This is a genomic window from Methylomonas rosea, assembly GCF_024505055.1.
In the GTDB taxonomy this organism is placed as follows: Bacteria; Pseudomonadota; Gammaproteobacteria; order Methylococcales; family Methylomonadaceae; genus Methylomonas; species Methylomonas rosea.
In genome coordinates this window covers 1-52,749 of the sequence record NZ_JANIBL010000033.1, presented here as the reverse complement: position 1 = coordinate 52,749, position 52,749 = coordinate 1, and the positions used below count along the sequence as shown (strand labels likewise).

The following is a 52,749-nucleotide window of genomic DNA, read 5'->3' as shown; positions in this document are numbered from 1 at the left end:
CAACCCTGGCACTGGCGCGGCCATCGGTGCGGCGGCAGGCGGCATTGGCGGCGGCGCTCAACAGGGCATTCATGCCAACGACAGCTATAAAAATGCCTACCGCAACTGCCTCAGACAGCGCGGTCACAACGTCGTCAATTAACCCGCATTAACCCGCATTAACCCGTCGCTATTTTGGAGGCATTGGTTCCGTTTATCGGTGTTGCGATCATCATTGTACTGGTATTCGACTACACCAATGGTTTTCATGATGCCTCCAATATCATTGCCAGCGTCATCGCCTCCCGGGCGATGACGCCGGTGCAGGCGGTTTTGGTGGTTGCAGTCTTCGAATTCCTGGGACCGCTACTTGGCGGCACCGCCGTCGCCAATACAGTCGGTACCTTGCTGGATCTATCGTCCATCCCCAAAGCCGATGCGCTGTTAATCGTCGTGTCCGGACTTTTCGCCGCCGTGTTCTGGAACTTGTTTACCTGGTGGCGCGGCTTACCGTCATCTTCCTCGCACGCTCTGGTGGGTGGTTTGATCGGGGCCACGCTGATCGGCATAGGCAGCGAACCTATCGCCTGGGGAATCAACGACTTAAGCCATGGCCGAATACATGGATTCAGTAAAATCCTGCTGGCATTATTGCTCTCGCCCGTCTTGGGTTTCCTGGTGGGCTTTGTACTTCAGCGACTGACGATGTTTTTATTGCGGTCCGCATCGCCAGGCATTAATCGGCAGCTTCGCCATGCCCAATGGCTAACCGCCGCCGCGCTGGCCTTTTCTCACGGCGCCAACGACGCGCAAAAAAGCATGGGGGTATTGACCTTGATTTTGTTGCTTAGCGGGGAAATCGACAGCTTTAAGGTGCCAGGCTGGGTGATGCTGTTTTGCGCCTGCGCAATGACCGCCGGCGTACTAACCGGCGGCTGGCGCATCGTGCGCACTCTTGGTTTTGCCATTTATAAAATCCGCCCAATTCATGCGTTAAACGCGCAACTGAGCGCATGCCTCACCATTTTCGGCAGTTCTCTGCTCGGCGCCCCGGTGTCCACAACGCATGTAGTGGCATCGTCGATCATGGGTATTGGCGCATCTGATCGCCCAAGAGCGGTGCGCTGGGGAAAAGCCTTGGAAATCTTGCGAACCTGGCTTATCACCATCCCCGGCTCGGCAATGATCGCCTGCATTAGCTTTCTGATATTCGATTACTTTCTTAAATAACCGCCGCAATTTCGTATGTCATCTCCCAAGCTTTCACTGGCCTCGCGGCTGTTTCAGAGAATATTCCCCAAAACCGCCGACTTTTATCTGTTACTGCACCAACAGTGCCAGCAGGTCTGCGTCACCGTCGATAATCTGGTCCGCTTCATGGTCAGTGAATCGGTGGCAGCCGGCAAGATGCTCAAAGAAGACGAGCACGAAGCCGACCGGATCCGCATTCACAACCTGCACGAACTAAACAGCTCGTTTGCCACGCCTATAGACCGCGAAGACATTTATCGCGCCATCGCCTCCATGGACAGTATCGTCACCTATTGCAAAAGCACGTATAACGAGATGGAAGCACTGGAATTGAACCCCGACAGCCATTCGCAGGCGATGGTAATCGAGTTGCAAGTCGGCATTAAAGCGCTGGAGCGCGGCTTCGCGGTATTAGGCAAACATCCCTCCGAAGCCGAACAACACGCCTTCGCCGCCCGGCATTCGGAACGCCGGATCGAAAAGATGTATCGCAAGGCCATCGCCGACTTGTTCCAAGGCGAAGACTACTTAAACATGTTTAAACAACGCGAGCTTTACCGGCATCTTTCCAATGCCGCCGACAAGGTTCACGCCACTGCCAACGTACTGGAAGACATCATCGTTAAGCTCGGTTGAATAGGGTGCAAGCCGTTTAAAAAACCCCTGCTCAGCCCGTTATTTTCAAAGGGCGAATGCGACCGGTATCGCCCCCAAAAGCCCCATCATCCATGCTACAATCTGCCCCGATTTAAATCCCGTTACTCAAAGAGGTTCACTTCGTGGCAAACATCACCAGCCGAAAATCCGCAATGACTCTTTTTTCATCGCCAGCCTGCATAATGAGCCACTGCGCCAGGCTAGTCGTATACGAAAAAGGGGTACCGGCGGAAGTCGAATTTTTCGACCCGAATGACCCGCCCGAAGACCTGCTGGAACTCAACCCCAACGGTAATGCCCCGACTTTCGTGGAACGCGACTTGGTGCTGTACGATGCCCGCATCATCATGGAATATCTGGACGAACGCTTCCCTCATCCTGCTTTACATCAAATGGACCCCGTCTCCCGTGCCAACGCCAGGATGTTGATCAAACGCATTGATCAGGAGTGGTATCCGCTGCTGGATGACGTACTCGTCAACGGCGACAAAAAAGCCTCCAAGTCCAAAAAAATGTTACGGGAAAGCCTGATGGCAGCCGCGCCGGTATTTGAAGCCACACCGTATTTCATGAGCGAGGAATATTCCTTGATCGATTGCGCGATGGCGCCGTTCTTATGGCGACTACCCAGCATCGGCATCGACATCGCCAGCCTAGGCAAAGGCATCACTGCTTACGCCAACCGCCTATTCTCCAGACGGGCTTTTCAAGAAAGCCTGAGCCGCGAGGAAAAAGACATGATGCAAGCCCCAAGCAAATGACCCCACTTAAACCCTATCTGATTCGCTCCATCTACGAATGGATCGTCGACAACGGCCTGACGCCCCATCTGTTAGTGAATGCCGACCACCCTGGCGTGACGCTGCCGGGCGACTTCGTGGAAGACGGCAGAATCGTCCTGAACATGCGCCCCGAAGCCATCCAAGGCTTGGTGCTGGGCAATGAAGAAATCCAATTCAACGCCCGCTTCTCCGGCAAACCCATGCGCATTATTGCGCCGTGCAAAGCGGTATTGGCTATCTATGCTAAGGAAAACGGCAAGGGTATGATTTTCGATCCGGAAGAGAATGAGGACGAAACCCCGCCGACACCGACAGAACCCAAGCCTCCGCAAAAACCGCAATTAAGAGTGGTTAAATAACAAACCTTTGTCGAAAAGAATGCGCCGGCACCGACGCATTCTTCAGCCAGTCTGAGTAAACCTTTGTAAATCGCCCTCCACCTGCCGACAATTGGCGCCGAAACCCAGCAAAACGCCTGTACACCGTAAAGACACCGACTAAACTGTGCGATAGAATGCCGACTCATTTCAATCCGGGGGATAAACGATGTCGCACGATACTGCCAAGGTCTATAGCGAGACCGAAATCGCCGAGCGTTTAACACAGGAACTGCCGCACTGGTATTACGAGAATGGCTGGATCCGCCGCAAAATCAAGACCAGCGGCTGGAAAGCCACCCTAATGGTCGTCAATACGGTCGGCCATTTGGCGGAGAAAGCCTGGCATCATCCGGATCTGACTGTTTCCTACGCATTCGTGATCGTCAAGTTGGTCACGCATTCGGCAAAAGGCATCACCGATAAAGATTTTCTACTGGCTAAAAAAATTGAAGAAGTGTTGATGTGGGATGCAGCGGAAACCTCCGCCGGCGTCCTGGAAGGCACGCCCGACGACCCACGTTTCAAATACATCAAAAAAGATTGAGGACTTTTCTTATGACTGAAATAACCGAGGTACCCAGCCCGTTTTGCGGCATTGGTACCGACGACCTGAGCATACAGGTGGACGGCGCAACGCTGAAAGTGATCGCAAACGGCTGTGCGGTCAATACGCCGGCTTTCGAACAAGCTATCGCGGACGCCACACCACGCATCGCGGGTCAAGCGGTGAGCCTGGAAGCGGCGACCACTAAAGCCGCGGAATTGCTACGTGGCACTAATCAACCCGTGATTAGCGGCTGCGCGACCGACGTTAACGGCATGCGCGCCTTGCTGGCATTGGCCGACAAAAGCGGCGCGGTCGTCGATAACCTCAATTTCAACAACGCGCGCCGCAATTTGCTGGCTTTGCAGGATTCCGGCTGGATGAACACCACGCTGGCCGAGCTAAAAAACCGTTGCGACCTGTTGCTGGTGGTTGGCACCGATCTGGAAGCCTTTGCCCCGCGGTTTTTCGAGAAATATCTGTGGAACGAGGAATCGATGTTCCTCGACAACACGGCCAACCGAGAAATTATTTATCTGGGCAAAGCACCGTCAGGAAACGCCTCAACGTCGCCGACCGGCCAAAACGCCAACGTACTACCTTGCGCGGATGCCGACTTACCGGACGTGACCGCCGTATTATCAGCGCTTGTTAAAGGCCATTTGCTGCATGCGCAAAGCGTCGCCGGCATTGCGATAGCTGATCTGCAAGCCATCGCGGACAAATTGAAAGCCGCTGATTACGGCGTAATTCTCTGGGGCGCGGCGGCAATGGCATTCGACCAAGCCGAGCTAACCGTTCAAACTTTGTGCAATATCGTCAAAGACCTCAACCAATCGGGTACGCGCTGCTCCGGTTTTCCATTAGGCGGTAAGGAAGGCGATCAAACCGCTAATCAAGTCTGTGGATGGACTACCGGTTACCCTGCGCGCGTCAATTTTGCCCGCGGCTACCCGGAGTACGATCCCTACCTCAACGACACTCAAGCGCTGATAAATAACGGCGAAGCGGATGCCTTGGTGTGGGTGCAGGCATTTAACAGCGGCGCACTGCCGCCGAAAGCCGACTTACCGACTATCGTCATCGGTCGCTCCGGCATGAAATTTGAGAAAGAGCCGGATGTGTTCATTCCGGTCGGTACGCCCGGCATCGACCATTCCGGCCACGCTTACCGTCTGGATAATGTGGTGGCGATCCGCCTAAAAAAATTGCGCGACTCCGGCCTGCCCAGCACCGCCGCCGTCCTGACCGCTATAGAACAAGCACTTTAGGATCAAACACATGCTGATAAAACTTACAGGTGGAACCGTTTACGATCCGGCCAGCGGCATCGACGGTCAACAGCAAGATATTTTTGTACAGGACGGCCGCATCGTTGACGCGCCGAAAGACGGCCGCCCGGTCGATCAGGAATACGATTTACGCGGCAAAGTCGTGATGTCCGGCGCAATAGACATGCATACCCATATCGGCGGCGGCAAAGGCAATATCGCCCGCACCCTGTTGCCGGAAGATCACCGCATGGACCCGGTGCATCGCACGCCAATTACTCGCTCCGGTAACGGTCACGCCATGCCCAGTACTTACGTCGCTGGCTACCGTTACGCGGAAATGGGTTACACAGCCTGTTTCGAACCCGCAGTACTGCCGATCAACGCCCGCCAAGCCCACATGGAAATGGGCGATACGCCGATTGTCGATAAGGGCGGTTACGTAATGCTAGGCAGCGATGACTTTTTATTACGCATGATGACCGCGAACAAAGATCAAAAAGCCATCAATGATTACGTGGCCTGGACGCTGAACGCTGCCAAAGGCATTGGCATCAAGGTCGTCAATGCCGGTGGTATTAGCGCGTTTAAATTTAATCAACGCAAACTGGATCTGGACGAGCAAAACAGCCATTACGCTGTCACTCCCAGACAAATCCTGCAAACCCTGGCTAGAGCCGTACAAGAACTGGGCATCACTCATCCGCTGCATGTGCATGGTTGTAACCTGGGCGTACCCGGCAATCTGGAAACGACTTTAAATACTATCGAAGGCATCGACGGCTTGCCGATGCACTTGACGCATATTCAGTTCCATAGCTACGGCAAAGAAGGCGATTTCAAATTTTCTTCCGGCGCTGCGCAGATTGCCGAAGCGATCAACAGCAATCCGAATATCACCGCCGACGTCGGCCAAATTCTGTTCGGCCAAACCGTCACCGCCTCTGGCGACAACATGCGCCAGCATGCGAACCACAAATACGCCAGCCCCAACAAATGGGTGTGCATGGACATCGAATGCGATGCCGGCTGTGGCGTGGTACCGTTTAAATACAAAGATCAAAACTTCGTCAACGCCTTGCAATGGGCGATAGGATTGGAAATCTTCTTGCTGGTCGAAGATCCTTGGCGGATATTCCTGACCACCGACCACCCCAACGGCGCGCCGTTCACCAGCTATCCGCATTTGATCCGCTTGCTGATGGACCGCAGCTTCCGTAACGACATGCTGGCGACCATCCATCCGGAAGCGCAAAAAATGACCACGCTGGCCTCGATTGAACGCGAATATACGCTTAACGAGATCGCTATCATGACCCGCGCTGGTGCCGCCCGAATTATCGGCTTAAAAGACCGTGGCGCGTTGAGTGCCGGCAACTTCGCTGACATTACCGTCTACACTGAAAACGCGGACCGCCAGACCATGTTCGCCAAGCCCGATTACGTGTTCAAAGACGGCGAACTAGTAGTGAAAAACGGCGAAGTGGTGAAAGTCACTTGGGGCACGACGCATATCGTCAAACCCGACTACGATCTGTCCATCGAAAAAGATCTCAAACCTTATTTCGACAAATACCTGACCATGAAACTCGGCAACTTTAAAATCAGCGACGACGAAATCAGCGAAGACGGACGCGGCAGCTTGACGGCGCATCCATTGCGAGGTGCAGCATGATTATTAACGGCGTAACCATAGACAAAACCTTTGCAGAGGCCTTCCCAATGAAGGCAACGCGGGCAATTATTACGGCTCAAAACGAAAAATGGGCGATGATTTCCGCGCAAGCGATGACCGGTTTTGCCACATCGGTGATCGCTTGCGGTTGCGAGGCTGGTATCGAACGGGTGTTGAGCCCGAACGAAACGCCGGACGGACGGCCCGGCGTAGCGATCATGATCTACGCGATGGGCGGCAAGGGCTTGGCCAAGCAATTGGAAACCCGCGCCGGCCAATGCGTATTAACCTCACCGACTTCGGCCTTGTTTGCCGGCATCGAAGGCGGCAAACCGATACCGTTGGGTAAAAACCTGCGTTACTTCGGCGACGGCTTTCAAATTGCCAAGAAAATCGGCGGCAAGCGCTACTGGCGTGTGCCGGTAATGGACGGTGAGTTCTTGACCGAAGCCACCACCGGCATGATCGATGCGGTCGGCGGCGGCAACTTTCTGGTACTGGCAGAATCGCAACCGCAAGCCTTGGCTGCCTGTGAAGCGGCGATTGAAGAAATGCGCAAAATCCCCAATGTGATCATGCCCTTCCCTGGCGGCGTGGTGCGCTCTGGCTCCAAGGTCGGTTCCAAATATGCGTCATTAGGCGCATCGACCAACGATGCCTTCTGCCCGACATTAAAAGGCGTGACCAAGACTGACTTATCACCTGAAATCGAATCGGTGATGGAAATCGTCATCGACGGTTTGAGTAAGGAAGACATCGACAAAGCCATGCGCGTAGGCATCCAAGCGGTTTGCGATCTGGGTGCGGCTAACGGCATCAAGCGTATCAGCGCCGGCAACTACGGCGGCAAATTGGGCCCGTTCCACTTTCATTTGCAGGAGATCATGGCATGAGCGCGTTAACCTTTACCCTGAAACAGCCAACCGACCAGCGTATCGACATGTCGCCGCTGGTTTGTCAAAAGCTGCAAGGTATGGATGTGGATGCCATTTCCGCGATCGAACTACAAAACGGCAAAAGCCGCCGCCGGGTTGACGAACTGTTCTACATCACCGGCATGAACACCCAGGAAATCATCATCGCCTACAGCAATAATAAGCTGGACTTCATAGGCAAGGAATTGGACGGCGGCAGCATCAGCGTGCAAGGCGACGCCGGCGCTTATCTGGGCATGCAAATGAAATCGGGCACTATCAACGTCAGCGGCGATACGGGCCTGTATGCTGCGTGTGAAATGAAAAACGGCTTGTTGCAAATTGACGGCGATGCCGGCGATTTTCTGGGGGGCGCCCTACCCGGTAACAAGCAAGGCATGAAAGGCGGCACAGTGCTGGTGAAAGGCAATGTCGGCCAGCGCGCCGGCGACCACATGCGCCGCGGCCAAATTTTGATCGAAGGCAATGCCGGGGATTATTGCGGCTCGCGCATGCTGGCAGGCACTATTGCGGTGATGGGCACTACCGGCCGCTATCTGGGCTATGCGATGCGGCGCGGCACCTTGTTGCTGTGGAATCAGCCGCAATTATCAGCGACTTTCAACGACTGCGGCTCGCATACCCTGGCCTTCCTGCCCATACTGTTCGCATCGTTCAAATCCTTAAACTCGCGGTTTTCCGACAATAATGCAGCATTTAACCGTGTGCAGCGTTACGGCGGCGACATGGCGGAAACCGGACGCGGCGAAGTGCTGGTCCGAATCTAACCCATTGCCGCGTAAACCGATTATGGTTTGCGCGGCGTCTTTCAAGTGAAACCGATACTCACCACCACCAATCACAACCGTAACGTTGCCGGCCTGAAATATGTGTACCCGGTCATCTCTCGGCGTGCGGGCGGTTTGTCGATTGGAGTAAATTTCAATCCGAACAATGCCTGCAACTGGCGCTGCATTTATTGCCAAGTACCGGATTTACAGCGCGGCAATGCCCCGGAAATGAATTTTGCATTGCTGGAGCAGGAGCTACGTTTCTTTCTGGATTACGTGCAACACGGCGATTTTTTCGAACAATTTAATGTAGAAATCGACCAGCGCGTTATCAAGGATATCGCCATTTCCGGCAACGGCGAACCGACCAGCTTGATAGATTTCGATAAAGCCGTGCATCTGATCGGCGAGATCGCCACGGAATCAAGCGTATTTCCGGCCAGCAAATTCGTCTTGATCAGCAATGGCAGTTTAATACACCAATCAACAGTACAAGCAGGCTTGGCGGAATTGGCTCGATACAATGGCGAACTATGGTTCAAGCTGGACAGCGCGACGGAACAAGGCCGCAAGCTGATCAACAACACCGGCCAAAGTCAGCAAAAGTTACTGGAACACCTAAAGATTGCCACTGGACTATGCCCCACTAAGTTACAAACCTGCATGCTGCATTATCGTCAAGCGTGGTCAGACAGCGAAAAGCAGGCCTATTTAGCGCTTTTGCAGGAATTACTGCTTAGTAAGATTAAACTGCAAGAAATCATGCTTTACAGCGTGGCAAGACAATCGTTCCAAGCGGAAGCAGACGAGTTGGAAAGAATGGATATTGAAGAGATGAATGCGTTTGCCGCTGACATCAAAGCGTTAAGCTATGATGTCAGCGTTAGCCATTAGGCAATAACGTCGAGAAGAGAACCGACCGTTTTTTCATGAACCTTGATCATTTTGGCGCCAGCCGAGGTTTCCAGCTCAGCTTCTTTCAGGCTCAACACCGGTTTGAACAAATCGGCGGAGCCGACGTCTTTTGAGCCGCCGACTTCCTGAGCTTGCACCGGCAAATTCGCGATGGTTTGCGCGGCGGTACTGGCTTTTTGCTGAGCATTGCTGATCAGAGTGGTTGCGCTATTCAGTACATTGCTAATCATGGTACACCTCCTGCAAATCGAGTTTGCATCATAGCGCTCCGGTTATCGGCTTGCCAAGCGCGGAACTTTAACTTCTCAACACCGTTTTGCCTACCTAGTCACACTTAGGTAACTATTTGTCTTTCTTGGCTATTTTTACGTACAGATCTTTCAAAAACGGCAGACCTTGGCTCTGAAATTTCGACCAAGCATAAACACCGGCTTGCTTCAGTAACTCAACGAACTTTTTAGCCGCAGCCTCTCCGCCAATCTGCTTAAATTTGGCTTCGACTATCGTACTCCACTGCTGTCTAGGCTGACCGTCGGCATCCAGAAACACCCTATCAAACAACCACATTTCCGCGACGGACACTGTCCACATAAATGCAAACGACACAGCCATACCACCACCAGCCACAATCACTAGCCAGGCGAAAATCGGATCAAGCTTCGTCAACCACCACGACAATATATCCACCAGCAAAAACACATACGGCATGCCGATCGCGATACATTTGTACTTGATGGTACTGGTTTCCGAAAAACTGAAAATCAGACCGACAAACATAAAGATAAAACTGATGCCGAACAAGTGAATATGCGAAACCCGCGTCAGCGAACTAAACGTCGCGCCTTCGTCTTCCTTAGTGTACTCCTTCAACACCTTGAAATCACTTAAGTTGGGGATGGACGCATCTTTGTTATGGCACATCACGCAACGATTCTCGATGATTTTATCGACGCCGCGATCAACAAAATCATCCTGATCAGCACCATCACGCACCCATTGGATAATGGCAAAACGTTCCTGCTCTGAAGCGTTTTCTTTCATTGCCCCGTTTAATTGAGTTTCCAACATCGTTCCGGAGCGGTTACCGTAATAACTGTAGACAATATCGTCTATCGACAGGCCAAACTTGCCGTCAGCCATACCGTGAGTAAACAGAATTTGGATCAAGGCCATCAGATAGCCGACTGCCACGGTAGTCAAATAGCCGGTAAACAGCACTTTGACAGGGGTATCCATTTGTTTTAAAGAAGAAAATTCGCGTGCCATGGTCAGTTACGCCGAAAAGGGGGAGATGGCTGCATTATAGCTTGGTTATATTACCGTTAACCGAAAATTCCATATCGTTGCAGGCATAAAAAAGGCCCTTGCAAGCAAGAGCCTTTTTACCCGTAACCGTTAACGCTTATCTGGGCAGGACGTTCGCGGCAGTCAAACCTTTAGGACCGGACTCGATATCGAATTGAACCGACTGGCCTGGAGACAAAGTTTTAAAACCTTCGCCCTTGATAACGGAATGATGTACAAAAACATCTTCCTTGCCTTCGGAAGGCTCGATAAATCCAAACCCTTTGGTATTGTTAAACCACTTTACAGTGCCTGTTGCCATTTCTAAAACTCCTACAAAATAAAACTAATGGTTACGCAGACCGACAATATTGACAACCGGACCTGCTGACTAGCAATGGCCATAATCCCTCAACATCTGTTATCTGAGCGGCGACATTGTACTTTGAAACATTTATCAAGGCTACCAACGATGTCCATCCTAATCCACTAATCAACAGCAATAATTTCATCCGAAAAATAGTGGAATTATCCGTCAGTCTTCGCTTGAAAAGCGCCACGTAGCGCCCCATCTCTGCGGCAACACAATTTATATTCCAAATGAGGTACGCAGCATGCGAATGGATAAATTAACCAGTAAATTTCAACAAGCGCTTAGCGACGCGCAAAGCATGGCATTGGGCAAGGATCACCAATTCATAGAGCCCGTGCATGTAATGTTGGCGCTGATCGATCAGGAAGGCGGCAGCATCAAGCCATTGCTGATGCAGGTCGGCATTCAGATCAACGCGTTGCGTAACGAGCTAAGCAAGGAAATCGACCGCCTGGCCAGCGTCTCCGGGTCCGGCGGCGACGTGCAAATCTCCAACGAGCTGTCGCGGATGTTGAACCTGACCGACAAACTGGCGCAGAAGCGTAAAGATGCGTTCATTTCCAGCGAATTATTTTTGCTGGCAGCCCTGGAAGCCAGCAGTTCCCTGCAAAAAATTCTGAAACAGGCCGGCGTCACCGCATCGGCTGTGGAAAAAGCCATAGAAAACATGCGCGGCGGCCAAAACGTCAATGACGCCAATGCCGAAGATCAACGCCAGGCTCTGAAAAAATACACCATCAACCTGACCGAACGCGCCGAGCAAGGCAAACTCGATCCAGTGATTGGCCGCGACGACGAAATCCGCCGCACCATCCAGGTCTTGCAACGCCGCACCAAGAATAATCCAGTGCTGATCGGCGAACCCGGCGTCGGTAAGACCGCCATCGTCGAAGGCCTAGCGCAACGTATCGTCAACGGCGAAGTGCCGGAAGGTATCAAAGGTAAGCAGTTGCTGTCGCTGGATATGGCCGCGCTGATCGCCGGCGCCAAGTTTCGAGGCGAATTCGAGGAGCGCCTGAAAGCGGTGCTGAACGACGTTGCCAAACAGGAAGGCCAAATCATCTTGTTCATCGACGAATTGCATACCATGGTCGGTGCCGGCAAGGCAGAAGGCGCGATGGACGCCGGCAACATGCTGAAACCAGCTCTAGCCCGCGGCGAACTGCATTGCGTCGGCGCCACCACGCTGGACGAATACCGGCAATACATCGAGAAAGACGCGGCATTGGAACGGCGCTTTCAAAAAGTGCTGGTCGACGAGCCTAGCGTCGAAGACACCATCGCCATCTTGCGCGGTTTGAAAGAACGTTACGAAATTCATCACCGCGTCGAAATAACCGATCCGGCCATTGTCTCCGCTGCGGTGCTGTCGCACCGTTACATTTCCGACCGGCAGTTACCGGACAAAGCCATAGACTTGATTGATGAAGCCGCCAGTCGAATTCGCATGGAAATGGATTCCAAGCCCGAGGCCATGGATAAACTCAGCCGCCGATTGATACAGCTGAAAATAGAGCGCGAGGCCATGAAAAACGAAACCGACGCGGCTTCGAAAAAACGTCTGGAAATATTGCAGGTTGAAATCGCCGATCTGGAGAAAGAATACTCTGACCTTGACGAAATCTGGAAGGCCGAAAAAGCCGCGTTGCAAGGGACTGCCACCATAAAAGAGAATCTTGAACATGCCCGTCTGGAACTGGAAGCGGCCCGCCGCAGCCAGGACTACGCACGCATGTCCGAACTGCAATACGGCGAGATTCCCAAGCTGGAAAAAGAGCTTGATTTGGCTTCGCAAGCGGAGATGCAGGAAACCACCTTGCTTCGCAGTAGAGTCACCGAAGAGGAAATCGCCGAAGTGGTCTCGAAATGGACTGGCATCCCAGTATCGAAAATGATGGAGGGCGAGCGCGAGAAATTGCTGCGCATGGAAGAAGAGCTTAGCAAACGGGTGATTGGGCAAACCGAAGCACTAAAAGCGGTGAGCAACGCCATCCGCCGCTCCCGCGCCGGCCTGTCCGACCCGAACCGTCCCAACGGCTCATTTCTGTTCTTGGGCCCGACTGGCGTCGGTAAAACCGAATTATGCAAAGCTTTAGCCGAGTTCATGTTCGACACCGAAGAAGCGATGGTGCGCATCGATATGTCCGAATTTATGGAAAAACATTCGGTGGCCCGCTTGATCGGCGCACCTCCCGGCTATGTTGGCTATGAAGAAGGCGGCTATCTGACCGAAGCCGTGCGCCGTAAACCGTATTCGGTCATCCTGCTGGATGAGATCGAAAAAGCCCATAACGACGTATTTAACGTATTGCTGCAAGTATTGGATGACGGCCGTTTAACCGATGGACAGGGCCGTACGGTGGACTTCAAAAACACCGTGGTGGTGATGACTTCGAACCTGGGTTCCAGCGTCATTCAGGAAATGGTCGGCGACGCACAGGGACGTGCTAGTGTCGCGGGAGGCATGACGCCGGAAGCGACCGAGGACAATTATGTTGAGATGAAAGATGCGGTGATGGAAATCGTCGGCCAGCATTTCCGCCCGGAATTCATCAACCGGGTCGACGAAGCGGTGGTCTTCCATCCGCTCGGCCAAGGTCAAATCCGCGCCATCAGCAAAATACAGATCGAGTTGCTACACCAACGTTTACAAGAAAAAGACATGGGTATGCAAGTCAGCGAAGCCGCGCTGGATTTACTTGGTGAAGCAGGCTTCGACCCGGTTTATGGTGCGCGCCCGTTAAAACGAGCCATACAACGGCAGTTGGAAAATCCGCTGGCTAATGAAATTTTGTCAGGCCGCTTTATTCCGGGAGATCTGATTAAAATCGATGTCGCTAACGATGGCCTGACTTTTAGCAAATAAATGTAATTCGGAGCCCCGGGTTGGAGTCAATCTAACCCGGCTTCCTGCGACTACTCCTTCGCCCCGGCCTGAACCAAAATATCCTCGATTTCTTTGTGCCCTCGAGTTCGGGCAAACTGCAAAGCATTGGCTGTCGGCTTGGCGCCGTTAGCCAATAATAGCTTGACAATTTCCAACTGCCCTCTACCGGCGGCCAATCCCAGCGCAGCCGAACCTCCGGCATTCACATCCATACCGGCATCCAGAAACAGCTTTACAGCAAGCATATCGCCCGCACCCGCCGATGCTGCGAATTGCGTTTCTGTGTAGTCGATGGCCATTTGCTGCAATTCCTTCCTGGCGCTTGCAGAATCTGTAGCAAAGGCTACTTTGGCTTGAAATAGGCTTGACGCCGCTACTATTAAAGCGACCACTACACCTGAGCGGCACTTGTTAAGACACCGATTAAGGATCATATCCATCTCCGCGAGAAATAAGCTATGTCACCGGCCAGATACTCTACGAAATCAAATTTTGATCACCCGCCCCTCGGCGGCGGATTGCAGCGCGGCAACGATGGTCCGACAGTTGTCGCGGGCATCGTTGAACGATAATGCCGGATCTTTGCCGTTTAATACGCAATCGCTGAAATGTTCGACTTCCAAGCGAAAATGATTTGCGACTGGTAAGCGTTCTTCAGACTGCCGGCCGTCTTCGGTCCACCAGGAAATTACCGGCACATCCCCTGGCAACTGCCAGACGACGTGGCATTTGATTCCGCCTTGGGTACCAACGATTTCATATTCGCAACGTCTAGCGCGTTCGAAGCTGAAATCGAAATGCGCGAATTTTCCGTCGCCAAAATCCAGAATGCCGCTGGTCGTAATATCGGCACCGCTTTCGACATATTTAGATAACGCAGTGACGGTGCGTGGTGCTTGTTGAAAGAACATGCGTAACGAATGGATCGCATAGCAGCCGATATCCCACATCGCCCCTCCGCCGCGCGAAACATCCTCAGCCAAGCGATACATCCGGGCCGGACGCATCATGAATGAGTAGCTGGCGCGCACAGAACGGATTTCGCCTATTAAACCGGACCGGATCAATTCCAGCACACGGGCGTGCTGCGGATGGAAGTGGTACATAAAACCTTCCATCACGGTTACCCGGTAGCGGCGCGCGGCTGTTTCAATCGCGTCAATATCCTCTACCGTCAAGGCCATCGGCTTTTCGCACAGCACATGCTTACGGTGCTCAATGGCCCGTAAAGCCCATTCCGCATGCTCATGATTGGCCATCGGCAAGTAGATAGCCTGCACATCTTCGTCATTTAGCAATGCATCCAGATTATCGTAACTCTGTATTTCCGGATGGCAAGGAGCGTATTGAGCGAGGGTTTGCGCTGCGGCTCCGGGCCGGCGGCTGGCTATGCCGACCAGCTTTGCGTTGGACGCTTCAACTATCGCCGGCAACAGGCGCTCGTTGATACGGGCAGCACCGAGAATGCCCCAACGAAGTTTGGCTTGGTCTTGGTTATTCATGACAGTACCTTCTGGACTGATAAGCTGAGAGCTATCAGATTAGCAGCTTGTCCGCGCGCCGCAAGCAACTTAACTCAAAAAGTCATGAGAAAGCCAACAAGCTTTGATTAAGTAAAGACTGGGAACCAAAGTATCGGGTATCTGCGCAAGATAAAATCGCCTCGCATAAAAAAGGCCCAAGCAACATCTGTTGCATAGGCCTTGTTGATCTATCGACTTTGGGTCGAGATCAAGCCATCGCGCGCAATCTGTCGTTAAGTCTGCTTTTGCTGCGAGCGGCTTTGTTTTTGTGGATCAGGCCTTTGTTAACAGCCGAATCGATTACAGGAACAGCGGTTTTAAACGCGGCTTGAGCTTGCTCTTTATCGCCTGCTCTAACAGCGGCGATCACTTTTTTAACGAAAGTGCGTAAGTTGCTGCGCTGTCCGGCATTGCGAATACGGCTTTTCTCAGCCTGACGCGCTCTTTTTCTAGCTTGTGGTGAATTAGCCATAGTCTATCAGTTCTTTTGAGTTAATCTGGAACCGCGTATTATCATTTTGGATGCTATGATTGTCAAATTTTTAGTGCCTATAAACTCTATCTGAGGCCTGCAGTGAGCAAGCAGCTGTTTAAATCTACCGCAATCGTTAGCAGTATGACCATGGTTTCACGGATCATGGGTTTTGTACGAGACATGTTATTTGCCAACATTTTCGGCGTTAACGTGGCCACCGATGCCTTTTTCGTAGCGTTCAGAATTCCGAACTTCCTACGCCGCTTGTTCATGGAAGGCGCGTTCGCCCAAGCTTTTGTGCCGACGCTGACGGATTATAACGAAAAAGGCAGCCGCGAAGCATTGCAGCTGTTTATAGACCGGACTGCCGGCACTTTGACAGTCCTATTGATGCTAATTTCGCTGGCAGGCGTAATTGCCGCCCCGCTGCTGATCATGCTATTTGCACCGGGCTTTCTATGGGAAGGCGGCCAGTACGAACTGGCTGTACAAATGCTCCGCATCACCTTCCCCTATTTGTTCTTCGTTACGTTAGTAGCGTTCGCCGGCGCGATTTTGAACGCCCGCGGTAAATTTGCGATTCCGGCCCTGACCCCGGTATTTTTGAATATCTGCATGATAGGCGCAGCGATCTGGGTTTCGCCGTTAATGGCACAACCCATTATGGCGTTGGCGTGGGGAGTATTCGGCGCCGGGATGGTGCAATTGCTGTTTCAAATCCCCGCACTATTGCGCCTGGGTTTACTGCCGAGGCCGCGCTGGGGCTATCAAGACCCGGCAGTGCGGCGCATACTAAAACAGATGCTTCCGGCAATCTTTGGAGTCTCGGTGGTGCAAGTTAATTTGCTGTTTGGCACTTTGGTCGCCTCGTTTTTGACCTCCGGCAGCGTTTCCTGGCTGTATTACTCTGATCGGTTGGTGGAGTTTCCGCTCGGCATTTTGGGTGTGGCGCTTGCAACAGTCATTTTACCCAGATTATCCGAAAATCATGCTGCTGAGGATGCCATGGCCTTTTCCAAGGCGTTGGACTGGGGCCTGAAATTGGTATTATTGATAGGCTTGCCGGCCACTTTGGGTTTAACACTGTTGGCCGAACCCTTGCTATCGACGCTGTTTCAATATAACGAATTTGGCAGCGAAGATGTGCAGATGGCGGGCAAAAGCCTGATGGCTTACGCGCTGGGTTTATTGGCATTCATGCTAATCAAGATCTTGGTTCCAGGCTTCACCTCGCGCCAGGACACGCAAACGCCGATGCGTTTTGGCATGCATTCCATCGTCGCAAATATCTTGTTGAGTCTAGTTTTGGCATTTCCGTTCGCGCATGCCGGCATCGCCCTGGCAACCACTCTGTCGGCTTACCTAAACGCTCTACTTCTGTTGCTTAGGCTGCTAAAAACTCGAGTTTACCGCCCTAGCGAACAGTGGCTGTTATACATTCTGCGGATTGTGGCAGCCAACGCAATTATGTCGGCGTTCTTGTATTATTTTGTCGATGTCACGCTTTGGCTGGATTGGAGCGCCTCGCAACGCGGCCTGCACCTGGGAATGACAATCGGCTTGGCAATCTTGATTTACAGTTCGGCACTGGTATTGTTGGGCATCCGCCCTCGCCATATCGGCTTGCAAAAATCCGTAACGACTTGAGATTCTCTGCGGCGCCACCATTGTCATGTAGAATGCACCGCAAACAGCGGTTTCCGTAACGATTCAACATAATAATCAGTAAGCTATGAAAACAAAAACAATCGGTTTTATTGGTGGCGGCAACATGGCGACCAGTCTAATCAGCGGCTTGATTGCCAGCGGTCATTCACCGCAGCAGATCTGGGTGTCGGATACCGCGCCCGCCACTTTGCAGGCTCACGCCGATCAACTTCATGTTAATACTACCGCCAGTAATGAGACAGTCATTAACGAAGTCGAAGTGGTGGTGCTGGCAGTTAAACCGCAAATACTGCGTGACGTTGCTTTGCAAATAGCGCCCTGTCTGAAACAAAAAAATGTGCTGGTAGTATCGATTGCCGCCGGCATTTCCCAGCAAAGTCTATCCAAATGGCTGGGCAGCGAGGTCGCTATCGTGCGCTGTATGCCTAATACGCCCGCACTGGTGCAAACCGGCGCAACAGCATTGCACGCCAATGCGAATGTAGACGACGAACAAAAAGATCTAGCCGAAAATATTCTGCGCGCGGTCGGTTTGGCCTTGTGGGTAAACGACGAAAACCAACTCGACGCCGTGACCGCGGTATCGGGCAGCGGGCCGGCTTATTTTTTTCTGCTGATGGAAGCAATGGAAAAAGCCGCCCTGGAATTGGGCCTGGACGAACGCTCCGCTAGACTGCTGATTCAGCAAACAGCACTGGGCGCCGCCAAAATCGCACTGGAATCGTCCGAATCACCCGCCCAATTGCGCGCCAGAGTAACGTCGCCCGGCGGTACCACTCAACAAGCCATAGAAACGTTTGTCCAAAACGGCTTTGTCGAACTGGTTGCCAAAGCCTTACACGCCGCCAAAGACCGCTCGATTGAAATGTCAAAACAACTGGGAGCCGACTAATGGGCAGCAATTACATGACCGACCCAATAGTGTTCCTGATCGACACGCTGTTTTCGTTGTATATTTTGGCGGTGGCATTGCGCTTCTTGTTGCAATGGACCCAGGCCGATTTTTACAACCCGGTTTCGCAATTTCTGGTGAAAATCACCCATCCGCCATTGCGGATTTTGCGTCGCTTCATTCCTTCCATCGGTCGCATAGATAGCTCTTCCCTAGTGCTGGCGTTGTTGCTGCAAATAGTCGCTAACTTTTCGATACTGGCTATCAAAGGCTTATCGGTCAGTTTTGTGGCATTGACGCTATTGTCGTTTACCGACTTATTGAAAATGCTGATCGATATTTTCGTTTACGCCATTTTTGCCGGCGCCATCCTCAGCTGGTTCGCCCCCGGCAGTTATGGCTCCGCCTCGTCGATTTTGTACAGTTTGACCGATCCGCTGCTGAATGTGTGCCGCAAGGTGCTGCCCGACATGGGTGGAATAGACCTATCGCCGCTGGTGGCGCTGGTATTGTTGCAACTGACAAAAATGATGATTTTACCGCCCTTACATCAATTGGTTAGTCTGCTGGGCTAGGCGCCAGACCGGTATTGCCCATGCAACATGTCGCCTTTAAACGAACATCTTTTGTCGCTCTAGCATTGCTATTGGCAGTGGGCGAGCCCGCATATGCAAAAAAAATGTATCGTTGGGTGGATGAAAACGGCAATGTCTATTTCTCCGATCAAGTGCCGCCCGACCAGGTAAAGCACAAACGGGAAACATTAAGCGAGAAAGCCCGCGTGCTCGACGTGCTGGAAAAAGCCAAAACCGCCGAGCAAATTGCCCAGCAAAAGCGGCTGGACGCGCTACGTAAGGAACAGGAAAAGATCATTGCCAGGCAAAACGCCAACGACAAAGTGCTGTTAAGCACGTTTCGTAGCATTGAAGATATGAATAAGGCCTTGACCAATAAAATGGCGTCCTTCGATGCCGGGCAAAAAGTGATTGAAGGCAATATCGAGCGCATTCAACAGCAATTGCAGCAGCAACAGCAACAAGCCGCCAATCTTGAGCGTGGCGGCAGCAAGATCCCGCCGAAATTACTGACGGATATTGCCGCCAGCAAACAACAGATAGAAGCGGGCAAACAAGAACTTTTGCGTCACCAACAAGACAGACAAAACAGCGAAAAAGAATTCAAAGCCGACATAGCCCGCTTTCAATTCCTCACCCAAACCAACAGCAACGACGGAAAACCGGTCAACGGCGACAGCTTAGCGGCCAGCAACGCCAGCAACGAACTAGGTCTGTTTGTTTGTCAGGACGCCGGGCAATGCGAAAAAGCCTGGAAAATCGCCGGCGAGTTTGTCGCGACTCACTCCACTACCGGTCAAGACGTGGAAAGCGAGAAGCTGATCATGCGCGCGGCGCCACAGAAAGACGACGATTTAAGTCTGTCGGTATCGCTGCTCGAGCGTAACAACACATTTCAGATATTTCTGGACATCCGCTGCCGCCAATCCAGCATAGGCAACGAATTATGTTCAGGAGCAAAGGCTCAGAGTATTCGCCAAGCCTTTGCCCCCTTTATTCAATCCAGCTTAGCGGCGCAGCAATAAAGTACCAACGCCCTGATCGGTGAACAGCTCCAGCAACACCGCGTGCTCGACCCGGCCGTCTATAATATGCACACTAGTCACGCCGCCCTTCAACGCATCAGTACCGCAGCGGGTTTTCGGAATCATCCCCCCGGAAATCGTGCCGTCAGCGATCAGATTATCAATATCGGTTAAGGTCAGACCAGTCAGCAAATTGCCCTGTCTGTCCATAATGCCGGGGATATTGGTCAACAACATCAGTTTTTCGGCCTTTAACACTTCCGCAACCTTGCCGGCCACCAGATCTGCATTGATATTGTAGGAGTGCCCATCCTTACCCACGCCAATCGGCGCGATCACCGGAATAAAGTCGCTGTTACCCAACATCTCCACCACCGCCGGATCGATGCTGCTGACTTCGCCGACATGGCCCAGATCGATAATTTCCGGCGCATCTTCCAAGGTCGCACCGGCCTTGGTCATATTGATTTTACGGGCATGGATGAAATTGCCGTCCTTTCCGGTCAACCCAACCGCCTTGCCGCCCTGCATATTGATCATATTGACGATTTCTTTATTCACCAGACCGCCCAGCACCATTTCCACCACATCCATGGTTTCGCTGTCGGTAACGCGCATACCGTCGATAAACTCAGAGGTTTTACCCAAGCGTTTTAACAAATCGCCAATTTGCGGACCGCCGCCGTGCACGACGATGGGGTTAATTCCCACCAGCTTCATCAAGACGATGTCGCGGGCGAAACTGTGTTTCAACGCATCGTCGACCATCGCATTGCCGCCGAATTTAATCACAACTGTTTTGCCCTTGAATTTCTGAATATACGGCAAGGCTTCGATAAGAACGTGGGCAATCTGGTGCGCGTTTTTTTCTTTCATGATCGCTAACAATTAAAAAGGTAGTTTGATGTCGGGTTTGATTTGCAGCATCAGCTGCCTGAATTGAGCTTGAATACGTTGCATCGCTTCCTGGCTATCCGCTTCGAAACGCACGGTTAGAACCGGCGTGGTGTTGGAGGCTCTGACCAGGCCCCAGCCGTCGGCAAATTCCACGCGCATACCGTCGATATTGATGATCTTGCCGTCTTTAAACTTGGCCTGGCTGAATAACTGCTCCATAAAGCGGACGCCTTCGCCCTCGGCCATCGGTACATGCAGTTCCGGCGTATTGATACTGTCCGGCAAATCGGCAAAGACATCGCTACTACTGCGCATATCGCCGGACAAAATTTCGATCAACCGCGCAGCGGCGTATAAGGCATCGTCAAAACCGAACCAACGGTCGTTAAAGAAAATATGCCCGCTCATTTCGCCGGCCAGTGCCGCCGCGGTTTCCTTGAGCTTGGCTTTCATCAGCGAATGGCCGCTTTTCCACATCAACGGCCGCCCGCCGCGTTTAACGATTTGATCGTGCAAATGCCGGGAGCATTTCACATCGTAAATAATTTCGGCTCCCGGTTTATTCGCCAGCACATCGCGGGCATACAGCATCATTTGCCGATCCGGCCAAATAATTTTGCCGCCGGAATCGACCACGCCGATTCTGTCGCCGTCGCCATCAAAGGCAACGCCAATATCCGCCTCGTAATGCTGCACGGCCTTAATCAGATCGGCCAGATTTTCCGGCTTGCTGGGATCGGGATGATGATTGGGAAAATTGCCGTCAATCTCGCAATACAACTCAATCACTTCACAACCCATGGTGCGCAACAGAATGGGTGCCAATTGACCAGCCGCGCCGTTGCCGCAATCGACGGCCACTTTCATCGGTCTTACCAAATGCACATCATCAGAAATCATGCCGATATATTCGTTACTGAATAGGCTATTCAGCTCGATGGAGCCGGGCGCACCGTCGCTGAAATCGCCGGCTTCGATACGTTTTTTCAGTTGTTGAATCTTGTCTCCGGATAAGGTTTCGCCGTTCAAAACCAGTTTAAGGCCATTATAATCGGCAGGATTGTGGCTACCGGTAATCATCACGCCACTGCGGCCTTCGCTGTGCTGCGTGACAAAATACAGCAGCGGCGTCGGTACGACCCCAATGTTAAGCACATCACAACCGGCCTCGGTAATGCCTTTTGCCAAGGCATCCGACAAACCCGGACTGGAGAGCCGGCCGTCCCTGCCCATGACGATAGTCTTGATATTCAGCTGCCTGGCCTCGCTACCTAAAGCCCGGCCGATATTTCGCACAGTTTCCGACGTCAAACCGCGCCCAACAATGCCGCGAATATCGTAAGTACGGAAAATATCGGCAAAAGACTCACCCGCCGTCGGAGCGACTGTGGGCATCGCTACGGGTGCCGACTTCTCGGCGGGAGCCGCCGCACTAAGCGGCGCCTGCTCGGCCATGCTGATAGGCGCCGTACCGAGGCTCACCGGCACGCTGGCATATTGTTCGGCTGTTTTGGGCGAGTCTTCGATAAAATCGATATCGAAGGACTCGTCGAAAAAGTCATATTCACCCAATTCGTCAGGTGCTTTACTCGGGCTTTTTTCTTGTTCCAGGATGCGTTTGAACTGCGCCAAGGTAGAAATGATCGGCCGCATTTCATCGAGCTGCACCGGATAGTGACCAACCTGCTTGCCGGTCATCATGTCCTTGGCGGCCTTTAAAATACTGCTTTGATCGTGATGCAGATAATCGGCCAATTTACGATACCCGACAAAAAACGCCAAACAACCCAACAAGGCGGGAATCAAGATAATGCAGGAAAATAAAATGATGTCGCCGGCACTGGTGCCGCCACCTATGGAAAGCTCCAACGACCAGCGGCTGTTCGTCAGCGGCATCACTTGCGGCTCGTCGCTCTTCAACTCCGGTATGCCGACACTGGCCAATACCGCCTGCTCTTGTTTGATCTCCACATAGCCATTGCCGACGGTAGTCTTGGTGATCAACTGCTGCAACAAATCCGGCTTCAAACTAACCAAAATCACGCCAATTACCTGCTGATTTTGACTAACCGCAGCCGTCATCGCCAAATGCCGATGCTCGCCCTCGCCTTGCACGAAGGGCTTTTGCTTGGCCGTCAGCGTGGCGCGCACCATCTCCAAATCGGCAAAGCCCATATTCGGCACCTGATTAAGATCCGGCTCGCTGACTGTCGCCGACAGCAAGCGCACGCGCATCGCTTGCGGAATCGTGTTCTGTAACCTGGTAGTGACGTTATCAAGCGCCGCTTGATTTTGACTATCGTTGGCGACTACTGCCACCACATCCGGCGCCTGCGCCAGACCATCGATGACCCGCTGTAACGTCTCGATCTGACTGACGATGCTAACCGTCATACCGCTGGCAATCGCTGTGGTACTGGTTTGTTGGGTTTCCCTAACCTGGGCCGCCGAAAACCAATAGGCGCCGCCGCCGGCCAATAACACCATCAGCGCCGCGATGCCGGCAACTATGCTAAATATGCGTCCCATCCGTCGCGGCTCCGCTTAGTGCCGGCCGCTATGTCCAAAACCGCCGCTGCCGCGATGGCTTTCGTCGAACTCGGCCACACACTCAAACTCAGCCTGCACCACCGGCACAAACACCATTTGTGCGATACGCTCACCTATCTCGACGGTAAACGCGCTATTGCCGCGATTCCAGCAGGAGATAAAAATCTGTCCCTGGTAATCCGAATCGATCAAACCCACCAAATTACCCAGCACGATGCCGTGCTTATGCCCCAGTCCCGAGCGCGGCAGCAATACCGCCGCCAAATGCGGATCGTCGATATGAATAGCCAGACCGGTGGGTATCAAGGCCGTTTCGCCTGGCTGCAAGGTCAAGGCTTGATCCAGGCAGGCTCGCAAATCCAGTCCCGCCGAACCGTGCGTGGCGTAGGCGGGCAAAGCAATCTCCTGGCCCAACCGCGGATCAAGAATTTTTAACTGGATTTTTTTCATGCAATTTCTCGGCTATCAGTTTAAGCAGCTGTGCGGCTAAAGTATGTTTATCGGTCATCGGCAGGATTTGTTGGCCACCCGGCCAAAATACTTGCAAGGCGTTGCGATCACTCTCGAAACCGCCTTCAGCCTGCCCCACCCAATTCGCGGCGATCAGGTCCAGGTTTTTGGTTTGCAGCTTGTTTTTAGCGTAATTTTCCAGATCGTCGGTTTCAGCGGCAAATCCTACTACCAAGGGTTTTGGTTGCAAACCAGCCACTGCGGCGATGATATCCGGATTTTTTACCAAGGCTATATTGCTGGTGTCACTACCCTTTTTTATCTTGCACTCAGCCAGCTGTTGCGGCCGGTAATCCGCTACCGCCGCAGCGCCAATATAAATATCCGCCGTCGGGCAATGTGTCATCACCGCATCATACATTTGCAGGGCGGTTTCCACCGGAATAAGTTTGGCTCCGGCCTGCACTGCTAAGTTCACCGGACCACTTATCAGTGTCACGTTGGCGCCGGCTGACAGGGCTGCGTCTGCCAAGGCATACCCCATTTTGCCGGAGCTTCGGTTAGTGATGTAACGCACCGGATCAAGCGGCTCACGCGTCGGTCCGGCACTGATGACTATATTAAGGCCTGACAGAAAGCCGGGAGGTTCAGGCCCCAGCACTTGCCGACCAATATCGGCCGGCTCCACCATACGTCCCAAACCTTGCTCGCCACAAGCCTGCTCACCGGCCGCAGGGCCGATAAAATGCACGCCGTGGCTTTGCAATCTGGCAATATTCTCTTGAGTTACAGATTTAGCCCACATCGCCTGATTCATCGCCGGCGCAACGAATACCGGGCATTCGGCCGCAAGGTATAATGTGGATAACAAATCATCCGCCAAACCGTGGGCCATTTTCGCCAGCATATCAGCGGTCGCCGGCGCAATCAGCAACAGGTCCGCCCAGCGCGCCAAATGGATATGACTCATAGCCTGTTCCTGCTCGACATCCAGCAAATCGCTATGCACAGCATGGCCGCTCAGGGCCTGAAACGTCAGTGGTGTGACAAACTGGCGGGCGGCGGCGGTCATCACCACGCGAACTTCGTGGCCTTGCTTCCGCAACAAGCGCACCAGCTCCGCCGCTTTGTAAGCCGCGATACCGCCGCAAACCCCCAACAAAATTCGCTTGTTAATGTTCATGCCCCAAAAAGATCAGTTCTTGGAATTATGGCAAACTCGACCTTTGATGTATAGGAACAGCTTATTTTGCAATCAGTCTGTACGACCAAGGCTTGAACCGCAGATTTTGCAGTTGCCTGACTTATAACCGCCCCCCAAATTGAACCATTGAGCTATCACACGGAATATACCCCAGAATAAGTTTCGCCGAATGAACGAGGTAAGCAGCACTACCTAATGGGATTGCAGCGGCTTATTCAACAAAACCCTGATGACTTATACAGCCACACCTAAAAAGGTAGAACCATGAAAAATACGCGCATTCCCCTGATCGCCCTCAGTTTGAGCGGCGCGCTTGTGATACCTGCGGCACAAGCTTCCAATATTTCCGTCAGCAGTAACACCTGGGCTGCAAGCGGCGCGGCCGGACTTATTTACGGGGACAGCACGGTCAATAACTCGCAAACTGGAAACGCTCAGTTCGGTTACGTGTCGACCTCTGGCGGCGTCTATGGTGTTTCTCCCCTAGTACTGAGGGATGAAGGCCGCGGCACCGAGAACCAAACTAATGGCTCGAAAATTCAATCGAACGCCTTCAACGCCAGCGCTAATGACACGCTTACTCTGCACTTCAATTACATGTCAACCGATGGCCGCGGCTACGACGACTATGCCTGGGCACGCTTGGTCAATGCGGATACTAACAACACTGCCGCCTGGTTGTTTACGGCGCGCAGCACCAATTCCGCTAACGGGAATGTCGTGCCGGGTAATGTGTTGAACCGTCAGGTAGATAACACCTTACCGGATGAACTCGACGCCGTATTGAATGGCGGCAACACGGTTGGCTTTGATGTGGCCGGCACAAACTGGATTCCGCTGGGTAGCTCAAGCGGCATTTGCTGGGATAATGCGAACACCTGTGGTCCGACCGGCTGGATTAAGTCTGCGTACTCGTTCACTGCCTCGGGATCGTATTTTCTTGAGTTTGGGGTGATCAACTGGGGTGACGAAGCGTTTGATACTGCACTTGCTTTTGATTTCGGCGGACTACAGCAAGTGAATTTCAGCGGTGTCACACTAGTTCCGCCACCAGCCACTGTCCCTTTGCCTGGCGGCTTCCTGCTGATGTCTGTGGGCGTTGGCTTGATGAGCGCAATGTCTCGCAGAGATAAATTTGCCGGCCAATCCTGAAATAATCAGCGGCAAGTCATCCTGAATACAAATTAAGTTTGCATTTGGGTTGACCCTCCGTTTTAAATCCGGAATAGGTGACTTGGATACTGATAGAGGAGTATTTGAACAAGCTATGGTCCTACATGGGGACGGTCTTGCTTGCTTTCTGAGATTCGAAATCCGGGGGCTAAACCACACGCCGCGCCTAAAAATCGGCCACAACTCCCTCAAAAACAACAGTTTAAATCGCCGCACAATCAACCCTGTGATATATTCGCGCCACGCTCACCTGCCCATATGGGCAATATAGCCTCAGCAAAACAGAGGGTATAGTGCGGACAACCTTGAAGCAGTTCCGGTAAAGCTAACACCCTCAGCGGCCCCGGAACTATTTCAAGGTTTGCCAGCATCCCGCGGGATGCAATTAAGCGCAATTGCACGGAAACTCGGCCATATGGGCGATCAAGCACTTGCAATGTATACGGTAGCTGGAAGCTTGGAGGATAGACTGTTTAATCCTTTTCCGGCCGGGTTTAGAAGAACCTAGTCTCAGCAATACAGAACGAGAATTTTATGAACTTGAAACGCCAATCGCTAATTGCCCTGTGCTTGGGCTTTGCCGCCCAAATCGGTAATGCTCAGGACTTAGCGCCGGTTAATCTGGAACAAATCCGCAAGACTGCTGCCGATTTCGAACATGGCCGCACCGTCAAGCAAGATTACCGGCAAGCTTTTGATATGTACTGCAAGGCCGCGCTGCAAGGCGATGCCGAATCGGCTTACAGCATCGGCTTTATGTACTTCAATGGCCGCGGCGTGACTCGTAGCATTCCGCTGGCCAGCCACTGGTTTAAACAAGCCGCAGAACACGGCGACGCGCATGCACAGCAAATGCTGACCCGTTTTGGCGATGTCACCCCTAGTGACGACCCAGCCTGTCAACCTCCGGCGCCGGAACCCGAAGTTAAACTGGTTGCCGACCCCAACCCTAACCGCCAACTGGTAGAAGCCTGGGTAAAAGAGATTGCACCGATTTACAGCATCGACCCGCAACTGATCATGGCGGTGATTCAAGCCGAATCCGCTTTCAACCCCAGCGCACTGTCCGGCAAAAATGCCCAAGGCCTGATGCAGCTGATACCGGCAACCGCCGAACGTTTCGGGGTAAAAGACAGCTGGAATCCGATTCAAAACATCAAAGGCGGCACCGCCTATCTGCATTGGCTATTAAGGCATTTCGAAGGCAAAGTCGATTTGGTACTGGCTGCCTATAATGCCGGCGAAGGTGCGGTGGAGCGCTATCAAGGCATCCCGCCGTATCAGGAAACTCGCAATTACGTGAAGCAAATTCTGGCTGCGTATCAAAAACCAACCCATCCGGTACCGCCGCAAGAACTGCAAAAAAATCTGGTTATCGAACAGAAAACCTAAATTATCGCCAATCCTCCTACGCTACCCCAGCCTAGGAATACGGTATTTCGTAATATTGACGAAATACCGTACGCACTTAGCCTCAAGACCTCGCATTATCCAGCTCCTCTCCCGTCTTTTTATTTCCCATAAACTCCCTCAACAACAGTCAGTTACCTAGCAATACTGTCAAGATCAAAAATCCTGGCATAAGAATTGATCCTATTAAGCCAACAAACCTCAGTTAACGAGCTTTCCGGCCTCTCAATTCATACAGGTTATTGTCATGAAAGTTGATAATTCGATCTTATTCATCGCGGCGTTGACCGCCATCAATTCAGTCGCTGTTCTATTGGAGCTACTGTGATGACTAACCCGATCAGACAGCAATCCCAGAGCCCAAGCCTTATCTCATCGGTTGTCGCCCAACGCTGGCTTAGCCAAACTCTTGAATGCGAAAGCAACAACGAATGTTGCCAATTGAATCAATCCCGTGCCGAGATTGCCGCATTGGAACGCGCCCTAACAATTAGCCAACAACAGCTCGCCAATGCCCAACGGCAAATCGAAGCGCTTACTAACACACGCAAAACCTTGGAACAGCAACTGCTGGAAAGTGACGAGAATTACAGACAAGCCCTGCATTGCGCGCATCACGACGAGTTAACCGGCCTCCCCAATCGCGTTTTGTTGCTAGATAGACTGCAACAAGCCTTGGCCCAAGCGGATCGCCAACAACGGCCGGTCGCACTGTTGTTTATCGATCTGGACGAATTCAAAAGCATCAACGACGAACTCGGCCACGCGGCCGGCGACCGATTACTGAAAGAAGTGGCGGGACGTTTGTCGACTTGTCTTCGCTGTGGCGACACCGCTTGCCGCTACGGCGGTGACGAATTTTTGGTGCTGCTGGGCGAAATTGATGCCGACCGCAGCGTGGCAGCGGTGATAGAAAAAATCCAGTCGCAACTAGCCGAGTCTTGCAGCATCAATGGCAAATCGGTTGCTATCAGCGCCAGCATCGGCGCAGCTATTTACCACCACGACGGCCAAAGCAGTATTGACTTGCTAAACCGAGCCGATAGTGCGATGTACCGCGCGAAAAAACTGAAACTCCCCCAAGCAATCGGCTAACGTCAGAAAACCGGATCAGCGGCGACTGCTATGCGACGTTTTATAGCGGCCGACGCTAGCCAGAATTTCCTGCCGCGCATCATCAATCCCACCCCAACCTTCCACGCAGACCCATTTCCCTTCTTCCAGGTCTTTATAGTGTTGGAAAAAATGGGTGATCTTGGCCAGCTTGTCCGGCTGCAAATCTTTGTAATCGGTGACGTGATTGTAGAACGGCGTCAAGCGCGGTACCGGCACCGCCAGCAGTTTCGGATCAGGGCCGGCTTCGTCTATCATTTTCAACACGCCAACCGGCCGGCAATTGATCACGCAACCGCTGAGCAACGGCGCGGGGGTGATGATCATCACATCCACCGGATCGCCATCCTCGGACAGGGTTTGCGGGATGTAACCATAATTGCAGGGATATTGCATCGCGGTGCCCATGAACCGGTCCACGGTCAAGGCCCCGGTATGTTTGTCCACTTCGTATTTGACCGGATCACTAAAGGCCGGGATTTCCACCACTACATTTATTTCAAAAGGAATATTGCCGCCGGCGGCGACTTGCATGAATGACATCGAATCCTCTTTGAGTAAGCTGGAAACGCTGTCATTATAGCCGCCGTTATTGGGCTATCGGGATTAAATCAGGTGTTAGGCAGTCTGCAAAAAATGACCAGCGCGTTGGCTGAGCCCGTGCAATACCGCTTGCCGGTCGGCGCACAGGAAATCGAATTGAACGCGTTATTGGGCAAAAAACTGTCGCTACGCTACAGCGGCCAGATCTTTTGTGTGCATTGCGCTAAAAAGACCAACAAAAGCTTCAATCAAGGCTATTGCTACCCGTGCTTTATCAAACTGGCGCAGTGCGATATGTGCATCATGAAGCCGGAAACCTGCCACTACGCCGCCGGGACTTGCCGTGAACCGAGCTGGGGCGAGCAGTTTTGTTTCCAACCGCATATCGTTTATCTGGCCAACTCTTCCGGCATCAAAGTCGGCATCACGCGCCAATCGCAAACGCCGACGCGCTGGATAGATCAAGGCGCGGTGCAAGCTTTACCCATTTTTAAGGTCGCTTCCCGCCATCTGTCGGGTTTGATCGAAGTCACCTTGGCGCAGCACGTCAGCGACAAAACCAGCTGGCAGCAAATGTTGAAAAACAACACCGTGCCGCTGGATTTGCCAGCCATCCGCGACCGCTTACTGGTCGAATGCGACGAACAACTGCAAACCATAGCCGCGCAATTTCCCGGCGAACTGCCGCAATTACTCAGCGATGCCGAACCATTAACCCTGGACTATCCGGTGTTGCAATACCCTAGCAAAGTGAAATCGTTTAACTTGGATAAGGAGCCGCTGGTGTCCGGCATCCTGGAAGGCATCAAAGGCCAGTATTTGCTGTTCGATACCGGCGTGATCAATATCCGCAAATTCGCCGGCTACGAAGTGGAAGTGACAGTCTGAAGGTCGCCGGCCAAACCTTGCTCAATCACCTGCACCCGCTGGGTAATTCCGCACAACAAGGTATAAGGAATGGTGTCGGCTTGGCGGGCGATTTCCTCGACCGGCAGCCCATCGCCCCATAAAGTAACCGGATCGCCGGGTTGCGCACCAGGCTGGCTGTTCAAATCGACGGTAATCATGTCCATGGACACCCGGCCGATCAGCGTCACCCGTTGACCGTTAACCAACACCGGCGCGCCGCTCTTAGTGTGACGGTGATAGCCGTCGCCGTAACCGATTGAAATCACACCCAAGCGGGTCGCGGTTTGGCATTGCCAGGTGCCGCTGTAGCCTACCGTTTCCCCGGCCGCTACATCTTTCACCGCGATCAACCTTGAATGCAAACTCATCACTGGTTTTAGGCCAAAATCCGCGCCGATTTTGCCAGCAAACGGCGAGCAACCGTATAGCATCAGCCCAGGCCTCACCCAATCGTTACTCCTATGCTGCGCGGCGCCGAAGCGAACATTCGGCCAGCCTATAATACCGGCCGAATTGGCAATGCTGCATGCGCCGGGATAGTCTTTTACAGCGTCGTTGAACAAATCGATTTGCCGGCGAGTTTTATCATCCAGCAAATCGTCTGCGTTGGCAAAATGGGTAATCAGATTGATTGGTTGTTCGACCAGTGCGCAACCCAGCAATTGCTGATAAGCGACATTGAAATCGGCGCCTTTAAAGCCCAAACGATTCATGCCGGTATCCATTTTCAACCAAACAGCAAGTTTGCCTTCGGCATCGGCTTGCTGTTGCAAAATCGAGATTTGCTGCGGCGTGTGAATTACCGCCGCCAGTTGAAACTTTAACAGTTGCAGCAATTCGTCCACGCAAACAAAACCTTGCAACACGGTGATAGATTGTTTGAAACCCGCTTGTCGCAGCCTGACGCCTTCGTCCACCCGCGCTACGGCAAAGCCGTCCGCCAAGTCCAAAGCGGTCGCTACCCGCGTCATGCCATGTCCATAGCCATTCGCTTTTATCACCGCCATGATTTTGTTGTCCGGCGCGTAACGCTTTACTTGCGCCAGATTGTGACGGGCAGCCTCCAAATCCAGACGCACAAAAGCCGCAGGCGTCATTCGTAATCCTCGAGGCCGCTGTAAACCCCGGCAAAATTCTCGAAGCGGGTGTATTGACCAAGAAAGGTGAGGCGCACGGTACCCAGCGGTCCGTTCCGTTGCTTACCGATGATCACTTCGGCAATCCCCTTATCCGGGCTGTCTTCGTGATATACCTCGTCGCGGTATACGAAAATGATCAAGTCGGCGTCCTGCTCGATCGCGCCGGATTCACGCAAATCGGACATGACCGGCCGTTTGTTGGGGCGCTGCTCCAGATTCCGGTTGAGCTGCGACAGCGCAATCACCGGCACATTCAGCTCTTTGGCAAGCGCTTTGAGGCCACGCGAAATATCGGAAATCTGCTGCACCCGGTTATCGCCGCTGGCCGGCGATTGCATCAACTGCAAGTAATCCAGCACGATCAAACCCAGCTGGCCGTGCTCGCGGGTCAAACGTCTGGCGCGCGAACGTACTTCGGTCGGCGTCAGCGCGGGCGTGTCGTCGATAAACAGCTTGGTCTCGGCCAGCAAATTGATTGCCGAGGTCAGACGCGGCCAATCGTCGTCATCCAGTTTACCGGTGCGGACCTTGTGTTGGTCGATGCGACCCAGCGACGACATCATCCGCATAGCCAAGGATTCTCCGGGCATCTCCATACTGAACACCGCCACCGGCATGCCGCTTTTCAGCGCCACGTTTTCGGCCATGTTCATCGCAATAGTGGTCTTACCCATGGACGGCCGGCCGGCGACGATAATCAAATCGGCAGGCTGCAAACCCGAGGTTTTTTCGTCCAGATCGGTAAAGCCGGTGCTGGCCCCGGTGATATCGCCGTCCAGTTCGTAGAGGGTTTCGATTTTATCCACGGCCTTAGCCAACAAGGATTTGATCGAGCTAAATCCGCCCTGCCCGCGCTGCCGCTGCTCGGCAATTTCAAATACCCGCCGCTCGGCGTTTTCCAATAAATCCGCAGTTTCCCGGCCTTCGGTGGTAAATGCCGAATCGGAAATCTCGGTACCAACATGGATTAATTGCCGCAATACCGAACGATCACGAACGATGTTGGCATAGGCCACGATGTTCGCGGCGCTGGGCGTATCCCGCGCCAGCGTACTTAAATAAGCCAGACCGCCTACATCCTGCAATTCACCGGTAGTTTCCAGCACCTCGGATAAGGTCACTACGTCGAACGGATCTTGCTTCTCCGCCAATTGGGCTATGGACCGGAAAATAAGCCGATGGTCACGGCGATAAAAGTCGGTCTCGACCACTTTGTCGGCCACCGAATCCCAGGTTTGGTTATCCAACATCAAGCCGCCCAGCACCGACTGCTCGGCCTGAATGGAATGCGGCGGTACTTTTAGGGATTCGACGGCTTGGTCGGGAGTGAAATAATAGTCTTCGGACATGGCGGACAGCGGTTGCAAACAATAACGGCGGATTATACCCGGCTATGCAGTAATCGCGGCTGCCTCTAATCATAAGAGCAACCAGGATAAACACCGCCTCAAAATCGAGGCGGCGTTTTCGGAAAATATTCTAAACAGCAAGGCAAACGGCAGAATTGATTAAAGCTTGTGCTTAAAAACTATCGGCGCAAGTTCAACACATCCGTATTCACCGCAGAATCTTCAAGCAAATCAGCGAGCACGCTCTATTAACGTAACTATTCAGCGCTGAAAGGTTTTCATTCTGCTCAGCAGAGGACAGAGGTGTGGGGGCGAATTCATTCGCCCTTTTGTCAGCATTGAAGATTAAGGTCGAATAAATTCGCCCCTACAGCAGGTTCGCCTGCGTGGAATCGAGACCGCCCTTGAACTATCCCGCCAATCCACTCGTTCCGTCCATAACAGCCATGACAAATTTGTCATGGCACGAACGGACAATTAAACAGCGTTACATACCCGGATACACTGATCACCAGATGATTTGCCGTACACAGCCCGCTCTGCCTCTACGTCCAATCGTCACCGAAACATTTCCATTGACTACTTCTGGGTACTTGCTATGAAAACACTACTTACCGCTTCCATTCTATTATCTTCGGCCTTGGCAACCTCCTCCGCCTTAGCATCCAATGATTTTGAACATGAGCATGAGCACGGTAACTGCGGTAACCAATCGTCTTGCGATTTAGAAAAACTGAGCTTGACCTTATCCGCCGGCAGCAACGGCACGCTAATTTCCAAAGCCGATAACGATACCACCAACGATAGCTACACCCTTAACTTCGACTATCAGCTGGACACTACCTTTATCAGCAGCGCTCTGCTGAAAGTGTGGCTGCGTGACGACTCAACATCGGCCACCGATTCCATCTACAACGGCATATTGAAAGACAGAAACGAATACGCCCGCATCACATCCATTAACGGCTCTAACATTTCTACCGACTGGACCGAAGTCGACGGCTACAAAAAATATATTAGTTTGGATGTTCGCGACTTCTTATCCACAACCGGCTTCGCTTCACTGACGGCTGTACTTGGCGTAAAAGATAGCGGCAGTAAAGATTACTTCTTCAAAGCGGCCGAGCTCTATGTTGAATATTGCCTAGACAACAATGGCGGAAGTGGTCCGATTACCTCGGTACCGGTTCCTGCCGCTGCTTGGCTGATGGGTTCCGGTCTACTCGGATTGATGGGGTTTAATACCAGAAGACAACGTCAAGCATAATCAACAATTTCGTTCGCTCTTGCTAAAAGCCGGAGGCGTTAAGATGCCTCCGGCTTTTTTGTTTTCGGCTTCGTGCGGATGTTTTTACAAGGTACTTTTTTCAAGGCCAAACCTGTTTATGCAATTTCGCGGACGAGCACGGCAGCTTTAGCTGCCGTTGAAATCCAGTGAGCAATTGCCTTGCGCCAGTTCGTAATAAACGTCCGCATTATCCATCAACTTGGCGACCACTTCGCCATCCAAAACCCCTTCAACCACGCGTTGCCGCAGATGCTCGATAATGTCGGCCAATAACATCCCCTCGCGATATGGGCGGGACTGCGCCAAAGCCTGAAAAATATCGGCCACACTGATAATCCGACACTCCAATTCCAAAGACTTGCCGATGGTCTTGAACGGATACCCTTCGCCGCGCAGATTTTCATGGTGCAAACCAGCCCATTGCGGAATCTTGGAGTCGGTAAATACCCGTTGCAAAATTCGATAAGTATCGTAACTGTGCCTCTGCATGCAGGCCCGCTCTGCGGCGGTCAGGCTACCCGGTTTATCTATGATGTCCTCAGAAACCCGCAATTTGCCAATGTCGTGCAATAAACCGGCAATTTCTACCTGCTCCAGATCGCAACCGGTCACGCCCATATCCAATGCCAATTGCCTGGAGATTTGCGCAACCCGTTCAGAATGCTGCTCAGTGTAGGGGCTTTTCGCATCCACCACTCGCGAGAACAGCCGGGCCATCTCCCGCAGCGAAGGATAAGCCAAGTCGACAGTCGGTAAGTCGCGCCCCAATTCGCGTAAATCCTCATCCAGATAATCCGGATCCATTGCCAGCCAGAACGCCTGACTTTTCGCCAACTCCGCAAACGCAGCCAACAAGTCAGGCGCAAACAGCGATCCCGAATAACTCAGCAATCGCTCAACGATTTGGGGCGCGGCCACCAGAATTTGCTCGCTGGCCAGATACGGGGCTTGCAGCACATCAATGCGATCAGCCAAAAACAGTAGATTGGCACGCAGCCGCACTCGGGGCGCCAGCCGCAATTCGATTAATTGCTCCCAGCGCGTGTGATGGTAACGGATCTCCTCAGCCAGATAGGCCAGCGGTGGGCAGGCTTGCAAGTATTCCGCGCCGCGTAAGCAATGCGCCTCGGCACCGTCCCACTCCAGCGATTCGGTCAAATGCCTATGCTCGCGAACCTTGGCTACCCCGCAATCGTGCAGCATGCCGGCATACAGAATGCTCAATCTATCGACAGCTGACCAATCGAGTTTACCGGCTATATGCCAAGCCATCATCGCGACCCGCTTGCCGTGCTTCACTTCGTCGATACCGACTAAATCCAGCGCACAACTCAAGGAGATGATGGAGCGGTGCAAATCGATATGTTGACTATCCATGAGGCTGGACTCCAGATTGAAGGTGTTAGTACGATGCTATCGTACTTTGAAAAGATCGGCAAAGTATCACAAACATTCCAACTCACTCACCAAGACGACAAGCTGTAACTTCGCGTAGCGCTGTGAAAAGCCTAGCATGACAGCCCCATGCCACCCTGCCAAAACTGTCGCAACCTCTGCCCCTGCTGTCAGCTGCTTAACTGAAAATCATTGGCATATCACATTTAAATAATTGATTAGATTAATTTAAATTAAGTTGGCACTACTAGTGCTTAGTTAGAGTGACGCACTATGCAAGCCAATTGCTTGCACGCGAAATACTTATCTCTCAGCCCACTGCCAAAAAGGAATCGACATGAACTCTGTAATGCCGAAAATGCGCTTATCCGGATTAATCCTGATTTTAGCCTTATTCACTCAAGCCGCCGAGTCGGCGACATTGATCGATAATTTTGCCAACCTTCAATCCACCACTAACACTGTCAACGGCCCAGTTAACGTATCCGGTTCAGGTCTAAGCAATTTGCAACGGACATTGAATTCCAGCCCTACCCCGGGCGGTACCACCAGAATTTTTGTGGAAGAGGGCTTGTTGACCGTCGGTAATAGCAGCAATTCAGCCGGCACCGCCAGTGTGTTTTACAATTTCGATGCCATCGACTTCACGGCTTTCGCGAACGCGCTATTGCTTACCACCGAATCTAGCGACGCCACCTACCAAATTCAAATGATCGCCAACGGTACGTCGATGTTAAGTTTTCAGAATTTAGCCAGCGTAGCAATCGGGTCACCGAGCACAATTAGATTCGATTTTTCACAATTCTCGAATCCCGCGGCGTTCAAGAATCTGAACAGTCTGGAGCTGAAATTGCGGGGCACCAATGCCGCTTGGGACGCTGACTTCAGCAAGCTATCCACGGTCCCGGAACCGTCCATAACCGCTTTATTAATCATAGGCGCTTTGGGAATTACGAGCGGCAGACGCCGAAAAGCAGTTGCCGTTTAACACCGGCCACCAAAATCTTCCGATTTCCAAACTTCAATTCTGATCACGGATAATCCACATGAATGCCAAACATTTGCAGAAAAACCTCGCACCTTTGCTGCTAAGCCTGGGCTTAACGCTATCCGGCCAAAGCCAAGCAGGTATATTGACGATTGATAATTTCAGCCATTCTCAAACCGTATTCGACGACGGCGGTAGCGCAGGGTCTTCCAGCGATACGGTATCGGCGCTTACCGGCACCGACCTAAGCAATGCCACGAGAACCTTTATCGCCGAAGCCTCAGGAACCCGTTTAGCCAATACCACGGAAATCGTTTCCGGCGGTAACCAGTTGATCATATCCAATGACGGACGTTCAGCCGGTGGCGCCTCCATTCTGTGGAATTTCGATCCACTTGATTTAACCGCTCACGGCAACGCTATCCTGCTGGAAGTGCTGACAATCGATCTTGGCGTAAATGTGGAAATGGTAGCCAACGGCAGCTCAAGCTCCGGCACCCAAACCTTTACCAGCAACAATAATTATCTGATCAGTTTCAGCAATTTTACTGATCCGGCAGTGTTTGCCAACCTGCATAGCTTTCGCTTGAATTTCACCGGCCCGGAAAAGTGGGATGGACAGTTCAGACTATTAACCACCACAACCCCAGTTCCGGTACCTGCCGCGTTCGGTTTAATGGGTTCGGCATTATTGGGTTTCATCGCCGTGTCACGCAGAAAATCACTGTCCTAATCGTCAAAAGTCTACTTCGCTGACCTCCGCCTCTAGTGCGGGGGCGGTTTTTTAAGCACTCTCCCGCTCGGAAAACCTCGCAGAACGTGCACTTTGCCTTACCAGCAGAATCAGGGAGATAGCGCATCGACATGGACCAAACCTGACCGACAAGGCACAATAGCTCGCTATTTAATCCATTTCGTCGCTCATGCTCGCACTTCTGGTCCGTTTTTCCATTCGTTATTCCGGCATCGTCGTCGCCCTGGCGCTACTGCTATTCGCTTACGGAATTTACCGCCTGACCAACGCCGGCCTGGATATTTTCCCGGAGTTCTCGCCGAAACAAGTCATCATTCAGACCGAAGCATCCGGTCTGGCCGCAGAGCAAGTGGAAGTGCTGGTCACCCAGCAAATCGAGAACAGCATCAGCGGCTTGATTGGTCTGCAAACCTTACGTTCTCAGTCTATCCAGGGCTTGTCCATCGTTACCGCGACATTTAACGAATACAGCGATGTATATCGGAATCGGCAATTGGTCAGCGAACGCCTGAACAGTCTAGGTCAACGTTTGCCGGCCGGCGTCGGTATGCCGGTAGCGGTACCGCTATCGTCCTCGTCGGCCACGGTATTGACGATAGGTATGCATTCGGACAGCAAGACTCTGATGGAATTGCGCGGCTTGGTGGATTGGAGTTTAGTGCCACGCCTGCTGGCGGTGCCGGGCGTGGCCGACGTCAATGTATTCGGCGGCGACATTCAACAACTGCAAGTGCAGTTGCAACCGGCGGCCTTACAGCGCTTCAATCTATCGATAGACGACGTCGTCAACGCTGCAGCCGGTGCGGCGGAAATGAACGGCGCCGGCTTCATCGAAAACGCCAACCAACGTTTTACACTGCAAATCAGCGGCCAGCCTGCCAATCCCGAGCAATTCAAGCAACTGATCGTCAAACGCCAGGACGGCATGAACGTGACCTTGGGCGATGTCGCGCAGATCGGTTACGGCGCCGAGCCACCCATCGGCGCGGCGCAGATTATGGGCAAGCCCGGTATCGTGATGATGGTGATCGGCCAGTACGGCGCCAATACATTGTCGGTGTCGAGACAGGTGGAAGGCGTGTTGGAGGAATTTCAACCGATTTTCAAACAACAGTCCGTGGATTTCTATTCTCATTTGTTCCGGCCGGCCGATTACATCGAAACCTCCGTGCATAATTTGTCCGGACATTTACTAATCGGCGGCCTGTTCGTGATGGCGGTGCTGTATGTGTTTTTATTTAATCTGCGCAGCGCCTTTATCGCCGCCACCGCTATACCTCTGTCGCTGCTGACTGCCGCGCTGGTTCTGCTGGAATCCGGCGTCAACTTAAATATCATGGTGCTGGGCGGTTTGGCGATTGCCTTGGGCGAAGTGGTGGACGATGCGATCATCGACACCGAAAATATCTTTAGACGCCTGCGCGAAAACCGCTTAAAAATCTTCCCGGATGGCGCCGAAACGGTGATTTACCAAGCCTCATTGGAAGTACGCAGCTCAGTGGTTTACGCCAGTTTCATCGTCGCCTTGGTGTTCGTACCATTGTTGACGCTGGACGGCGTCAGCGGCCGACTATTCGCACCGCTGGGCGTATCCTATATCCTGGCGATTTTGATGTCGCTGCTGGTGGCACTAACGCTAACCCCGGCGTTGTGCCATTTGCTGTTTCGGAACAAACTACCGGACGACAGCGATCCGCCCGTGTTGCGGCGTCTTAAACCGCTATACGCCCGTCAATTGCTATGGGCTATCAGGCACTTTAAAACCGTGGCGGCAATAGGCGCGATTGCCTGCCTGATCGGTATAGCGGTCTTTCTGCGCTTAGATCATAAGTTTCTGCCGGAACTCCGCGAGGGTCATTTTATTGTCCACACCGCCAGCGTGCCGGGAACATCATTGCAGGAATCCATCCGCGTCGGCAGTTTACTCACCGAGCAAATCTTGGCACTCGACGGCGTAGAATCGGTATCGCAATGGGCCGGCCGCGCCGAGCGCGGCGCCGATACTTACGGCAGCCACTACAGCGAATACGAAGTGCGCTTAAAGCCATTATCCGGCCAAGAACAGCAGCAGGTGCTGGACAGCTTGCGCGACATTTTGGAACGATTCCCCGGTATCAATTTCGAAGCCAATACCTTTTTGACGGAGCGGGTAGACGAAACCATTTCCGGCTACACCGCACCGGTGGTGGTGAATATCTACGGCAACGATCTGGCCGAACTGGACCGCAAGGCCCAACAGCTCGCCACGCTAATCAATACGATTCCCGGCGCAGAAGACGTGCAACTGCGCTCGCCGCCGGCCACGGCCCTTTTGCAAGTCGAATTGAACCTGGAGCAATTAAAGTTTCGCGGCATCAGCCCGGCGCAAGTGATGACAGCATTGCAAACCGCTTACGAAGGCCGCATCGTCGGCAAGCATCTGCAAGGCAACCGGATTTTCAATGTTGCAGTGGCGCTGGCGCCGGAATGGCGCAGTCAACCGGATTATCTGGCGCAACTGCCCCTGAAAAACAACGAAGGCCAGCGGGTGCTGCTCGGCGAAGTGGCCGAAACTCGCCACGGCGAAGGCCGTTACAACATCCTGCATCAGGGCGCGCAACGCATCCAGACCGTAACCTGCAAGGTGAAAGACCGGGACATGGATGCCTTTATGGCGGAACTAAAACAGCGGGTACAAAACGAGATGAACTGGCGCGACGGCAGTTATCCGGAATTTATCGGCGCCGCCCTGGAACAGGCCAAAGCCAGGGAGACATTGATTATCCACGCCCTGCTGGCGGGTGCCGGTGTACTGATTTTCGTGTTTATCGCTCTAGGTAGCCTGCGGCACATGCTGCTGACTTTGCTGAACCTGCCGTTTGCCTTATTGGGCGGCGTGGCAGCAGTCGTTATAACCGACGCCACACTATCGGTCGGCTCCTTCGTCGGCTTTATCACCTTGTTCGGCATCACCGTACGCAACTGCATCATGCTGATCTCGCATTACCGGCATTTAATCGAACTGGAAGGCCAGATTTGGTCCACCGAGACTTTGATTCGCGGCGCCCAGGAACGCCTGCCGGCCATTCTGATGACGGCACTGGTCACCGCGTTAGCGATGCTGCCTATCGCCATAGGCAGCGATAATCCGGGCCGGGAAATCATGGGGCCGATGGCAGCCATCATCATCGGCGGCTTGGCCTCGTCAACCGTATTGAACTTACTGCTGTTACCGGCGATTTTGCAGCGTTATGGCAGGTTTGAGGTGGCGTTTGAGAAGCAGGTTTAAGCTAGTAACATTCACAGCCATTTTTCAAGATAAACCAAGTAGAATCAAGCCCATGACTACATGATAAAATCCTGAAAAGCCCAAAAATCTAACACCAATACTTCATGTACATTAAACAGCTTACTCTAAATAATTTTCGTGGGTTTACGGAGCTAGCGATTCCATTTGCGGACGAAGCCCGAGATGAGCATCCAAGCAAGACAATAGTCTTTATTGGGAACAATGGGGCTGGTAAAACCGCGATTTTGGACGCATTGAAAATCAATTTGAGCTGGTTGGTGGCTCGAATTAACCGAACTAATGGAAATGGCAGTCCAATTTCGGACAGAGATATTCACAACGGGCAAACCTTTGCAGACATTAGTTTGCAGCTGCAATATCAGGAAGACTTATATTTTTGGCGGGTTGCAAAAACCTTAAGAGGTAGTTCCAAAGTCTCATCTAGCCTGCTGCATGACGCTAGTCGCTTAGCACTTAGCTTCCAAGATCAACTAGCATCTGCCCCGGCAAGTGCCGCATTTCCTTTAATTGCTTATTATCCAGTTGAGCGGGTGGTGCTGGATATTCCTTTGAAAATCAAAACCCGACATAGTTTTGGTCAGCTAGATGGTTACGACAACGCATTGCAGCAAGGCGCTGATTTTCGGCGATTTTTTGAATGGCTGCGTGATCGTGAAGACAGCCAAAACGAAATATATTCACAAGTCAGTTTGAGTTTGAAAGAAATAGTCCACAAGTATAATTCCAGCGAAGCCATTGATGCTAACGTTTTGATCGCCGAACAAGCTGAACGACTGGCTTCTGCTAAGGATATTCAACTAAACGCGGTGCTTCACGCCATTAAAATATTCATGACCGATTTTGATAATCTGCGCATTCAGCGCAAGCCGCGCTTGCAAATGCTGGTGAACAAAAACGGCAAATCGCTGGATGTAGCCCAGCTATCGCAAGGCGAGAAGTCGATAATGACCTTGGTCGGAGACATCGCCAGACGTTTAGCCATCATGAACCCTGCATTGGAAAACCCTCTGGAAGGCTATGGCATCGTATTAATTGATGAAATCGATCTGCATCTGCATCCCAAATGGCAACGCGCCATCATTGGCAACCTGAACAAAACCTTTCCGAACTGCCAATTCGTATTAACCACCCATTCACCCATCGTCATCAGCGAATCGCCTGATCTACTGTGTTATTCACTGGATAACGGGGAATTGCAAAAACTGGATAATCTTTACGGCATGGATGTCAATCAGGTGTTGCTACAGGACATGGATGCCGACATTCGCAATGCAGATATTCAGGAGGCTTTCGATGACTTACGCGACAACCTGCAAGACGGAAAACTAGACGATGCAAAATCTCTATTAGCCGACCTCGAACAAAAAATTTCTATAGACAACCTGGAATTGAACAAAGCGAAACTGCTGATTAGACGCTTGGAGGCGCAACGTGCGGTTAATCGCTAAAGGGCAAGAACCAATAGAACTAACCACTTGGAAAAAAGCCAACCCGCATGGACGCTACCCAGATTTAGATAAATCTGAACAAGGCAAATCAACCCGACGAGCTATCCGCCAAGCAGCAATCAAAGATCAGTTTGGTTTGTGCGCTTATTGCTGCAAACAAATCGACGAGGCCAATAGCACAAACGAACACATTGCCAGCCAAATGGCAACACCCAATAAAACTTTAGACTTTACCAATATCGTCGCATCCTGCAAAACACCAAAACGCTGCAACCAAGCGCGCGGTTCAACAGACTTGCCTTTAACTCCATTAATGCCGGAATGCGAGACCGAATTAAAGTTTCGTCTGTCGGGTAAAGTGGAAGGAGGAACGGAACGGGCCGCCAAAACAATTGATATTCTGGGATTGGACACTAAAGCCATTCGCGAAGAACGGAAGCAATTGGTGGATGCGTTAATTTATATAAAAGGTAAACAACCGAATGAATTGCGGCTATTGAACGATGATGAGCTTAAGCAACTGCCTGATTTGTTTTCTGACTTAGACAATCCCAATGAAACCGGACTCTTATCGCCTTTCAGCCCGATTTTGGTAAACATTATTAAGGGGATTATTGACCAAGCTGGAATTATATAATCCGTGCCGCCGCAATCACCGTCTGGCCCAGGGCCAAACCACCATCATTCATTGGATAGCGTTGCGGCGCCAATACGGTTTTACCACATTGGCGCAATTGCTCGCTCACGGCTTCCAATACCAAGCGATTTTGAAATACGCCACCGCTTAAAACGATACTATTCGCGCCGGTTTGGCTACTCAAGCCATTCAACAGATCGACGGTCGCGGCGGCCAGACTATGATGGATACGGGCAGCGACGCGGGCTTTGTCGGTGCCGATTTGCAGATCATTCAGCACCGCTTGCCATAAGTCCCGCCAACTTAGCACCGCCAGGCCGGTGCCGTTGGCAATAGCCCCGGCTCGCGGATAAGGCTGTTCTTCGGCAAATACCGGCGCGGCCAATACTTCCAGCGCTATCGCCGCCTGACCTTCATAATCGACCCGTTCGGCGTGCAAGCCCAAAGCGGCAGCAAAAGCGTCTAACCATCGACCGCAAGAACTGCTGAGCGGCGAGTTTAGATGTTTTGCCAACATCGTCTCCAGCGTCGCCAAAGGCTTGCCGGCCAGCAATTGCATTATTTCCAAGTCCGCATAGTCGTGCTGCAAAGTCGGCCAATCGAAATAATGCCGCAGTTGCGCATAGGTGTTACGCCACGGTTCACGCATCGCTTGCGCACCGCCAGGCAACGCGATAGGCTGAAAATATCCAAGTCGAGTGTAGTTACGGTAATCGCCGAGCAAAAACTCGCCGCCCCATAACTCACCGTTTTCGCCCATCCCCAGACCGTCGAAAATTGCCGCCAATACCGGCGGTGCGTCCAGTCCCACGCCATGTTCAGCCAAACAAGCGGCCAGATGGGCATGATGATGCTGAACGCTGACTAATTCGACCGCCTCGGTCGCGGCCAAGGTCTGGCCGTATTGGCTAGACAGATAGCCAGGGTGCTTATCGACTGCAACCCGCTCGGGTCTAAAGCCGTTAAGCTTTCGGTACAAGTCTATGGCTTTCCGGTAATCTTGTTGTACGGCGGCGTTTTCCAAATCGCCGATGTGCTGGCTGACAATGGCTTGACCACTTTTCAGTAAGCAAAAACTGTTTTTTAACTCGGCACCCAGCGCCAGAATATTGCTTGCCTGTTCAAAACCCATTGGCAATCTTAATGCTTCCGGGCTGTAGCCGCGCGCCCGGCGCAGTATACGGATTTTGCCGTCCATCAATCGAACCACCGAATCATCCAAGCGATTGACGATATCTCTATCGTGTAACAGCAAATAGTCGGCAATACCCGCCAGCTTTTCCCGCGCTTCGGCGTTATCGGTGCATTGCGGTTCGTCGCTGATATTGCCGGAGGTCAACACGATAGGCGCATCCAGTTCTTGCATCAGCAAGGTATGCAATGGCGTGTAAGGCAGCATGAAACCCAATTTATCGTCGTCCGGCGCGACACCGAGCGCCAGCGGTTCGCCTTGCGCTGGCAGCAGTACGATAGGCGCGGCACGCTCCTGTAATGCGGACAGTTCCTCGGGCCTGATGGAAGCATAACGACTTACCATGGACACATCTCTAGCCATTAACGCAAACGGTTTGGCGTAACGGCGCTTGCGCTGCCTGAGCCTATCGACAGCGTCAGCATTACTCGCATCGCAAGCCAGATGAAAACCACCCAGACCTTTGATCCCGACGATCAGGCCTTTGCGGATCAGGCTGGCCGCGAGAATTACCGAAGTTAACTCGGACGTTTCACCAATAGAATGCTCGCGATGTAAGGGCAAATTCATTCGCCCTGAATCGGGCAACTGGGCGAATAAATTCGGCCCTACCTGATTTGCCGCCTCTCCGCACACTGTAGGAATGAGGTTGCCCAGCGCATCCGCCAGCCACAATCTCGGCCCGCACACCGGACAGCAATTTGCCTGAGCGTGAAAGCGCCGGTCGGCTGGATCGTCGTATTCCTGTTGACACTGCGGACACATAGCAAACGCCGCCATGCTGGTATTTTGGCGGTCGTAAGGCACGCTGCGCACAATCGATAAGCGCGGGCCACAATGAGTGCAATTGGTGAAGGGGTAGCGATAGCGGCGATTGTGCGGGTCAGCAATATCCACCAAACAATCCGGACAAGTCGCGGCATCGGCGGCGATGGGGGTATCGATACCATAGCTCCGACTGGCGACGATTTGAAATTCGCTCGGCGCGGTGCCGGCCAAATCGTCGACTTCCAAGCTATGCAAGCGCGCTAACGGCGGCAGCTGCAACGGAATTTGGGCAACAAAGGCAGCCAGATCTTGCGCGTCGCCGAAGGCATGTATCATCACCCCTTCGCCGTCGTTCCACACAGAACCGGTCAACCCGTGCTGCCGGGCCAAATGCCAGATCGCCGGCCTAAAACCAACGCCCTGCACTACGCCCCGCGCCCGAATCGCCTTGCCGGGCATCAGCAGATGCGCGGTAACTGCTCGCCGACCGGCCAATCGACGATACGCCTTCCACCAAAAGCCGTGGTCATCTGCACGAAGCCGTGCGGGTCTACAATGACTTCGCCGATGATAGACGCATCCTGGCCCAGCGGATGCCGTCGCATCGCCGCCAACAAGTCATCGGCGGCAGCGGCGTCGCAAATGCACACCAGTTTACCTTCGTTGGCGACATATAAGGGATCGAGGCCGAGAATTTCGCAGGCAGCTTTGACTTCGGCTCTGACTGGGATTTTGGCTTCGTCGATCACCATCCCCACGCCGGACTGTTTGGCTAACTCGTTCAAAGCCGTCGCCAGCCCGCCGCGTGTCGGGTCACGCAAGCAGCGTAAGGCTGTTGGCGCGGTTGCCACCAGATCGGCGACCAAACCATGCAAGGCCGCTGAATCGGAAACGATAGTGGTCTGAAATTGCAGATTCTCGCGACTGGCCATGATCGCCACCCCGTGATCACCAATCGATCCGCTGACTAAAATCGCGCAACCGGGCTCAGCTCGGTCGCCGGAGATAGTCACGCTATCCGGCACCACACCCACACCGGTGGTAGTAATAAATACGCCATCGCCCTTGCCGTGCTCCACCACCTTTGTGTCGCCGGTCACAATCGGCGTGCCGGCCCCCTTCGCGGCAGCGGCCATGCTGATGACGATTTTCTCCAGATCGGCCAGCGGCAAACCCTCTTCCAGGATAAAACCTGCCGCCAGATACAAGGGTTTGGCGCCGGACATCGCCACATCATTGAGCGTGCCGTGCACCGCCAACGAGCCGATGTCACCCCCCGGAAAAAACAACGGAGAAATGACATGGCCGTCGGTGCTAATCGCAAGTCGCCCAGCGGGTAGTTTGAACAAAGCCTGATCGTTATGCTGACGCAGCAGCTCGTTATCGAAATGCTTGATGAACAACTCGTCGATCAACTGCGCCATGGCGCGACCGCCGCCACCATGACTGAGATCGACGTGGCCGGTTTTTAGATTTAAAGGGTTCGCGTAACGCTTTGGCACGGCTTAGGTCTCGCTATGTAAACAAATTCATGTGGAAGACTTTCCTCATATGGATATACAATCTAATATGTTTATCCTTAAAACTTTCAGGAAGTAGTTATGCAAATCGCCAAATGGGGTAACAGTTTAGCCGTCCGTCTGCCCGCTGCGGTGGTCGAAGCCTTGCAACTTAAGGAAGGCGATGACATCGAGATTCAGGTTACCGGTGAGCGCGCGTTCGAAATCGACAAAAAAGCCAGCAATCAAGAGCTCCTGAGCAGATTGCGTAAATTCCGTGGTCGTATGCCGGCGGATTTTAAATTTGATCGCTTGGAAGCGAATGAAAACCGCTAAAACATTCATCGATACCAATGTATTGCTGTATGTGTTTTCGGGAGACAGCGGCAAAGCTGATCGAGCCGAAGCTATTCTGCAAACCGGCGGCTGCGTCAGCGTGCAGGTACTGAATGAGTTTACGTCGGTCGCCAAACGCAAATTCAATATGTCATACCCAGAGATTCGCGAGGCTTTGCAGGTCGTTAAAACCGTTTGCCAAATCCTCCCGCTCACCCTAGAAATACACGAACAAGGCCTAGACATCGCCGAACGTTTCGGTTTTTCGATGTACGACAGCTTAATCGTTGCCGCTGCGCTACTCGCTGGATGCACCACGCTGTATTCAGAAGATTTACAACACGGCCAGCTGATCCAAGACCAGCTTTTGATTGTCAATCCGTTTGCCGATCCAGTCGATTAAACCCTGCCGTCAATCAATTCCCTCGTAGAGTTTGCTTCGCATTTCAGGCTGTGATAGAAAACGCCCGCCGGTGATAAAAAAACATCTGCACCATCGGTTGGCGCTAGATACTGCTGTGTCACGCTTGCCGCTGGCAAAAATAACTACAATCATGAGGAAACCACAATGAAAACCAAAATTTTTGCACTGCTGGCGATTGCTTCTGTTGCTTTAATTCCTTCCCTGTCCTCTGCTGGCGAAGCGGATACCTGTAAAGGTTGCCATAACGGTTCTGTGGCTCCGGCTGTTGACGCTTTAAAAGCCAAATTCAAAACCGCTGACGAATTGGTCGCCGGCGCTAAAGCGTCTAAAAACGAAATGATGAAACCGATGCAAGGCAATGACGCGAAATTGAAAGCCGCTGCCGCGGAAATCTATAAATAAGCCCAGCTCACTCACCCCGATCTATCACAATGTTGATCCAGGTGGACACTTCTATCAGTGTCCACCTTTTTGTCCAATACCGTTAAATTAAGGTTCTTCCCCCTTTGAAAAAGGGGGATCGAGGGGGATTTATTTAGAAAATCTCCCCTGCCCCCTCTTTTCCAAAGAGGGGAATTAACAACTACTAAGCTTAACTTAACGGCATTGCCTTTTTATCCCCTACCCTTGTCGCAGCCGTCCGTAACTCCAATACGCGGCACAAGCGCCTTCCGACGACACCATACACGAACCCATCGGGTTTTCCGGTGTACAAACCGTACCCAGCAATTTGCAATCTTGCGGTTTCTTCGCGCCGCGCAGGATGGCCGGACATTCGCAGCCCTTAATATCATTGGCTTTGATAGCCGGCATCTCGAAACGCTGTTCGGCGTCGAAGTCGGCATACGCAACTTGTAATTTCAATGCACTATTGGGAATCAGTCCCAAACCGCGCCATTCAAATTGCGGACGTAACTCAAACACCTCGGCCATCAAGGCTTGCGCTTTGACATTGCCGTCGCGCGTCACCGCCCGGCTGTATTCGTTTTCCACTTCATGCCGGCCATCGTTGAGTTGCCGAATCAGCATCAAAGCTGATTGCATCACATCCAGCGGCTCAAAACCGGCGATGACGATGGGTTTGGCGTAATGTTCAGAGAAGGTCTCGTAGGGTTTGCTACCGATCACGCTGCTGACGTGTGAAGGCCCGAGAAAAGCGTCGATAGCAACCGGCTCCGGTGCGTCCAGAATAGCCTGCATTGCTGACGGGGTGAGTACATGGTTGCAAAACACCGAGAAATTAGACAGCCCTTCGGCCTGTGCCTGCTTAATCGCCACGGCAGTCGGCGGCGTGGTGGTCTCAAAGCCAATCGCGAAAAACACCACTTGCCGATCCGGATTGTCCCGAGCAATTTTCAGAGCATCCTGCGTGGAATAAACCATGCGAATATCGCCGCCGGCCGCTTTGGCTTTGAGCAAACTTTGCCTGCCGCCCCCCGGCACTCGCATCAGATCGGCGTAGGTGCAGAGAATCACATCATGCTGCTCAACCAACTGAATCGCGTTATCGATGCGTCCCGTCGGCAGGACACACACCGGGCAGCCGGGGCCGTGAATGAACTCGACATTGCTCGGCATTAAATCCTGCACGCCGTAACGAAAAATCGCATGAGTATGACCGCCGCAGAATTCCATCAAGCGATAATGCCTCTCAGGCTTAACGGTTTGGGCAATGACTTGCGCCAGGTGCTTGGCCAGATCATGCTGACGAAATTCGTCGATGTATTTCATGATGCCATCAAACCGGCTTCCGCGAACAAGGCCAGGGTTTTCAAGGCTTCGTCCTCGTCGATCTTGTTCAGCGCGTAACCCACATGCACCAGCACGTAATCACCGACTTTCACATCATCCACCAAAGCCAACGATACTTCGACCTTGACGCCGTCCACCGACGCCGTCGCCATTTGCGTCGCAAAATCGATATCGATAATTTGGGCAGGCAGGGCTAGGCACATAGCAGTATTAAAAGTTGAGGCAAAGTCGGTTAAGCATACGCTATTCGTTGCAGAGCCATCTCGGCGCGCAGCCAGATCAACCAGTTTTCCATGCCTTCGCCAGTCTTGGCCGATAGCGACAACACCTTGATGCGCGGGTTAACTTGCTTCGCGTAACTAATGCATTGTGCGCTATCAAAATCCAGGTACGGCAGCAAATCAGTTTTGTTCAGGATCATCAAATCGGCGGCATGGAACATGTCCGGGTATTTGATTGGCTTATCTTCGCCCTCGGTAACCGACAGGATCACTACCTTGTGCGCTTCGCCCAAGTCAAATGCCGATGGACACACCAAATTGCCGACGTTTTCGATAAACAGCAAGCTGTGCTCGGGTAGATTCAAGCTCTCCAAACCATGACCAACCCGATGCGCATCCAAATGACAGCCCTTCCCGGTGTTGATTTGCAAGGCCGGCACGCCGGTAGCGCGGATACGGTCGGCATCGCGAGCAGTTTGCTGGTCACCTTCGATCACCGCGATACTCAACTCGTCTTTCAAACGTAGAATGGTTTCGGTCAACAGAGTGGTTTTGCCGGAACCGGGACTGGACACCAGGTTTAAAGCCAACATGCCGCGCTCGCTAAAATAACGGCGGTTTTCGTCGGCATATCGATTGTTTTTCGCCAGAATGTCCTGTTCGATTTGCACCATCCGCGCCTGAGTCAAACCCGGCGCATGCGAGTGTTCCGCGCTATGTTCGTGATGATGGTGTCCATGGTCATGGCTGTGATCATGAGCATGCTCGTGATCGTGTGGTTCGTCGTGCGAGTGAATAGGGCCCTCGCCGCAGCCGCATACGCCGCACATTACTCTACCTCCAATTCTTTGATTCGCATTTGATCGCCGCCGACAATCTGTAATTGATGACTGCCACAGTGCGGGCACTCGTCGTATAACTGCTGCACCAACACCTCGCAGCTGCAAGGCAGGCACCAAGCCAGGCCCGGCACTTCGATAATTTCCAGCTTGGCCTGTTCCGCCAACGAGCCCTGCATCACTACTTCAAAACTAAAATGCATCGCCTCCGGCTCCACGCCCGACAAGGCGCCAATCTCCAGCCACACGGTTTTGACTTTGGCAAATTGCTGGGCCTTGGCCTGTTGTTCGATGATCTGTAACACGCTCTCACAGAGCGACATTTCGTGCATGATGATTACTCTGTTAATTTTCCGGCGTCAGCACTAGCCGGTATTGCACACAAGGATCGACCGCGTTGATCAGCCATTCCGCCTGCCGCCGCAAGCCCTCCTCATCGTCCGCTTGCAAGGACTTTAAACCCTGGGCCAAAACCCCGTTGGGATGAAAATTCCATTCGGTGGGCGCGACGATGCGGTAATCGTACACCCGGCCCTGGCGCAACTCCAGGCGATGAATCAATAAGCCCCGCGCTGCTTGTACTTGGACCAGACCGACACCATCGGCGGCATACGCAGGCATAGTTCCAACCATTGATTTTATCCCCTGCGGGATTGCAGCAGCTTCCAATAACACGGCAACAAAGCGCGGCAACAAACCATTGCCGTAATGGCTGCGCAAATCCGTGAGCAAGGGCGATTCTTGCTGACGACTCAACGGTGTGGATTCGTAACACCGGCCTTGCCACTGCGGCATTCGGCAAAACGCCGATAGATCCGTGCTTTGCATCTGTCTGTTCAGTTCGGCCGGGTCCAAGTTCGGCAAACCGGCCACATTGCTATTCCCGAGCGCATGCAACTCTCGTTGGTACAGTTTATTCAATAGCTGCGCCGCCAACGCCTTGTTGCCATCCAGCCAGTCATGCAATTGCATTTCGTTGGTCATAGCCAAAAATCCGCGCAAGCCGCCATCGAAAATGACTTGATCGATTAAGCCGGTCAATTCGGCCAGCAATCCCTGCGAACGCGGCGCGTCGATCTGCAATTGGCTATCCAGTTTAAAGGCCTCGCCATCTTGGAATAGACACGACTTAAACTGTCTATCGATTTTCAGCAACGCGGCAACGGCTGTTTTGTCCGGCTGCTGGTCCAACAAGCCCGGCCAATCCAGCAATATCCGCCAAGCATGTTCGCGCACGGTTTCCAGTTGCAGCAAGTGTTCCCTAGCGGCATCTGCTTCCGGCTCGGCGGGCATCCGCAGCGCAGCGCGGCAAGCCTGTAAAGCCGCGTAAGCCTGGGCATTACCGCATAAGGAAAACAACAGCGGCACTATGCTCAGCACCTGCTCCGGCGTTTTACCGACAAATACCCGCGCCGCATCGGGCCGGGTCGAAGCTATCTCCACCGCTTCGACCTTGCCGGCGCGATGGTTCAGTTCGATCGTAATCTCGCCCGCCGGCGTCACTTAAGGTCTTGCCAGATTGCCGCGCAACAAATCGCGGCGGCTGATCGCGCGCGGCGCGGGACTGGTCAGCAAGGCCTGCAGAGCACTGTCTGCCGCAGCTTCTGCCGCCGCTTGATCGGCAAATTCAAACATCGGCGAAAACAGCGAACATTGCGCGTAGCGCCCCAGTTGCGCTTCATCGGCGACGGTAAACTCGAAACTACCGTAGGGAAAAGCCTGTTCAAACTTGCTGCCGGGCGCTTGGGTTACCCAGCGGCTCTCCGCGCTCGGCAACAGCAACACGTTCATAAACCACGGCGTAATCAATACACCGGGCCAATCGGCGTCGTACGGCTCAAAGCCAAGCGCCCGCACCGCTAAAGCCGGGTTCAGCACTGGCATATCGTGCATCCGCGTGGTCAGAATGTCGTTAAACACCACTTCCAAGGTCCGCCGAATCTGCTCACCGTCCTGCCAGTACATAATTACTCGTCCAGCACCAAAAAGCCCTGCTTCGGCGCGCCGCATTGCGGGCAGCTCCAATGCTCGGGCAAATCGGCAAAAGCAGTGCCGGGCGGCACTTGCCAAACCGTATCGCCCTCAGCCGGATCATAGACATGCCAGCAAATCTTGCATTCCAGCTTGGCCTCGGGAGGCAAGCGCGAGGCATCGCCGCCGTAAGCACCGGCGAAGAAGCCTTCGCTCACAAATACACCTGCAAGATTTCCTGCAAACGCTGGTGGCTGTCGGCAATGTCTTCCGCCGACGCGCAAGCCACATTCGGCACCTCGCTGACTTCCAGCGTGTTGAGGATCAGTGTGTCCTGCGAATTAAAATACCGCACCCACCAGATATTGCGGGTGGCGGTGGCGTCGATCCGGCAGTTACCGTAACCGCGCGACAAAATCGTCACCGCCCCCCTGCCCAAGCGCTGTTCCAAAAACGCCAAATCCTGCTCGGTTTGCGGCAGCAAGCTGAGGTTGATGATATGCGCCTCCGTGCCAGGTTGATACTCGGCGATCTTGGCGTTCAATTCGGCCAACAGTGGCGGCGCGTTCATCACCCCATCCGGCAACGCGCTCATGTCGGCATCGATATGTTGAGTGGCATCGGCAAACGCGGTTTGTAAGATGGCTTGCGGGATGATGCCGACTTCCAAAGTGTCGGTGACGATCTGTTTCTGCGCATCCAGGCGTTGCGAGCGCCAGGCGCCGGCCAACACCGATTCCTGAATTCGCAGGTTTTGCGCACCGTTACAGAGCATGCTGACCTCGCCTTCGCCGAGCAGTTCGTCGACGAATTGGCGATTGGTTGGGTCCAGGCTTATCAAATCTATGGTTTGGCTGCTTGCCGGGTAAGCCGCTAAATCCTGTTCCAGTTGCTGCAACACGGTTTTGGCCTGCGCCAGATCGGCGGCATTCAAGTCCACCGAAATCGTCGGCATCCGGTAGGTCGTCATTTCTTCCGGCATCGCCAGATAGTCGAGTTCGGCGCCGTCTTCCTCGGCGGGTTGGCTGCCTTGGCCGAAAATAGGGAGAGATATGCTAGTCATGTTTTGGTTGTTTGCTGAATTAAGTTTGTAGGCTGGATAGGCGAAGTGCATCCGGCATTGGGTTGTTGGTTTATTTGGTGTCGCTATCGCGAGGATGTTTTTAGATGTCGGGTCTCGGCCCGACAGCCGAGTAACTTTTCTTTGTTTGGCCAAAGAAAAGTCACCAAAAGAAAGGCCACCCGGTATTCCGCCTTAATCCTGCGCGTCTTGCTTTTGGCGAGGGTTTTCGGAAGGGCCATCCCTGGCCCTCCGAAAACGAGCGGCATCCCTGCCGCTCCCCTATCGGG

Annotated in this window: 52 protein-coding genes; 28 read left to right on the top strand and 24 right to left on the bottom strand. The window is 52.8% G+C overall.

Annotation, left to right across the window (positions count from 1 at the left end):
* Nucleotides 1-174: 174 nt before the first annotated feature.
* The 10 genes from NP589_RS11895 to NP589_RS11850 all read left to right on the top strand — a co-directional run bounded on the left by NP589_RS11895 (nt 175) and on the right by NP589_RS11850 (nt 9,138).
* Nucleotides 175-1,209, top strand: a complete 1,035-nt coding sequence (locus NP589_RS11895; protein WP_256607186.1) for an inorganic phosphate transporter — start codon at nt 175-177, stop codon at nt 1,207-1,209.
* 15 nt (nt 1,210-1,224) lie between these two features.
* Nucleotides 1,225-1,866, top strand: a complete 642-nt coding sequence (locus tag NP589_RS11890) for a DUF47 domain-containing protein (RefSeq protein WP_256607185.1) — start codon at nt 1,225-1,227, stop codon at nt 1,864-1,866.
* Nucleotides 1,867-2,039: 173 nt separating this feature from the next.
* On the top strand, nt 2,040-2,648 hold the full coding sequence (locus NP589_RS11885; protein WP_256607184.1) for a glutathione S-transferase N-terminal domain-containing protein: 609 nt from the start codon (nt 2,040-2,042) through the stop codon (nt 2,646-2,648).
* Complete coding sequence (locus NP589_RS11880) at nt 2,645-3,028, top strand: ClpXP protease specificity-enhancing factor (protein WP_256607183.1); 384 nt, start codon at nt 2,645-2,647, stop codon at nt 3,026-3,028. The genes NP589_RS11885 and NP589_RS11880 overlap by 4 nt, the downstream gene beginning before the upstream one ends.
* A 187-nt stretch (nt 3,029-3,215) precedes the next feature.
* Nucleotides 3,216-3,593 carry a 4a-hydroxytetrahydrobiopterin dehydratase gene (locus NP589_RS11875; protein WP_064007000.1) on the top strand — a complete coding sequence of 126 codons (378 nt, stop codon included), beginning with the start codon at nt 3,216-3,218 and terminating at the stop codon, nt 3,591-3,593.
* Between the two features lie 11 nt (nt 3,594-3,604).
* Entirely contained in the window at nt 3,605-4,864 is a 1,260-nt protein-coding gene (locus tag NP589_RS11870) for a formylmethanofuran dehydrogenase subunit B (protein ID WP_256607182.1), read from the top strand.
* Nucleotides 4,865-4,874: 10 nt separating this feature from the next.
* On the top strand, nt 4,875-6,539 hold the full coding sequence (locus tag NP589_RS11865) for a formylmethanofuran dehydrogenase subunit A (RefSeq protein WP_256607181.1): 1,665 nt from the start codon (nt 4,875-4,877) through the stop codon (nt 6,537-6,539).
* Complete coding sequence (gene fhcD, locus NP589_RS11860; RefSeq protein ID WP_256607180.1) at nt 6,536-7,432, top strand: formylmethanofuran--tetrahydromethanopterin N-formyltransferase; 897 nt, start codon at nt 6,536-6,538, stop codon at nt 7,430-7,432. Before NP589_RS11865 ends, fhcD begins: the two co-directional genes overlap by 4 nt.
* Complete coding sequence (locus NP589_RS11855) at nt 7,429-8,241, top strand: formylmethanofuran dehydrogenase subunit C (RefSeq protein ID WP_256607179.1); 813 nt, start codon at nt 7,429-7,431, stop codon at nt 8,239-8,241. The genes fhcD and NP589_RS11855 overlap by 4 nt, the downstream gene beginning before the upstream one ends.
* Before the next feature lie 45 nt (nt 8,242-8,286).
* Nucleotides 8,287-9,138: a radical SAM protein gene (locus NP589_RS11850; RefSeq protein ID WP_256607178.1), complete on the top strand. Its 852-nt coding sequence runs from the start codon at nt 8,287-8,289 to the stop codon at nt 9,136-9,138.
* Here the strand turns inward: NP589_RS11850 and NP589_RS11845 are convergent.
* From NP589_RS11845 to NP589_RS11835, 3 genes are all read right to left on the bottom strand, one after another.
* A complete protein-coding gene (locus tag NP589_RS11845; RefSeq protein WP_064007006.1) occupies nt 9,135-9,389 on the bottom strand; it encodes a hypothetical protein in 255 nt (84 codons plus the stop codon). The genes NP589_RS11850 and NP589_RS11845 overlap by 4 nt on opposite strands.
* Before the next feature lie 112 nt (nt 9,390-9,501).
* On the bottom strand, nt 9,502-10,425 hold the full coding sequence (locus NP589_RS11840; RefSeq protein WP_256607177.1) for an Aq_1264-related membrane protein: 924 nt from the start codon (nt 10,423-10,425) through the stop codon (nt 9,502-9,504).
* Nucleotides 10,426-10,561: 136 nt separating this feature from the next.
* Nucleotides 10,562-10,765, bottom strand: a complete 204-nt coding sequence (locus NP589_RS11835) for a cold-shock protein (RefSeq protein WP_020483379.1) — start codon at nt 10,763-10,765, stop codon at nt 10,562-10,564.
* Nucleotides 10,766-11,057: 292 nt separating this feature from the next.
* Here NP589_RS11835 and clpB point away from each other — a divergent pair, with 292 nt between their 5' ends.
* Nucleotides 11,058-13,682, top strand: coding sequence for an ATP-dependent chaperone ClpB (clpB, locus tag NP589_RS11830; protein ID WP_256607176.1), 2,625 nt, complete (start codon nt 11,058-11,060; stop codon nt 13,680-13,682).
* Nucleotides 13,683-13,732: 50 nt separating this feature from the next.
* Here the strand turns inward: clpB and NP589_RS11825 are convergent, their stop codons facing one another.
* The 3 genes from NP589_RS11825 to rpsT form a co-directional block, all read right to left on the bottom strand.
* On the bottom strand, nt 13,733-14,137 hold the full coding sequence (locus NP589_RS11825) for an ankyrin repeat domain-containing protein (RefSeq protein ID WP_256607175.1): 405 nt from the start codon (nt 14,135-14,137) through the stop codon (nt 13,733-13,735).
* A 51-nt stretch (nt 14,138-14,188) separates the two neighbouring features.
* Nucleotides 14,189-15,205 carry a Gfo/Idh/MocA family protein gene (locus NP589_RS11820; RefSeq protein ID WP_256607174.1) on the bottom strand — a complete coding sequence of 339 codons (1,017 nt, stop codon included), beginning with the start codon at nt 15,203-15,205 and terminating at the stop codon, nt 14,189-14,191.
* Nucleotides 15,206-15,434: 229 nt separating this feature from the next.
* Complete coding sequence (gene rpsT, locus NP589_RS11815; RefSeq protein WP_020483383.1) at nt 15,435-15,698, bottom strand: 30S ribosomal protein S20; 264 nt, start codon at nt 15,696-15,698, stop codon at nt 15,435-15,437.
* A 102-nt stretch (nt 15,699-15,800) separates the two neighbouring features.
* On the opposite strand from rpsT, the gene murJ reads away from it, so the two are divergent.
* The 4 genes from murJ to NP589_RS11795 all read left to right on the top strand — a co-directional run bounded on the left by murJ (nt 15,801) and on the right by NP589_RS11795 (nt 19,861).
* Nucleotides 15,801-17,348, top strand: a complete 1,548-nt coding sequence (gene murJ / locus NP589_RS11810; protein ID WP_256607173.1) for a murein biosynthesis integral membrane protein MurJ — start codon at nt 15,801-15,803, stop codon at nt 17,346-17,348.
* A gap of 85 nt (nt 17,349-17,433) precedes the next feature.
* On the top strand, nt 17,434-18,261 hold the full coding sequence (gene proC / locus NP589_RS11805) for a pyrroline-5-carboxylate reductase (protein WP_256607172.1): 828 nt from the start codon (nt 17,434-17,436) through the stop codon (nt 18,259-18,261).
* Nucleotides 18,261-18,836 carry a YggT family protein gene (locus NP589_RS11800; RefSeq protein ID WP_256607171.1) on the top strand — a complete coding sequence of 192 codons (576 nt, stop codon included), beginning with the start codon at nt 18,261-18,263 and terminating at the stop codon, nt 18,834-18,836. Before proC ends, NP589_RS11800 begins: the two co-directional genes overlap by 1 nt.
* Nucleotides 18,837-18,856: 20 nt before the next feature.
* Nucleotides 18,857-19,861 (top strand): DUF4124 domain-containing protein, encoded by a 1,005-nt coding sequence (locus tag NP589_RS11795; RefSeq protein ID WP_256607170.1) that lies wholly within the window; start codon nt 18,857-18,859, stop codon nt 19,859-19,861.
* Here the strand turns inward: NP589_RS11795 and argB are convergent.
* Genes argB through coaBC form a run of 4 tightly spaced genes read right to left on the bottom strand, consistent with a single transcriptional unit; the run spans nt 19,844 to nt 24,941 of the window.
* Nucleotides 19,844-20,737, bottom strand: coding sequence for an acetylglutamate kinase (gene argB / locus NP589_RS11790; RefSeq protein WP_026603292.1), 894 nt, complete (start codon nt 20,735-20,737; stop codon nt 19,844-19,846). The genes NP589_RS11795 and argB overlap by 18 nt on opposite strands.
* Before the next feature lie 12 nt (nt 20,738-20,749).
* Nucleotides 20,750-23,287 (bottom strand): phosphomannomutase/phosphoglucomutase, encoded by a 2,538-nt coding sequence (locus NP589_RS11785; protein WP_256607169.1) that lies wholly within the window; start codon nt 23,285-23,287, stop codon nt 20,750-20,752.
* 15 nt (nt 23,288-23,302) lie between these two features.
* Complete coding sequence (gene dut, locus NP589_RS11780) at nt 23,303-23,758, bottom strand: dUTP diphosphatase (protein ID WP_020483391.1); 456 nt, start codon at nt 23,756-23,758, stop codon at nt 23,303-23,305.
* Nucleotides 23,730-24,941, bottom strand: coding sequence for a bifunctional phosphopantothenoylcysteine decarboxylase/phosphopantothenate--cysteine ligase CoaBC (coaBC, locus tag NP589_RS11775; protein WP_256607168.1), 1,212 nt, complete (start codon nt 24,939-24,941; stop codon nt 23,730-23,732). The genes dut and coaBC overlap by 29 nt, the downstream gene beginning before the upstream one ends.
* 285 nt (nt 24,942-25,226) lie before the next feature.
* Between coaBC and NP589_RS11770 the strand changes: the two genes are divergently transcribed.
* The 3 genes from NP589_RS11770 (at nt 25,227) to NP589_RS11760 (ending at nt 28,640) form a co-directional block, all read left to right on the top strand.
* Nucleotides 25,227-26,114: an NF038132 family protein gene (locus NP589_RS11770; protein ID WP_256607167.1), complete on the top strand. Its 888-nt coding sequence runs from the start codon at nt 25,227-25,229 to the stop codon at nt 26,112-26,114.
* 555 nt (nt 26,115-26,669) lie between these two features.
* Complete coding sequence (locus tag NP589_RS11765; protein WP_256607166.1) at nt 26,670-27,527, top strand: lytic transglycosylase domain-containing protein; 858 nt, start codon at nt 26,670-26,672, stop codon at nt 27,525-27,527.
* Between the two features lie 345 nt (nt 27,528-27,872).
* On the top strand, nt 27,873-28,640 hold the full coding sequence (locus tag NP589_RS11760; protein ID WP_256607165.1) for a diguanylate cyclase domain-containing protein: 768 nt from the start codon (nt 27,873-27,875) through the stop codon (nt 28,638-28,640).
* 15 nt (nt 28,641-28,655) lie between these two features.
* On the opposite strand, the gene ppa is transcribed toward NP589_RS11760, so the two are convergent.
* Nucleotides 28,656-29,201, bottom strand: coding sequence for an inorganic diphosphatase (gene ppa / locus NP589_RS11755; RefSeq protein WP_256607164.1), 546 nt, complete (start codon nt 29,199-29,201; stop codon nt 28,656-28,658).
* Between the two features lie 72 nt (nt 29,202-29,273).
* Between ppa and NP589_RS11750 the strand changes: the two genes are divergently transcribed.
* The gene (locus NP589_RS11750; RefSeq protein ID WP_256607163.1) at nt 29,274-30,089 is read left to right on the top strand and encodes a DUF2797 domain-containing protein; all 816 of its coding nucleotides are present in this window, start codon (nt 29,274-29,276) and stop codon (nt 30,087-30,089) included.
* Here the strand turns inward: NP589_RS11750 and alr are convergent.
* Together alr and dnaB are read right to left on the bottom strand one after the other, a co-directional pair.
* On the bottom strand, nt 30,065-31,207 hold the full coding sequence (gene alr / locus NP589_RS11745; protein WP_256607162.1) for an alanine racemase: 1,143 nt from the start codon (nt 31,205-31,207) through the stop codon (nt 30,065-30,067). The genes NP589_RS11750 and alr overlap by 25 nt on opposite strands.
* The gene (dnaB, locus tag NP589_RS11740) at nt 31,204-32,598 is read right to left on the bottom strand and encodes a replicative DNA helicase (RefSeq protein WP_256607161.1); all 1,395 of its coding nucleotides are present in this window, start codon (nt 32,596-32,598) and stop codon (nt 31,204-31,206) included. The genes alr and dnaB overlap by 4 nt, the downstream gene beginning before the upstream one ends.
* Nucleotides 32,599-33,196: 598 nt before the next feature.
* Between dnaB and NP589_RS11735 the strand changes: the two genes are divergently transcribed.
* Nucleotides 33,197-33,865: a hypothetical protein gene (locus NP589_RS11735; RefSeq protein ID WP_256607160.1), complete on the top strand. Its 669-nt coding sequence runs from the start codon at nt 33,197-33,199 to the stop codon at nt 33,863-33,865.
* 147 nt (nt 33,866-34,012) lie between these two features.
* On the opposite strand, the gene NP589_RS11730 is transcribed toward NP589_RS11735, so the two are convergent.
* Nucleotides 34,013-35,263: an HD domain-containing phosphohydrolase gene (locus NP589_RS11730; protein WP_256607159.1), complete on the bottom strand. Its 1,251-nt coding sequence runs from the start codon at nt 35,261-35,263 to the stop codon at nt 34,013-34,015.
* A 355-nt stretch (nt 35,264-35,618) separates the two neighbouring features.
* On the opposite strand from NP589_RS11730, the gene NP589_RS11725 reads away from it, so the two are divergent.
* From NP589_RS11725 to NP589_RS11705, 5 genes are all read left to right on the top strand, one after another.
* On the top strand, nt 35,619-36,269 hold the full coding sequence (locus NP589_RS11725; RefSeq protein WP_256607158.1) for a PEP-CTERM sorting domain-containing protein: 651 nt from the start codon (nt 35,619-35,621) through the stop codon (nt 36,267-36,269).
* A gap of 58 nt (nt 36,270-36,327) precedes the next feature.
* The gene (locus NP589_RS11720) at nt 36,328-37,002 is read left to right on the top strand and encodes a hypothetical protein (protein ID WP_256607157.1); all 675 of its coding nucleotides are present in this window, start codon (nt 36,328-36,330) and stop codon (nt 37,000-37,002) included.
* Between the two features lie 190 nt (nt 37,003-37,192).
* Nucleotides 37,193-40,291: an efflux RND transporter permease subunit gene (locus tag NP589_RS11715; protein WP_256607156.1), complete on the top strand. Its 3,099-nt coding sequence runs from the start codon at nt 37,193-37,195 to the stop codon at nt 40,289-40,291.
* 104 nt (nt 40,292-40,395) lie between these two features.
* Nucleotides 40,396-41,760 carry an AAA family ATPase gene (locus NP589_RS11710; RefSeq protein WP_256607155.1) on the top strand — a complete coding sequence of 455 codons (1,365 nt, stop codon included), beginning with the start codon at nt 40,396-40,398 and terminating at the stop codon, nt 41,758-41,760.
* On the top strand, nt 41,744-42,397 hold the full coding sequence (locus tag NP589_RS11705) for a retron system putative HNH endonuclease (RefSeq protein WP_256607154.1): 654 nt from the start codon (nt 41,744-41,746) through the stop codon (nt 42,395-42,397). Before NP589_RS11710 ends, NP589_RS11705 begins: the two co-directional genes overlap by 17 nt.
* Here NP589_RS11705 and hypF read toward each other — a convergent pair.
* Together hypF and hypE are read right to left on the bottom strand one after the other, a co-directional pair.
* The gene (hypF, locus tag NP589_RS11700) at nt 42,390-44,816 is read right to left on the bottom strand and encodes a carbamoyltransferase HypF (protein WP_371929669.1); all 2,427 of its coding nucleotides are present in this window, start codon (nt 44,814-44,816) and stop codon (nt 42,390-42,392) included. The two genes, NP589_RS11705 and hypF, sit on opposite strands and share 8 nt — an antisense overlap.
* The gene (gene hypE, locus NP589_RS11695) at nt 44,816-45,781 is read right to left on the bottom strand and encodes a hydrogenase expression/formation protein HypE (RefSeq protein ID WP_256607187.1); all 966 of its coding nucleotides are present in this window, start codon (nt 45,779-45,781) and stop codon (nt 44,816-44,818) included. The genes hypF and hypE overlap by 1 nt, the downstream gene beginning before the upstream one ends.
* Before the next feature lie 177 nt (nt 45,782-45,958).
* On the opposite strand from hypE, the gene NP589_RS11690 reads away from it, so the two are divergent.
* From NP589_RS11690 to NP589_RS11680, 3 genes are all read left to right on the top strand, one after another.
* On the top strand, nt 45,959-46,192 hold the full coding sequence (locus NP589_RS11690) for an AbrB/MazE/SpoVT family DNA-binding domain-containing protein (protein WP_256607152.1): 234 nt from the start codon (nt 45,959-45,961) through the stop codon (nt 46,190-46,192).
* Entirely contained in the window at nt 46,179-46,595 is a 417-nt protein-coding gene (locus NP589_RS11685) for a PIN domain-containing protein (protein WP_256607151.1), read from the top strand. Before NP589_RS11690 ends, NP589_RS11685 begins: the two co-directional genes overlap by 14 nt.
* Before the next feature lie 165 nt (nt 46,596-46,760).
* Nucleotides 46,761-47,018, top strand: coding sequence for a hypothetical protein (locus NP589_RS11680; RefSeq protein ID WP_026603274.1), 258 nt, complete (start codon nt 46,761-46,763; stop codon nt 47,016-47,018).
* A 219-nt stretch (nt 47,019-47,237) separates the two neighbouring features.
* Here the strand turns inward: NP589_RS11680 and hypD are convergent, their stop codons facing one another.
* From hypD to NP589_RS11640, 8 genes are read right to left on the bottom strand one after another with little or no spacing between them, the layout of a single operon-like run.
* Nucleotides 47,238-48,347 (bottom strand): hydrogenase formation protein HypD, encoded by a 1,110-nt coding sequence (gene hypD, locus NP589_RS11675; protein ID WP_256607150.1) that lies wholly within the window; start codon nt 48,345-48,347, stop codon nt 47,238-47,240.
* The gene (locus NP589_RS11670; protein WP_256607149.1) at nt 48,344-48,571 is read right to left on the bottom strand and encodes a HypC/HybG/HupF family hydrogenase formation chaperone; all 228 of its coding nucleotides are present in this window, start codon (nt 48,569-48,571) and stop codon (nt 48,344-48,346) included. Before NP589_RS11670 ends, hypD begins: the two co-directional genes overlap by 4 nt.
* Before the next feature lie 29 nt (nt 48,572-48,600).
* Nucleotides 48,601-49,419 (bottom strand): hydrogenase nickel incorporation protein HypB, encoded by an 819-nt coding sequence (hypB, locus tag NP589_RS11665; RefSeq protein WP_256607148.1) that lies wholly within the window; start codon nt 49,417-49,419, stop codon nt 48,601-48,603.
* Nucleotides 49,419-49,760, bottom strand: a complete 342-nt coding sequence (gene hypA / locus NP589_RS11660) for a hydrogenase maturation nickel metallochaperone HypA (protein ID WP_256607147.1) — start codon at nt 49,758-49,760, stop codon at nt 49,419-49,421. The genes hypB and hypA overlap by 1 nt, the downstream gene beginning before the upstream one ends.
* Before the next feature lie 13 nt (nt 49,761-49,773).
* Nucleotides 49,774-50,931 (bottom strand): nickel-dependent hydrogenase large subunit, encoded by a 1,158-nt coding sequence (locus tag NP589_RS11655; RefSeq protein ID WP_256607146.1) that lies wholly within the window; start codon nt 50,929-50,931, stop codon nt 49,774-49,776.
* Nucleotides 50,932-51,393, bottom strand: a complete 462-nt coding sequence (hybE, locus tag NP589_RS11650) for a [NiFe]-hydrogenase assembly chaperone HybE (RefSeq protein ID WP_256607145.1) — start codon at nt 51,391-51,393, stop codon at nt 50,932-50,934.
* A gap of 2 nt (nt 51,394-51,395) precedes the next feature.
* On the bottom strand, nt 51,396-51,617 hold the full coding sequence (locus NP589_RS11645) for a rubredoxin (RefSeq protein WP_256607144.1): 222 nt from the start codon (nt 51,615-51,617) through the stop codon (nt 51,396-51,398).
* The gene (locus NP589_RS11640; protein ID WP_256607143.1) at nt 51,614-52,462 is read right to left on the bottom strand and encodes a hydrogenase expression/formation protein; all 849 of its coding nucleotides are present in this window, start codon (nt 52,460-52,462) and stop codon (nt 51,614-51,616) included. The genes NP589_RS11645 and NP589_RS11640 overlap by 4 nt, the downstream gene beginning before the upstream one ends.
* Nucleotides 52,463-52,749 lie beyond the last annotated feature (287 nt).

Excerpts from the sequence above, each read along its gene's own strand:
- NP589_RS11890 (WP_256607185.1), top strand. The coding sequence starts at position 1,225 with ATGTCATCTCCCAAGCTTTCACTGGCCTCGCGGCTGTTTCAGAGAATA.
- NP589_RS11885 (WP_256607184.1), top strand. The coding sequence starts at position 2,040 with ATGACTCTTTTTTCATCGCCAGCCTGCATAATGAGCCACTGCGCCAGG.
- NP589_RS11880 (WP_256607183.1), top strand. The coding sequence starts at position 2,645 with ATGACCCCACTTAAACCCTATCTGATTCGCTCCATCTACGAATGGATC.
- NP589_RS11875 (WP_064007000.1), top strand. The coding sequence starts at position 3,216 with ATGTCGCACGATACTGCCAAGGTCTATAGCGAGACCGAAATCGCCGAG.
- NP589_RS11870 (WP_256607182.1), top strand. The coding sequence starts at position 3,605 with ATGACTGAAATAACCGAGGTACCCAGCCCGTTTTGCGGCATTGGTACC.
- NP589_RS11865 (WP_256607181.1), top strand. The coding sequence starts at position 4,875 with ATGCTGATAAAACTTACAGGTGGAACCGTTTACGATCCGGCCAGCGGC.
- fhcD (WP_256607180.1), top strand. The coding sequence starts at position 6,536 with ATGATTATTAACGGCGTAACCATAGACAAAACCTTTGCAGAGGCCTTC.
- NP589_RS11855 (WP_256607179.1), top strand. The coding sequence starts at position 7,429 with ATGAGCGCGTTAACCTTTACCCTGAAACAGCCAACCGACCAGCGTATC.
- NP589_RS11845 (WP_064007006.1), bottom strand. The coding sequence starts at position 9,389 with ATGATTAGCAATGTACTGAATAGCGCAACCACTCTGATCAGCAATGCT.
- NP589_RS11840 (WP_256607177.1), bottom strand. The coding sequence starts at position 10,425 with ATGGCACGCGAATTTTCTTCTTTAAAACAAATGGATACCCCTGTCAAA.
- NP589_RS11835 (WP_020483379.1), bottom strand. The coding sequence starts at position 10,765 with ATGGCAACAGGCACTGTAAAGTGGTTTAACAATACCAAAGGGTTTGGA.
- clpB (WP_256607176.1), top strand. The coding sequence starts at position 11,058 with ATGCGAATGGATAAATTAACCAGTAAATTTCAACAAGCGCTTAGCGAC.
- NP589_RS11825 (WP_256607175.1), bottom strand. The coding sequence starts at position 14,137 with ATGATCCTTAATCGGTGTCTTAACAAGTGCCGCTCAGGTGTAGTGGTC.
- NP589_RS11820 (WP_256607174.1), bottom strand. The coding sequence starts at position 15,205 with ATGAATAACCAAGACCAAGCCAAACTTCGTTGGGGCATTCTCGGTGCT.
- rpsT (WP_020483383.1), bottom strand. The coding sequence starts at position 15,698 with ATGGCTAATTCACCACAAGCTAGAAAAAGAGCGCGTCAGGCTGAGAAA.
- proC (WP_256607172.1), top strand. The coding sequence starts at position 17,434 with ATGAAAACAAAAACAATCGGTTTTATTGGTGGCGGCAACATGGCGACC.
- NP589_RS11800 (WP_256607171.1), top strand. The coding sequence starts at position 18,261 with ATGGGCAGCAATTACATGACCGACCCAATAGTGTTCCTGATCGACACG.
- NP589_RS11795 (WP_256607170.1), top strand. The coding sequence starts at position 18,857 with ATGCAACATGTCGCCTTTAAACGAACATCTTTTGTCGCTCTAGCATTG.
- argB (WP_026603292.1), bottom strand. The coding sequence starts at position 20,737 with ATGAAAGAAAAAAACGCGCACCAGATTGCCCACGTTCTTATCGAAGCC.
- NP589_RS11785 (WP_256607169.1), bottom strand. The coding sequence starts at position 23,287 with ATGGGACGCATATTTAGCATAGTTGCCGGCATCGCGGCGCTGATGGTG.
- dut (WP_020483391.1), bottom strand. The coding sequence starts at position 23,758 with ATGAAAAAAATCCAGTTAAAAATTCTTGATCCGCGGTTGGGCCAGGAG.
- coaBC (WP_256607168.1), bottom strand. The coding sequence starts at position 24,941 with ATGAACATTAACAAGCGAATTTTGTTGGGGGTTTGCGGCGGTATCGCG.
- NP589_RS11770 (WP_256607167.1), top strand. The coding sequence starts at position 25,227 with ATGAAAAATACGCGCATTCCCCTGATCGCCCTCAGTTTGAGCGGCGCG.
- NP589_RS11765 (WP_256607166.1), top strand. The coding sequence starts at position 26,670 with ATGAACTTGAAACGCCAATCGCTAATTGCCCTGTGCTTGGGCTTTGCC.
- NP589_RS11760 (WP_256607165.1), top strand. The coding sequence starts at position 27,873 with ATGACTAACCCGATCAGACAGCAATCCCAGAGCCCAAGCCTTATCTCA.
- ppa (WP_256607164.1), bottom strand. The coding sequence starts at position 29,201 with ATGTCATTCATGCAAGTCGCCGCCGGCGGCAATATTCCTTTTGAAATA.
- alr (WP_256607162.1), bottom strand. The coding sequence starts at position 31,207 with ATGACGCCTGCGGCTTTTGTGCGTCTGGATTTGGAGGCTGCCCGTCAC.
- dnaB (WP_256607161.1), bottom strand. The coding sequence starts at position 32,598 with ATGTCCGAAGACTATTATTTCACTCCCGACCAAGCCGTCGAATCCCTA.
- NP589_RS11735 (WP_256607160.1), top strand. The coding sequence starts at position 33,197 with ATGAAAACACTACTTACCGCTTCCATTCTATTATCTTCGGCCTTGGCA.
- NP589_RS11730 (WP_256607159.1), bottom strand. The coding sequence starts at position 35,263 with ATGGATAGTCAACATATCGATTTGCACCGCTCCATCATCTCCTTGAGT.
- NP589_RS11725 (WP_256607158.1), top strand. The coding sequence starts at position 35,619 with ATGAACTCTGTAATGCCGAAAATGCGCTTATCCGGATTAATCCTGATT.
- NP589_RS11720 (WP_256607157.1), top strand. The coding sequence starts at position 36,328 with ATGAATGCCAAACATTTGCAGAAAAACCTCGCACCTTTGCTGCTAAGC.
- NP589_RS11715 (WP_256607156.1), top strand. The coding sequence starts at position 37,193 with ATGCTCGCACTTCTGGTCCGTTTTTCCATTCGTTATTCCGGCATCGTC.
- NP589_RS11710 (WP_256607155.1), top strand. The coding sequence starts at position 40,396 with ATGTACATTAAACAGCTTACTCTAAATAATTTTCGTGGGTTTACGGAG.
- hypF (WP_371929669.1), bottom strand. The coding sequence starts at position 44,816 with ATGCCCGGCAAGGCGATTCGGGCGCGGGGCGTAGTGCAGGGCGTTGGT.
- hypE (WP_256607187.1), bottom strand. The coding sequence starts at position 45,781 with ATGGCGCAGTTGATCGACGAGTTGTTCATCAAGCATTTCGATAACGAG.
- NP589_RS11690 (WP_256607152.1), top strand. The coding sequence starts at position 45,959 with ATGCAAATCGCCAAATGGGGTAACAGTTTAGCCGTCCGTCTGCCCGCT.
- NP589_RS11685 (WP_256607151.1), top strand. The coding sequence starts at position 46,179 with ATGAAAACCGCTAAAACATTCATCGATACCAATGTATTGCTGTATGTG.
- NP589_RS11680 (WP_026603274.1), top strand. The coding sequence starts at position 46,761 with ATGAAAACCAAAATTTTTGCACTGCTGGCGATTGCTTCTGTTGCTTTA.
- hypD (WP_256607150.1), bottom strand. The coding sequence starts at position 48,347 with ATGAAATACATCGACGAATTTCGTCAGCATGATCTGGCCAAGCACCTG.
- NP589_RS11670 (WP_256607149.1), bottom strand. The coding sequence starts at position 48,571 with ATGTGCCTAGCCCTGCCTGCCCAAATTATCGATATCGATTTTGCGACG.
- hypB (WP_256607148.1), bottom strand. The coding sequence starts at position 49,419 with ATGTGCGGCGTATGCGGCTGCGGCGAGGGCCCTATTCACTCGCACGAC.
- hypA (WP_256607147.1), bottom strand. The coding sequence starts at position 49,760 with ATGCACGAAATGTCGCTCTGTGAGAGCGTGTTACAGATCATCGAACAA.
- hybE (WP_256607145.1), bottom strand. The coding sequence starts at position 51,393 with ATGTACTGGCAGGACGGTGAGCAGATTCGGCGGACCTTGGAAGTGGTG.
- NP589_RS11640 (WP_256607143.1), bottom strand. The coding sequence starts at position 52,462 with ATGACTAGCATATCTCTCCCTATTTTCGGCCAAGGCAGCCAACCCGCC.